Source organism: Cyanobium sp. ATX 6F1 (assembly GCF_024346315.1).
Classification (GTDB): domain Bacteria; phylum Cyanobacteriota; class Cyanobacteriia; order PCC-6307; family Cyanobiaceae; genus ATX-6F1.
Window position 1 is genome coordinate 162,990 of sequence record NZ_JAGQCS010000001.1, and the last position, 53,790, is coordinate 216,779.

The following is a 53,790-nucleotide window of genomic DNA, read 5'->3' on the forward strand; positions in this document are numbered from 1 at the left end:
CCAATACAGCGATGCCTACCCCAACATCCTGCTGGTGGGCCCACTCCCCGGTGACCAGCACCAGGAGATCGTCTTCCCGATCCTTTCGCCTGATCCCGCCACCGACAGCGGCATTCACTTCGGCAAATACTCGATCAATGTGGGCGGCAACCGGGGCCGGGGCCAGGTGACCCCCACCGGTGAGAAGTCCAACAACACCGTCTACACCGCCCCCGCTGCGGGCCGGGTGGCCAGCATCACCCCCGGCGAGAACGGCGCCACCGCTGTGACGATCACCACCGCCGATGGGGCCAGCGTCAGCGAAACCATCCCCGCCGGCCCCACCCTGCTGGTGGCCGTGGGTGATCAGCTGGCCGCCGGAGCCCCGCTCACCGACGACCCCAACGTCGGCGGTTTCGGTCAGTTGGACACCGAAATCGTGCTGCAGAACCCCGTCAGGATCTATGGCCTGCTCGCCTTCTTCGCCGCCGTCACCCTGGCCCAGATCATGCTGGTGCTCAAGAAGAAGCAGTTCGAGAAAGTCCAGGCCGCCGAGGGGCTGATCTGATTCACCGCCGCGCCTGAGCTCATCCCTCTTCCAGCCCTGACCCTTCCTGCGCCGTCCGCCCTGGCCGTGTTCAGTTCACCCGGGCCCCTGCTGTTTCAGCTGGGGCCCTTCTCCCTGCGCTGGTATGGGTTGCTGATCGCCCTGGCGGTGCTGATGGGCCTGGCCCTGGCCACCCGCCTGGGTCGCAGGAGGGCCATCGATGCGGGCCTGATCGCCGACCTGCTGCCGATCCTGGTGCTGGCAGCAGTGATCAGTGCCCGGATCTACTACGTGGCCTTTGAGTGGCGCCAGTATTCCCTCAACTGGCTCGATGCCCTCAAGGTCTGGCAAGGGGGCATCGCCATCCATGGGGCGTTGATCGGCGGCTCCCTGGCGGTGATCCTGTTCTGCCGCTGGCGCAGGCAACCCTTCTGGGCCCTGCTGGATGTGCTCGTGCCCTCGGTGGCCCTGGGCCAGGCGATCGGCCGCTGGGGCAATTTCTTCAATTCCGAGGCCTTCGGCGTGCCCACCGATCTGCCCTGGGCCCTCACCATCCCCCTGGCGAACCGACCCACGGCCTTCCTGGGCCAGAGCAGCTTCCACCCCACGTTCCTCTACGAATCGCTCTGGAACCTGGGGGTGCTCACCCTGCTGCTGCTGCTGTTCCAGCGCGCCAGCCAAGGCAAGCTCGTTCTGCCCGATGGCGCCCTCAGCTGCGTCTACCTGATCGCCTACAGCGCCGGTCGATTCTGGATCGAAGGGTTGCGGATCGACCCCCTCTGCCTGCTGGGCCAACCGCCGTTCTGTGAAGGTGGGTTACGCATGGCCCAGCTGATGAGCTTGATTTTGATCGCCATCGGCGGCTTCGGCCTCTGGTGGCTCTACGGCCGCCGGCGGGCCCTGCCCGACCCCAGCGGTGTGTCCACCCACGTCAACGGCACGGCCCCTTGAGCCTTCCACCTGCAGGGCCCGTGGCCCCCACCGTCAAGATCGTCGGCGCCGGCCCCGGCGCCCCCGATCTGCTCACCCTGAGGGCCGCCCGCGCGATCGAGCAGGCCGATGTGCTGGTCTGGACCGACTCCCTGGTGTCGCCCCAGATCGCCGCCCTGGCCCCAGCGGGCTGTGAATCGATCCGCACCAGCACCCTCACCTTGGAGGAGGTGATGGCCGTGGTGAGCGCGCGGGCCCGCGCCGGCCTCCATGTGGTGCGGCTGCACGATGGCGACCCTTGCCTCTACGGCGCCCTGGCCGAGCAGATCTGCCGGCTGGCCGATGCCGGGCTGGAGCTGGAGGTGGTGCCGGGGTTGAGCGCCTACCAGGCCACCGCCGCCGCCCTGCAGAGCGAATTGACGATCCCGGGGCTGGTTCAGACGATCGTGCTCAGCCGGGCGGGAGGCCGCACCGGTGTGCCCGAACGGGAATCCCTGGGGCGGCTGGCGGCCCTGCGGGCCTCCCTCTGCCTCTACCTCAGTGCCCGCCATGTGGAGGAGGTGCAGGCTGCCCTGCTGGAGCATTACCCCGCCGACACCCCCGTGGCAATCGGCTACCGGGTCAGCTGGCCCGACCAGTGGCTGCAGGTGGTGCCCCTGGAGCGAATGGCGGCCGTCAGCCTCGAACGCAATCTGATCCGCACCACCCTCTTCGTGGTCAGCCCCGCCCTGCGCTCACCGGCGGACGCCCGCTCGAAGCTTTATTCCGCCAGCCACGATCACCTGTTCAGGGCCGCCGCCGCCTCCAGTCCGGCCTGATCAGGGGCGGGGGGAGCGCTGGCGGCCTGCGGCGGCTCCCCATCGCCGTAGAGCTCCCGCGCCAGACGCGCCTGATCGAAGCCGCAGCCCAACCGCGCCACGATCGCCTCCAGGTCGATGGCGGCGTTGCCCAGGCAGCAGGTGCCGCCGGGAGAAGGCGTCACGTTGAACACCAGGCCAGGCCGTGGCGCGATGCGTGCCTCCCCGAGCATCAACCGCCGCTCCCCCTTGTGGATCAGCTGGGGACGCACCCCGCCGTAGCCCTCGGCGAAGCGCAGATCCTCCAACTGCATGCCGGGCACGATCTTGCGGGCATCGGCCAGAAACAGCCGGCGCCTGAGCCAGGGCACCTCAAACAGCAGGTTGCGCAGGATGTAGCTGCGGATGTCGGCCACGCGCAGCAGCTGCCAGAACACGGCGAGCACCGACCAATCCAGCCGCAGCACCTTCAGGAACTCAAAAAAGGAGGCGGGTCTGTAGCGCTCCAGCAGCGGCAACAGCAGGGCGGTGGGCCCAAAACGCGTCTGTCCCGGGGCTCGCACATCGGGGTCGCCGTGGATGGCGGCGAAGGGGAGTTTGTCGTTCTGCACCGTGTAGACCTTGCCCTTGAGCAGGTCGGGAGTGAAGTAGAAGCTCCCCGCCACCGGCAGACAGGAGTACTCCAGGCCGTAGCCCAGCTGCTGGGCCATCAGCAGGCTGTGGGCGCCGGCGCAGACCACCACATGGCGGGCCCGGTAACGCCTGGGACCCGCCGCGGTGCTGGCGTCCACCAGGAACGCCTCTCCCTCTGGGGTGATCCTCTCGACCCGCTGCCCCAACCCCAGCTCGAGTTGGCGATCGCTGCCGACCACGGCGGCGTGGGCCTGCTCCACAAACGACTCGGCCAGCTGCTCGTAGTCGACGGCGGTGTAGGTGCTGCGGATGCCGATCGCCACCAGCTCCTCGCGGCGCGGGACCCCATCCACCAGCGCCACATGGGGCTCCCACTGAGCGATCTGCTCCGGTTCCAGCAGTTCCATGGCCGGGAAGTGGGGGGCAAAGCGCGAGAAGCGCTCCCGCAGGAAGGCGCACTCCGAGGCCCCCACGGCGAGCACCATCTTGGGGGTGCGGAACACCGTGCGCCCGCGCCGCTCAGCATCCAGCAGGGCGGCGTAGTGCACGATCATCTCCGCCGTGCGCTTCACCTTCAGGGCCTTCTCGAGGCTGTAGTTGGTCTCGATGTCGCCGCAGTGGATCGTCTGGCTGTTGTTGGTGGCCTTGGAGTTGACCTGGGCCAGCCGCTCGTAGCGCTCCAGCAGAGCCAGCCTGGGCAGATCGGTGTAGCGGGCCAGCTCGAACAGCAGAGCGGTACCGCAGACGCCTCCGCCCACGATCAGCACATCCACCTCCTGGCGGGCCTCAGGGTCAACGGTGGCGGTGGACGTGGCGATCACGCGCGCGCGGGGGGACGGAGGTTCCGTCAATTCTTCATGGTCGCCCCCCGGGGGCCGGGGGTGGGCCGACGAGGTTTTATGATTGAAGGGTGCGGGCGATTAGCACAGCGGTAGCGCACTTCCTTCACACGGAAGGGGTCACTGGTTCGAATCCAGTATCGCCCATGATTACAGAGGCCTGTCGTTCATCTTCAGGTCGCTTATTTTTTCTTTTGGCCTTTACTTTCGGCCTGGCAACCCCGGTGGTAAACCCAACTACAGACCGTTCCAGCGGATTGGAGGGAGAATGGGAAGTGGCCTTTGGCCAACCACCCGCAGCCATCCGTGTCCGAGCCGATCCCCGACCCCCCGTCGCTTTCCGGTGATCCCCTCGTCAGACTCGGCAAGGTGCTTCGGGAGGCCCGGGAGGCCAAAGGGCTGAGCCTTGGAGCCCTGGCCGATCAGTTGTGCATGGGCAGCGACCAGTTGCAGGCGCTGGAGCAGGGCGCCAACGACCGCCTGCCTGAAAAAGTGTTCGTGGTGGCCCAGGTCCGTCGGGTGGCCACCGTCCTGGGGCTGGACGCCGACCCCCTGATCGAGGAGCTGCGACGAATGGATCTGGGTACCCCCGGCGGCAACGGCACCTCCTCCAGTCGGCGCCCCAGCGCCGCGGCACTCCCATCGCCCCTCCTCAGCCCCCAGGCGCCCTCGCCCCGTCCCTCCAGCGCCTCCAACCGTTTCCCCCGCACTGCCCCCAAGTGGGTCCTGGGGGCCCTTGGTGCGCTGGTGCTGGTGACCAGCCTCGGCACCCTGGCCTGGCGCCAGGGACAGGAGGTCCGTCCCCGCTCAGCGCCTCCCGAGGCGCCCCTGACAGCCGACAGGCCACCGGCCCTGGCCCCGTCCACCCCTCAATCCCCAAAGGCAGGTGTGACGGCCCCCGCAACGAAGGCCATCGTGGTCCTCTCCAGCACCGAGGGCAGCTGGATTGCTGTGCGCAACGGCTCAGGGCAACGGCTCTACCAGGGCCTGCTCAAAGGTGAGCGGCGATTTCCCGCCGAACCAGGTCTGAAGGTGCTGGCCGGCCGTCCTGATCTGGTCACCGTGCGCATCGGCAATTCAACCGCCCGCCGCCTCGGGCCGATCAACGAAGTGATCTGGCGCCCGCTCAGGTGACCTCCAGATGGAGGCCCATGGCCTCCATCACCGCCGGCGCGCAGGCCTGCAGACTCCAGCGCTCCAGGCTCAGGTCCAGCTCGGCGCTCAGGGGTTTGAGCTCGATCGTGACGGCAGCAGGACCCGGGCGCACCACCAGCTCGCCGATCAACGGTTCGGGGCGGCGGTCCAGGGAGGCGGCCAGGCGCAGCAGCAAGGCCATTGAGGCCACCGTGCGGCGCTGGGAGCGCCCCTCAATCAACTGCCACGACTCATGGCGTTTCTTGGGCAGGCCGCGGCGGTGGTAACGGGCAATCGCCGCCACCATCAGTTGCTCGGCCTCGGAGTAGCCCAGCAACTCCCCATGGCGAATCAGGTACCAGGTGTGCTTGTGGTAGGCGCCAATGTTGATGTGCTGGCCACAGGCGTGGAGCATCGCGGCGGCCCAGAGCAGCTGGCGGCCCTCGCCATCATCGGCATGCAGCAGCCCGGACGTCTGGTCGTGGAGGCTGAGGGCATGGTCCGCCACCCGCTTGGAGCGCACCTGATCGACCCCGAAGCGTTGGGCCTGGTGCAGCACCGTGCGCTGACGGATCGAGCTCTGGAAAGCAAAGCGATCGACGATCAGATCCTTGCGCAGCATCCAATCGACGATCAGGCCCTCCCGCAGCGCCCGTTCGCTGATCACCAGCTCGTCGACGTCGAGCATCGCCATGGCGGTCTGCAGCACCAGGGCACCGGGCACGATGATCTCGGCCCGGCGCTCGTTGAGGGTGGGCAGGGCCCGGCGCTGCTCGGGGGTCATCTCCACCAGCCGGGCCACCAGCAGATCCAGACGTTCCCGGCTCAGGCGGTAGCCCTGCAGCCGCAGCGGCGGACGCTCGTCCTGGGCCGCCGCCATCGCCGCCAGGGCCATGGCGGTGCCACTGGTGGCCACCATCACCGCCGTCTCGCCAGGCTGCAGACGCCGCTTGACCTTGTCGACGGCGGGCTCCAGGGAGCCTTCGATGAAGGCGGTCAGGAACGAGCGGCGCTCGGGCGGGATCGGGTCCTCGCGCACGAAATCACGCTGCAGGCGCACCGCCCCCACCCTGGTGCTGGTGAGGGCCCTGGCGTCGCGGCCGTCCGCCAGGATCAGCTCGGTGGAGCCCCCACCGATGTCGAGGATCAGATGGGGCTGGTCGCCGAAGGCCATGCCCGAGAGCACCCCCAGGTAGATCAGCCGGGCCTCCTCCTGGCCGCTGATCAGGTCCACCTCAAGCCCGAGTTGCTCCTGCAGCGACTGGAGGAAGTCGCGGCCATTGGGGGCCTCACGCACGGCGCTGGTGGCCGCCGTCACGATCTGTTCCACCCCATGGCTGGCCGCCAGCTCGCGGCAATGGCGCAGGGTGACGAAGGCCCGTTCGATCGCCTCGGGGGTCAGATCGCCGCTGTCCTCGTCGCGCTCCCCCAGGCGGGTGCTGGATTTCTCGGTGAGCACCACGCTGAAGCTGCGCAGCACCGGATCCACCGCCGCGATCAGCAGATGGATGGAATTGGTGCCGATGTCGATCGCTGCCACATGGCGCAGGCTCTTCGCTGGGGCCGAAGCCGCTGCGGCAGGGGCCTTCAGGTCGCTGACGGAGGCCCGTTGCTGCTCAAGCTCCGGCATGGGGGCAGATCGCCTGGACTCGGCGTCACTTTGCCACCAGCGCCCCTGGCGCGGACAGCTCGAAGCAACTGCGACCTAGGGTGCCGCCAGCTTTTGGCGATCGATCCCGTCCATGGCCAGCGCAGGCAGCGGTTCGTTATTGCGGGGCTGGTTCGAACTGCTGCGCTGGCACAAACCCAGCGGCCGGCTGATCCTGTTGATCCCGGCGGGCTGGTCGTTGTGGCTCGTGCCCCAGGCGCCGCCAATGGCGCCCCTGGTGGGCTGGATCGTGCTCGGTGGCCTGGCGGTGAGCGGTGCGGGCTGCGTCGCCAACGACCTCTGGGACCGCCACATCGATCCCCAGGTGGAGCGCACCCGCGAGCGGCCCCTGGCCAGTGGCCGGGTGAGTGTCGCCAGTGCTCTGGTGCTGCTGGCGCTCTGCCTGCTGCTGGCCCTGGCGGTGGTGCTAGCCCTGCCAGCGGCCAGCCGGGGGCTCTGCCTGCTGCTGGCCCTGCTCGCCCTGCCACCGGTGCTGCTCTACCCCTCGGCGAAACGCTGGTTCCCCCTGCCGCAGCTTGTGCTGGCCCTGTGCTGGGGCTTCGCCGTGCTGATCCCCTGGGCCGCCGCCACCGGATCGCTCGCAGGCGGCTGGCCCCTGGCCCTGGTGTGGCTGGCCACCCTGGCCTGGACCTTCGGCTTCGACACCGTCTACGCCATGGCCGACCGCCGCGATGACGCCGCCCTGGGCCTGCGCAGCAGCGCCCTCACCCTGGGGGAGCGCGCGCCCCTGGCGGTCGCCCTCAGCTATGGCCTCACAGCCGCAGCGCTGGGGATCGCCGCGGCCCTGCAGGGGGTGGGGGCGATCTTCTGGCCCCTCTGGGTCCTGGCCGCGTTGGCGATGCAGCGGGAGGCCAGGCGGCTCGATGGCGGCCACTTCGGCCGCCAGGTGCGTCTTGGCGCCCTGTTGCTGCTGGCCCTGGTGCTGGGACAGGTGCCTTGAGCGGCGCATCCCCCCAGCGCCATCCCCTGGGGGCTGGGCTGCCGGCTCCCCTGCGCCGGGGCGATCGCGTGCGGCTGGTGTCCGCCAGCTCGGCCCTGGAGGACAGCGAGCGGCTGGACGCTGGCCTGGCCGTGCTTGAGAGCTGGGGCCTGGAGCGGGAAGCTGGCTTCGATCCCCTCCGTCGCTGGGGCTATCTGGCCGGCGAGGATCACCAGCGCCGCGCCGACCTGGAGCCGCACCCCGAGGGGGCCCCGGCGGCCCTACGGGCCTGCGTCCGCGGGGGTTGGGGGGCGGCACGGCTGCTGGAGCAGCCCCTGGAACTGACGCCTGGCTGGTTGCTGGGCTTCTCCGATGTGACCTCCCTGCTCTGGGCCCAACGGGCCCGGGGGCAGGGCGGCGGCATCCACGGCCCGCTGATCACCACCCTGGCCAGCGAGCCCGCCTGGAGCCGCCAGCGGCTGCACAATCTGCTCTTCGGTGCCCCCATGGAGGATCTGAGCGGCGAGGGCTGGCAAGGGGGCGTGGCCGAAGGCCCGCTGCTGGTCGCCAACCTGACCGTGGCCACCCACCTGCTGGGCACCCAGCATCTGCCGGACCTCAAGGGGGCGGTGCTGGTGCTTGAAGACGTGGGCGAAGCCCCCTATCGCGTCGATCGCATGCTCACCCACTGGCGCCTCTGCGGCGCCCTGCAGCAACTGGCAGGCCTGGCCTTCGGACGCTTCAGCGACGACGGGGAAGCGCCTGAGACGCAGGGGGAATCGGACGGGCGGGACGGGCGCTTCAGCACTGAGCAGGTGCTCAAGGAACGCAGCACCGACCTGGGCATCCCCGTGCTCGGGGGCCTGGAGGTGGGCCATGGCCCCGGCAACGCCGCCCTGCCCCTGGGGGTGCGTGCGCGCCTGGATGCTTCCAGCGGGCGTCTCAGCCTGCTGGAGTAGGCCGAAGGGAGAGCACCGCGCCTGCGATGCGCAGGTCGAAGGGGGTGGTGACCTTGATGTTGGAGGGCTCCGCCGCCAGCACCTGCACCGGCCAGCCCAGTCGTTCGAACAGGGCGGCGTCATCGGTGACGCTCCAGCCCTCCTGCAGGGCCCGCTCGTGGGCCGAGCGCAGCCGCTCCACCGCAAAACCCTGGGGGGTCTGGGCGGCCCAGAGCTGGCTGCGATCCGGGGTGTCGAGGATGGTGCCGGCGCCATCCACCCGCTTGATCGTGTCGCTCACAGGGGTGGCGGCGATCACCGCCTGCCCCTGGCGCACAGCGGCCGCACAACGCTCCAGCAGCTCGGGCTCCACCAGGCAACGGGCGCCGTCGTGGATCAGCACATGCTCAGCCTCCGGCGGCAGGGCCGCCAATCCGCGGCGCACGGAGTCCTGGCGGCTGTCCCCACCGTCGATCCAGACCACCGGCCGATCCGGGGCGGCCGCGGCCACCAGGGCCTCCACATCCGGGCGATCCACGGGTTGACCCACCAGTCCGATCCAGCGGATGGCGGCGCAGGCCAGCGCCGCCTCCAGGGTCCAGGCGAGCACCGGCCGGCCGGCCACGCTCAGCAGCAACTTGTTGCGCTCGGCGCCCATGCGGCGGCCGCTGCCGGCGGCGGCGATCAGTAAATGCACAACGGAGGGGGGGCGGCAGGGAGAAATCCAGACCTGATTCATACAATCGGCCCGCGACAAGCCTGCCCTGCCGCCCTGATGCGCGTTCTCTTTTTGATCCCGGGATCCAGCGCGTCGCAACTCCAGGCGTTCCCTGCCGTCGCCGCCGTCGCTGATCAGCTCCAGGCCCAGGTGCAGGTGGTCTGCCCCACGGCCTCGGCGGCGATCTGGGCGCTGCTCCCCCAGGTGACGCGGGTGCTGGCCTTCGGCGCTGACGGGGACGGGAGCTTCGGCAGCGGCAACGGCCCTGGCGCCGGCAACAGCCTTGCGGACTGGAGCAACCTGCTGGGCTCCGTGCGGGACCCCGACTTCCAGGCCTGCATCAACCTCGCCACGGGGCGCCAGGTGAACCTGATGCTCTCGATGACCCACATCCCCACCCGCATCGCCCAGGACGGCTTCGGCCTCACCGAACGGGTGAGCCCCCAGGAGGGGTGGCCCAACCAGGCCATGGAGTCCTACCTGCGCCCCCTGGGGGTGAGCCTGGACGCCGAAACCTTCCGCCTCTCCCTGCCCAGGCCCGCCCTGGAGCAGGCGGTCGCCGCGCTTCCCCCGGGCGATGGCCCTGCCCTGCTGCTGGCCCCGGCCGGGGGAGCCGGCGACTGGCCCGAGGCCAACTGGCGGCTCTTACCGGAGCAGGTGCGCCTCCAGGTGCCCGGCCTGCGGGTGCTCCACACCCTCAGCGACGACAGCCCCGTGGACCGGGCGGCCCAGCTGGCCGCGGCCGATGTGGTGCTGGGGAGCGATCCGACGAGCATCGAGCTGGCCCTGCTCAGCGGCACCCCGTTGGTGGCCCTGGGTCGCCGCAGCGACACACTCCCGGCGCGCCAGGGAGTACAAGGAATTGGTTCATCGGCAGGCCTTGATGACCTCGGTGTTGCCGAGGTCCTGCAAGCCCTCGGGCTGGGTTGATCCGCTCCGCCCCCACCCACCTCTAGAGGATGATCCAACGCTTCCGGAGCAGAGTTCGGCCCCGGTCACACGAGCGGAACCAACACCCGTGGCGCACGCCACTGCTGGCACTGGCGCTGCTGATCAATGCCTCGGCGGCGGGCTACCGGTTCACCGAAGGCTGGGACTGGGGGGACTGCTACTGGATGGTGGTGGTCACCTTGAGCACCATGGGCTGGAGCGACGGCACCACCGCCGCGATGCACACGGGCGGGAGGGTGGTCACCACCCTCTCCCTGGTGGGGGGCCTGGTGGTGGTCCAGTTCGCGATCCAGCGCCTGCTGGGGCTCTCCCAATCCGGTTACTTCCGTCGCCTGCGGGACAACAGTTTTCGCCGCTCATTGCAACGCATGAACGACCACGTGATCCTCTGCGGCTATGGCCGCATCGGCCGGGAAATCGCTGAAAAGCTCTGCTCCGAAGGCATCCCTGTGCTGGTGGTTGAGCTGGAGCCGGAGCGCAAGGCGGCGGCGGAGGCGCGGGGACTGCCCGTGCTCCAGGCCGATGCCACGCTCGATGAAACCCTGCGCGACGCCGGCATCCACCACTGTCGCAGCCTGGTGGCGGCCCTCACCAGCAACGCCGCCAACCTCTACGTGGTGCTCAGCGCCCGCGGCATCGCCCCCAACTGCCGGCTGATCGCCCGCTCCGACAGTGACCAGGCCGAGCGCAAACTGCGCCTGGCGGGGGCCGACCAGGTGGTGAGTCCCTACGTGGCCGGCGGCAGGGCCATGGCCGCCACCGCCCTGCGGCCCCTGGCGGTGGATTTCATGGAACTGCTCGCGGGCTCCGATTGCGAAGTGGAGGAGTTCCAGCTCAGCAGCCGCCCGGAACTGATGAAGGGCATCAGCGGCCGCAGCCTGGCGGAGATGCAGTTCGGACGTCACAGCGGCGCCCTGGTGCTGGCGATCCGCTCACCGGAACCCGAGGACGCCGAACCCTCCAGCCTGCAGGGCAGCACCTACTCCAGGGGTGGCAGCACCTTGATCGCCAACCCCGGCGGCGATGTGCGCCTGGCGCCTGGGCAGTTGCTGGTGGTGCTGGGCAGCAAGGAGCAGCTGGAACGGTTCGAGGCCCTGCTGGGCCCCGCCCTGGAGGGCAGCGACCCGATGGCCAGCTGAACCCCTCGGCCTACGATCGCCCTCGACTGTCCTGCCCGCCGATGTCCGTGCCCGCCACCCCCCCCCTGGCCGGACAGACCGCCGTGGTGACCGGCGCCAGCCGCGGCATCGGCCGGGCGATCGCCCTGGAACTGGCCCGCGCCGGGGCCAAGGTGTTGGTGAACTACGCCAGCTCCGCCGAGGCCGCCGAAACGGTGGTGGCCCAGATCAACGCCGAAGGTGGCGAGGCCTGGTCCTACGGCGCCGACGTGGCCGACGAGGAGCAGGTGGAGGCCATGATCAAGGCGGTGCTCGAGCGCCATGGAGCCATTGACGTGCTGGTCAACAACGCCGGCATCACCCGTGATGGCCTGCTGATGCGCATGAAGACCGCCGACTGGCGCAGCGTCATCGACCTCAACCTCACCGGCGTGTTCCTCTGCACCCGAGCGGTGAGCCGCTCGATGCTCAAAGCGCGTCACGGGCGCATCATCAACATCACCTCGGTGGTGGGGCTGATGGGCAACCCCGGCCAGGCGAACTACAGCGCCGCCAAGGCGGGAGTGATTGGCCTGACCCGCAGCACGGCGGCCGAATTCGCCAGCCGGGGCGTCACCGTGAATGCCGTGGCTCCAGGCTTCATCGCCACCGACATGACCAAGGATCTGCAGGCGGAGCCGATCATCGCCGCCATCCCCCTGGCCCGACTCGGCCAGCCCGAGGAAGTGGCCAGTGCCGTGCGCTTTCTTGCCGCCGATCCCGCCGGCGCCTACATGACCGGCCAGGTGCTGCAGGTGGATGGCGGCCTGGTGATGCGCTGAAAGGGGAACCAGTGGGGCTCAGTTCTCGAGCGGCTGGCCCAGCTCCTCGCGAAGACGGCGAATCTGCTGCAGCAAGCGCAGACGACGGCTGCGGGCGGTGTACGTCAGGAACAGGCGCAGGGGCACATAGACCAGCGCCATCAGCAGCCCCAGGCCGGTGACCACCAGAAACGTGGCGTAGTTGGGCCCCGCCAAAGGGCCGGCCAGGGGGCCCATCAGCGGATCCACCAACGGATCGATCGCCACGTTCTCCAGGGTGGTCTGCAGCAGCTCGTCCATCGCCAGACCCTATCGGGGAGACCAGGCGCCCGCAGGCCGATTCGGGTTTCCCCACCCGCGCCGCGATGACCGCGGGCAAGGCCCTGTGGGAGCCTGTGGGAAACGTGCGCCCCCGTTCCCAGGCATGGCCAAGCTGATCAACTTCTCCGATGACTCCCGCAGCTCCCTGGAGCGGGGCGTCAACGCCCTCGCCGATGCGGTGCGCGTCACCATCGGCCCCCGCGGCCGCAATGTGGTGCTCGAGAGGAAGTTCGGCGCCCCCGACATCGTCAATGACGGCGTCACGATCGCCAAGGAGATCGAACTCGAGGATCCCTTCGAGAACGTGGGCGCCAAGCTGATCCAGCAGGTGGCCTCCAAAACCAAGGACAAGGCCGGCGACGGCACCACCACTGCCACGGTTCTGGCCCAGGCCCTGGTGCAGGAGGGCCTGCGCAACGTGGCCGCCGGAGCCAGCCCGGTGGGGCTGCGGCGGGGCATTGAACGGGCCACGGCCCAGGTGGTGGAAGGGATCAAGCAGCTGGCCCGGCCCGTGAGCGGCGATGCCATCCGCCAGGTGGCCACCGTCAGCTCCGGCGGCGATGAGGAGGTGGGCCGCATGATCGCCGAGGCGATGGAGAAGGTGAGCGTCGACGGGGTGATCACCGTTGAGGAATCCAACTCCCTGGCCACCGAACTGGAGATCACCGAAGGCATGGCCTTCGATCGGGGCTACTCCTCCCCCTACTTCGTCACCGATGGCGAGCGCCAGGTGGCGGAGTTCGACAACGCCCTGCTGCTGGTCACCGACCGCAAGGTCAGTGCCCTGGCGGATCTGGTGCCGCTGCTGGAGAAAGTCTCCCGCAGCGGCTCAGCGCTGGTGATCCTGGCTGAGGAGGTGGAGGGTGAAGCCCTCGCCACCCTGGTGGTCAACAAGAACCGTGGCGTGCTGCAGGTGGCCGCCGTCCGCGCCCCCTCCTTCGGCGAGCGGCGCAAGGCGGCCCTTCAGGACATCGCCATCCTCACCGGTGCCACCTTGATCAGCGAAGACCAGGCGATGACCCTGGAGAAGGCCAGCCTTGAGGATCTGGGCCGGGTGCGCCGGATCACGATCAGCAAGGACACCACCACGATCGTGGCGAACGACAGCCGCCATGGGGCGGTGCTGGATCGGGTGGCGGCGATCCGCCGGGAACTGGAGGCCACCGACTCCGACTACGACAAGGAGAAGCTCAACGAGCGGATCGCCAAACTCGCCGGCGGTGTGGCCGTGATCAAGGTGGGCGCTCCGACTGAAACCGAGCTCAAGCACCGCAAGCTGCGCATCGAAGACGCCCTCAATGCCACCCGGGCGGCGGTGGAGGAGGGCATCGTCGCCGGCGGCGGCACGGTGCTGACCCAGTTGGCGCGGGACCTGGACGCTCTGGTGTCCCAGCTCTCCGGCGACGAGCGCACCGGTGTGGAGATCGTGCAACGGGCCCTGAGCGCCCCCCTGCGCCAGATCGCCGCCAACGCCGGAGAGAACGGCGCCGTGGTGGTGGCCGAGGTGGCCAGGCTGAACCTGGGCTTCAACGCCCTCAGCGGCCGCTACGAAGACCTTCTGGCCGCCGGCATCATCGATGCGGCCAAGGTGGTGCGCCTGGCCCTGCAGGATGCGGCCTCGATCGCCGCGCTGCTGATCACCACCGAGGCCGTGATCGTTGACAAGCCCGAGCCCCAGGGTCAGGCCGCACCCGATGGCGGCATGGGTGGAATGGGTGGGATGGGCGGCATGGGTGGCATGGGTGGCATGGGCATGCCCGGGATGATGTGAGTCCCAGGGGCACCTGGCCTTGAGGTGCCACCGGCAAGCCTGGCTGAACGCGATCAGCCCAGGGCCCTCACGTAGGCCGCCACCTGCAGATCCACCCCGGTGATCGCGGTTCCCACCACCACCGCATCCGCCCCCTCTGCCAGGGCCCGAACGGCCTGATCTGCGTCGGAGATGCCGCCTTCGCAGATCAGAGCCACATCACCTGGGAGTCCCTGGCGCAGTGGCGCCAGAAGGCCCCAGCCGGGTGGCTTCAGACCAGAGGTGGCCTCGGTGTAGCCGTAGAGGGTGGTGCCCACCCAACGGCAGCCCAGCTCCGCCGCCCTCAGACCACTGGCGAGGCTGTCGATGTCGCCCATCAGGGGGGCCCCCAGTTCCTCGCGGGCCCGCTCGATCAAGGCCCCCAGTTGCTGGCCCTCGGGGCGGTGGCGCTCGGTGGCATCGAGCGCCACCACGTCGGCGCCGGCCGCCCAGACAGCGCGGATCTCCTCCCAGCCAGGAGTGATGTAGATCGGGCTGCCTTCAAAGCTGCGCTTCCAGAGCCCGACGATCAAGGCTCCGGGGCAGCGACGGCGCACGGCACCGATGTGCTCGGGGCTCTCCAGGCGCACGCCGATCGCGCCGTTCGCCAGGCTGGCCTCGGCCATGGCCGCGATCACGTCCGGATCGCGCAGGGGCGAGCCCTCCGGCGCCTGCACCGACACGATCAGTCCGCCCTTCAGCGCCGCTCGCTCCAGGCTCGATGAAGGCTCAGGAGGCACGACGTTGGGGCGGATCGAGGCTTTCGTCGGGGAGCCAGGCGCGCAGCTGATCAAGGGCCGGATGGGCTGGGGCCGGCGCCGGACGGATCAGGGCCTGGGCGGGCCTGGGGGCGAGCGGCAAGCGGGCCACGGCTGAAGGCTGTTGCAGGGGCTGTTGCTGGGCTGGTAGTTGCAGCACTGGCTGTTGCGGCGCTGGCTGTTGCAACGCTGAAGGCAGGTGCTCTGCCGGCGACGGAGATAGCGGCCGCGGAGTCTCCGCTGCCTTGGTCTCGATGGCAGCCCAAGGGGCCGAAAACGGCTTGAGGGTTTGTCCAGGCAGGGGGTCAACGGGCAGTCGGTCGGCGGGCAGTGGGTTCTCCCCAGGGGAGGCCGTCGTCGGGCTGTCCTGCAACCACCGCTCCGGCGTGGAGGCGAAAGCGTCGTCAAGCTGAGCCTCGGCCTCCTCGTCCTGGCCCTGAAACGTGCTGGCGACCTCCTCGAAGCAATCGCGCACCAGGTGGCGCAAACGCGCGAAACGACCCACGCGCACGGGAGCGGCCTCGGCGGCGGCAACGGCAGCAGGGCCTGACTCGCTCGCTGCGGTGGCTTGTTCGTCGGCACCGCTGAACTGGGCCGCGGGAGCAGGGGGCTGTGGGGCCACAGCGGCCATGGGCGGGTGCAAGCCCGTGGCCTCGGCGAAGGGAGTGGCTCCGCTGCTCTCACTCGCCGCAGGTTCCTTCAGGGGCACCCCATCGGTGAAGGCCGCCGCCTCAGTGATCGGCAGCGGCTTGGCCAGGTTCGTTGCAGCCAGGCCGTCCCCAAAGTCCCGGTCGGCCATGGCGTCATGTCCGACCGCAGGTGTAGCTGCCTCAAAGGAACCATCACCGGCCCCGAGTGCTTCGCCGTGCGCGAGGTCGCCCGCCACCGGAGTGCCGCCGAGGGCCACGAAATCCGCCAGCGGCACCTCCTCCACCTCTGGACCCTCACTGAGCCAGAAGTCAGAACTGGAGTCAGCCGCTGTGGGCAGGAGGGACTCATCCTCGGGCTCCAACTCCGCAGACTCCAGGATCACTGGGGCTGCCGGAGCTGCCGGATCGAGGGCCATCACCGCCACAACAGGGCCTTGGCTCTCCTGTGCCCCAAGGGCGACCGGTCCGGCCACCAACTGCTGGCGCCACCAGCCAGCAGCCTCCGGATCGGCCAGCGAGACAACCAGTGAATCGAGGGCCTCCACCCCCTGGCGGTGCACCCACTGCCACGACAACGGGGCCACCGCCACCGCGTCCCTCCGGGCGACCGCCCCGAGCAACCGCTGCCGGAGATCCTCCTGGCGGGGGGACAGGGAACGGAAGGCAGATGGCTGGGAGATCACGGCGGGGAAGTCAGGTGAGCTTGCGATCCAGCAGGGGACGGATCAGCAGAAACAGGGACAGCGCCAGAACGGCGAGCACCAGCAGGCAATGGGAGGCGGTCAGGGAGCCATAGGGCGCGACGAGCACCACATCGGAGAGCGCGAAGGCCCCCGCGTAGGCCGCACGAATGGGCTCAATCGCGAAGGTAAGGGGATTAAGGGCCGCAAGCCAGCCCAACCAGGGGGGCATGAAGGAAATTGGTGCCAGCGCGGTGCTTGCGAACAGCAGCGGCAGGTTGGCCACGAAGATCACGGCGATCAGCTCGATGTGGCCCGGCAGGGCGAAGGCCAGCCCCAGGCTCAAGGCGGTGACGGCGAACACCAGCAGCAGCAGGGTGACCAGCACCAGCACCAGGCCGGCACCACCCGGCCAGCCGTAGCCCAGCAGGGCGGCGGTGCCCATGATTGCCACGCTCTGCGCCAGGCTCAGGCTGGTGATGTAGAGCACCGAGGCCAGCACGATTGAAAAGCGGGAGCGCAGGGGCGCCACCAGCAGCCGGTTCAGGAAGCCGAATTCCCGATCAAACATCAGCGGCAGACCGGCGTTGAGGGCGGCGCTGAAAGCGGTGAACACGATCACTCCGGCCCCAAGAAAGCGGCCATAGCTCATGCCGTCCGGCAGCAGGCCCGCCGGCGCGTTGGCGAACAGGGCCCCGAACAGCACCAGCCAGATCAAAGGCTGAAGCACCCCGGCCACCAGGGTGCTGGGGCGCCGCGCCAGTTGCAGAAACAGGCGCTTGGTGAGCGCCAGGGTCTCTTGGCTCAGGTCCGCCAGGGCCGAACGGCCCGCCGCGGGGCTGGGGGAGGGGGCCAGAAGCGAGGGAGCGCTGGTCATCGGCGGACAGCGAAGGAAATTTTGGACAACGGGACCGGGAAACGGGACGGGTCAGCGGGCGGTTCAGCGCATGGCCTGCTTGCGCTCCGCCTTGGGATCGCGGCTGCCGGCGACCGCCAGCTCCGCATCCATGAGCGTGCGGCCGGTGGCCTGCAGGTAGACGTCATCGAGGCTGGGGCGGCTCTGGGCCAAGGCGAACACGGGCCAGTGGGCCTCCAGCAGTTGGCGCCTGAGCGCTTCGACCACCCCGTCGTGCTCCACCACCAAGTTGAGGGAGAAGCCCTGGGCCCGGTTCACCACCACCTGGCGCACCCCCTGGCAGCCCCGCACCAGGGCCTGCAGCTTCAGGGCCTCCTGCTCATCACTGAATTCCCGCACCCGCAGCGTCACCCGGTCGCCGCCAAGGGCGGCCTTGAGTTCCGCAGGGGCCCCTTCGGCGATCACCTGCCCCCCCTCGATGATCGCCAGCCGGTCCGCCAGGGCATCGATCTCCTCGAGGTAGTGGCTGCTGAGCAGCACCGTGGTGCCCTGGTCCCGCAGTTGGCGCAGCACCTGCCAGATCGCCGAGCGGCTCTCGATGTCGAGGCCGACGGTGGGTTCATCCAGCACCAGTAAGGCCGGGCGGTGCAGCAGACCGCAGGCCAGATCGAGCCGGCGGCGCATCCCGCCGGAGTAGCTGCCGCAGCGGCGGTCGATCCAACCCTCCATGGCCAGCAGCCCCACCAGCTCAGCGATGCGCCGGTCCCGCTCCGCTGAAACCATGTGGTAGAGGTCACCTTGAAGCTCCAGAAGCTCCCGTCCGGTCAGAATTTTGTCGATCGCCACGTCTTGGGCCACATAACCCAGCAGCTCGCGCACGGCGCGGGGTTCGACCAGGGCATCAAGGCCCCCCACCCGCACCGTGCCGGCGTCAGGAGCCAGCAGGGTGGCGATGATGCGCAAGGCGGTGGTTTTGCCGGCGCCATTGGGACCCAGGAGCCCGAAGAGGGTGCCCTGGGGCACCTTCAGCGACAGCCCCCGCAGGGCCTCCACCGATCCGTAGCGCTTGCTGAGGTTGTGCAGCTCGATCAAGGCGACTCCCTGGCGCTCAGCGGTCCAATCGGATCAATGTAAGAAGGGCAGCGCCCCCAGCAGGAGTTCGGACCCCTGGCGGCCGAACAGCTCCGCCGCTGGCAGGCGGGAGAGCAGCAGCAGCAGGCAAATGCCGAACAGGTAGAGAATCGACCAGGCGAACAGCCTGCGGGCCCGCTTGGGATCATCGGGATCCCGCTGCAAATCAGCCACCAGCTGCAGCAGCCGGGCATTGAAGGGCAGCACCAGCAGCCCGTAGAGCAGGCCCCCGGCCGGCAGGGCGACGATTCCGGCCAGGCTGAACAGCGCCGTGGCGCGGGCGTAGTGGCCGATCGCCCGAACGGTGAGCACCGGCCCGGCCACCACCGGCAGCATCGGAATACCCACGGAGCGGTAGTCCTCCCGGAGCAGCAGGGCCAGGGCCCAGAAATGGGCGGGGGTCCAGAGCATCACCAGGCTGAACAGCCACCAGCCCCCCCACCCCAGCGCTCCCGTGGCCGCCGCCGAGCCCACCAGGGGGGGAATCGCGCCGGCCACCCCGCCGATGACGATGTTCTGGGGGGTGCGCGGCTTGAGCAGCACCGTGTAGAGCAGCACGTAACTGCAGAGCCCCAGCAGCGACAGGCCGGCGGCCAGGCCATTGACCCCCGCCAGCAGCAGACCCGTCGCCGCCAGGGCCAGGGTCACCGCCAGGGCGAAGGCATAGCGAGACGAGAGCCGGCCGGAGGGCAGGGCCCGGCCGCTGGTGCGCTGCATACGCCCATCAAGACCTTCCTCCCAGAGGCAATTGAGCACCCCCGCCGAGGCCGCGGCCAGGGCCCCACCCGCCAGGGTGCAGGCCAGTCGTCCCGCGGGCAGGGGCCAGCCATCGGAGAGGGCCATCCCCCCCAAGGTGGTGGCCAGCAGCAGGGGGATCAGCCGCGGCTTGACGATCTCCAGCCAGGGGGGCAGGGGCCGTCGGGTCCGCGCGGGCGCAGGCTGCTCCAGGCTGGGGGGCAGCGGGCCCGGGGGAACCAGAGCCGGAGGGGCGGCGCTAACCACGGGACACCTCCAGGCCTGCGGTGGCCGAATCGTCCGCCAGGGGCATCGGAAGGAACCCGCCGCGAACGCTGAGGGCCGCCAGCACCGCCACCAGCAGGGCTGCCGTGAGCTGATGGAGCACGGTGACCGCGGGCACGGCCAGGGTCAGCCGCAGGCTCCAGACACCCAGGGCGATCTGAAGCGCGACAAGCACAGCGGCTAGCAAAGCCAGCCCCCGGGGCCGGCCGGGCCAGGGGGGAGCCAGGGCCGTGGCGCCGGCCAGAACGAGCACGGCCGTTGCCGCCAGGGGTGCCCCCTGGCGATGGGCCAGCAGCCAGCCGCAGGACTCGCCGGCAGCCAGGCAGCGGCCGGCGGCCCACTGGCTGGCCATGGCGCCCCCAAGCAGGCACTGGGCCAGAACACAGGTGGTGGCGACGACCGCCAGGGCAGGCCACCAGCGGGGCGCTCCCGCGCCCTGGGGCCTGAGGCCCTGGGCTGATGCCTCAAGGATCTGATGCAGGCCGCTCACCAGGGCCACCAGCACCAGGGCAGTGCCGAGGTGGGCGGTGACGATCCCGGCGGGCAACAACTGGAGCACCGTGAGGGCGCCCAGCCCCCCCTGGAAGGCCACCAGAGCCAGGGCCAGACCAGCGCCCCAGGGAAGCGCGGCCGGCAGCTCCCTGCGGCGCCAGAGGCTGAAGCCGAACAACACCAGCAGCGCCACACCCACCAGGAAGGCATCGAGGCGGTGGAACCATTCCAGAAAGACTTGCAGCGAGAGGCGGCTGCCGGGGAAAAGGCTGCCGTAACAAAGGGGCCAATCGGGGCAGGCGAGCCCCGCCTCCATGACACGGGTGGCTCCTCCGATCGCCACCAGCGCCACCAGCGCCACCACCAGGTGGGCCGTGAGCAGGGTCAAACGCGCCATGGTCGGGCCATGGCGCTGGAACGCTGCGCTCACCCTTTCCCCCTTCGCCGTTCGGGCACGGTAGCGGTGATTTCTGAGGCTCCGAGATCAGCGGCTTTCCCATCAGCTTTGGCCGGCCAATCATGTGCAATCGCTCACAACGAAGCCCTTGAGCCCATCGGGCTCAACATGTTCGGGGCAGGAACCCTGCGAAGCGCCGCAGCTCCTGTGAGCGCCTGAACGGGCCTCTGCTGGCGGCGGCTCAACTCCCGCACCCCTGGGCTGAGCGGGAACAGAGGAGAGGGCGTCATCGGCGCTTCGGTGGTGTTCCCAGAGACGAAACCAGTGAGGGCATGGCCTTCGTTCTTGCAGTCCCCGCAGCCAACTGGGCAGAATCAATCCATTGAAAGTTCCCAATCAATGCTGGAAGGGAAGGCTCTGCTGGAGAAGGCCCGCTCCCTGAGCAACCGCCCCGAGGAGCAGATCGCCCGGGCCTGTGGCTACGTGGGACCCAGTGGACGGGTGCTCAAGAAGAGTTTCCATCGCGCCCTGGTGGAAGCCAGGGGCTACCGCGTGCCCGCCGCCGAGGCCGGGCCCACCAAGGGACGCCAGGCGGAGTTCCGCACGCGGGTGCACGGCAACGGCAATCTGCTGATCGGCAATGCCTACACCCGCCGCCTGGGCCTGCAACCCGGCCAGGAGTTCCGCATCGAGATCCACCGCGAAACCGGCTCGATCACTCTGGTGCCGCTGGAGGAATCCAGCGCTCCGGCTGATCAGGAGGGTTCGATCGGCTGAGCCGACGGGCCACCCTGGGGCCCTTCGTTCGGGACCAGGAGGTGGAAGCTGGAGCTGAACACCAGCAGATCGAGGCCGCTGAACAGAAAGCTGATCCCCACCAGCACCCCCAGCACCTGCAACAGCCCGCCGAAGTGCATGGTCACGATCAGCAGGCCCAGCCCCACGGTCACCAGGCCGTTGAGCAGCCCCCAGCCCCAACCCTTGGTGCGGGTGTTGGTGAGGGCCACCACCACCGCCACCAGACCTTCCACCAGGAACACCAGTCCCACCGCCAGGGCCAGGGTGGCCACCTGCCGGGCCGCCCCCACCACCCCCTGACCGGCGCTGGTGAGGATCCAGATCCCGGCCACCAAGAACAGGGTGGAGACCACCAGACGCCAGAAGCTGATCCAGCGGCCGATCTGCCTGGAGCGCACCAGGTTGTTGATCCAGCCCACCAGGCCCGCCACCAGGAAGACCACAGCAATCAACACCGTGGCCCCGAAGGAGGCCAGCACCGGAAACACCAGGGCCAGCACCCCGAGCACCAGCATCAAGATCCCCTCGGCCACGGTGAAGGCCCGCAGGGAGCGCAGGGAAGCTGTGGAGCGCTCTGAGGTCATGGCCGGGAGGTTCAAGGGAACGTCGCGAAGGCGAGCGGAGATCGCTGCCGACTGAACCGTAGTCACGGCAACGGCTTCCAACCAACTTCAGCCCTGGGGACTCAGCCCCAGCCCTGCTCGGCCAGCCAGCCGCGATCGAGGGGCGGCTCGGCCATGGGCCGGGTGGGCCTGGGTCCCGATCGGCTGTCCGCCAACAGCCGTTCGGTGTACTTGGCCAGCAGGTCCGCCTCCAGATGCACCGCATCCCCCTGCTGGAGGTGCTGCAGCGTGGTGGAGGTCCAGGTGTGGGGAATCACCGCGATCCAGAATTCGGCCCCTGTGGGGTCGCAACCGGCCACGGTCAGGCTGATGCCATCGATGGCGATGCTGGCCTTCTCGCAGACGTAGCGGCCATAGGCGGGGTCCTGCCAGCGCACCACCAGGCGCCAGGAGGCCGGCTGACGCTCGATCGCGGCCACGGTGCCTAGGCCATCCACGTGCCCGCTCACCAGATGGCCACCAAGCCGGTCGCTCAACCGCAGGGCCGGCTCCAGATTGACGGCCGCCCCCCGCTGCGCCTTGCTGGCCAGGGTGGTGCGTCCCAGGGTCTCCTCGCTGACGTCGGCGCGGAAGCCATCGCTCACCAGGGAGGCCACCGTCAGGCAGACCCCGTCGACGGCGATGCTGTCCCCCAGGGCCAGGGGCCCCAGGGCAGCGGCCTCGCGCACCTCCACCCCCGCCGCCCAGGGGCGCAGGTGTCCGACCGCCTGAATGAGACCGGTGAACATCTCCCACCCCTCGCCGATGGCCATAATCGTCGAAGGCCCATGCGTCAGCACCATGGTCGAAATGGGCGTCGCCGGAATCGCTCTCGATGCGGCGAGCCGCAGCCCGATCGTGCTGCTGAGGGATCCATCCGGCCGGCGCCAGGTGCCGATCTGGATCGACCAGGCCCAGGCCCAGAACATCCTGGTGGGGCTTGGCGGCCAGAAGCCACCCCGCCCCCTCAGCCACGACCTGATGGCCGAACTGATGGTCCTGGGGGGTCTCACCCTCGAGCGGGTGATCATCCACGCCATTGAGGACAACACCTTCCGGGCGGTGCTCAAACTCACCGACGCCGAAGGGGACGCCACTGAACTGGATGCCCGTCCCAGTGACGCCATTGCCCTGGCCCTGCGCACCGGCAGCGGCATCTGGATGCTGGAGGAGGTGGTCGCCGACGCCTCGATCCCCGTCGATGCCGACGCCGACGCCGAGGACCAGGAGGATTTCCGTCGCTTCCTCGAGGGCGTCAGCCCGGCCGAACTGGTGCGCAACCTGAAGCGGGCCCAGCAGGACCAGGACACCGACACCCCCCCCGCGTGAGCGAGGCCCTGGCGGCCCGCCGGCCCTTCGGCCCAGGCAGCCCTGATGTCTCCCTGTTCACCCTCGGCACCATGCGGGCGGTGAACGGCCTGGAGCAGATGCGGGCGGTGCTCTCGGCCGCCCTGGCCTGCGGCATCAACCACCTGGAAACGGCCCCCGCCTATGGCCCTGCCGAGGGCTTCCTGGGGGAGGCCCTGCGCCTGCTGGCGGTGCCGCGCCCAGCGCTGGTGATCACCAGCAAGCTGCTGCCGGGGGTGCCCCTGGAGCAGGGCCAGCTCCAGTTACGCGACTGCCTCGCGCGCCTGGGGGTGAAGCGGCTCGACAACCTGGCGGTCCATGGGTTGAACCTCCCGGAGCACCTGGGCTGGGCCCTAGGCGGTGAGGGCTCCGAGCTGCTGCGCTGGGCCCTGGGGGAAGGGCTGGTGGGCCAGGTGGGCTTCAGCAGCCACGGCGACAACGACCTGATCGAGGCGGCCCTGGCCAGCGGCCGCTTCGGCTTCTGCAGCCTGCACCTGCATCTGTTCGACCCCCAGCGGCTGCCCCTGGCCCAGGCGGCCCTGGCCGCCGGCCTGGGGGTGCTGGCCATCTCCCCCGCCGACAAGGGCGGTCGGCTCTACGACCCGCCCGCTGAGCTGGTGGGCGACTGCCAGCCCCATCACCCCCTGGAGCTGGCCTACCGCTTCCTGCTGGCCCAGGGGATCAGTTCTTTGAGCCTGGGGGCCGCCGCACCGGGCGATCTGGACTGGGCGAAGCGCCTGGCGGGGGCCATAGAACCCCTCGGGGCCAGCGAAAGGGCCGCTTTGGAGCAGCTGGAGCGGCGAGCCGCCGAGCGGCTGGGGGCGGAGCGCTGCGGCCAGTGCCGGGCCTGCCTGCCCTGCCCCAACGAGGTGCCGATCCCCGAGTTGTTGCGGCTGCGCAACCTGGCCCTGGGCCACGGCATGGGGGCCTTCGCCCGCGAGCGCTACAACCTGATCGGCCGCGCCGGCCACTGGTGGGAAACCCTCAACGCCAGTGCCTGCCAGCGCTGCGGCGACTGCCTGCCCCGCTGCCCCCATGGGCTGGCCATCCCCGATCTGCTCGCCGACACCCACGCCCGCCTAGTAGAGGCCCCGCGGCGGCGGCTCTGGGGCTGAGGAATAAGCCAGGGGGAGCCGAAGGCGGCTCAGGCGGCCGTCTGATCCCAGAGCCGCTGGTAGCGCTGGCGCTCGGCGGGGCTGAGCGGAGCGAGGCTGTTGCAACGCTCCAGCACGGCGGCCTCGGGGTAGAGCAGACGGGCCTGCTCCCTCGGCCAAAGGGCCAGGGAGGCCCCGAGGCGCTCCCGGGGCAGGGGCGGCACCCAACCGCCGCTGAGCAAGCGATCGAGCAGGGGAGGTGAGCGACTCTCCCGCAGCCACTCCAGGGGGGGGGCGGGATGCTCCCCCGCCGGCCGCAGCAACAGGTTCCACCACAGGGGGGAGCCGCTCTCGGGCAACAGGGCCACCAGGCGGAGATCACGGCGCAGCAGCGGCAGCACCACCTGGCTGGGCAGCACCGCCGCCTGGGCGTTCCCAGCCAGCAGCAGGTTCAGCCCATCGCGCTCATCAAAGGCCAGGGCCTGGCGCCGCAGCCGTGCCAGCTGGGCGGGCAGGCGCGAATCCTCCAGGGCGCCGGCCTCGGCACTGGCCAGACCCAGCTGACGCAGGGCCAGCTCGATCACCACGCGCGGGCTGGAGGGCAGCACCAGTTGTTGCTTCAGCGAGGGATCCAGCAGCAGATCCCAGCCCCGGTCGGGCTGCGTGGCCAGATCCGGTCGACTGCGCAGCAGCAGCAGCCAGGTGCCGAAGGCCCAGGGCAACGCCACGGGCGGGCCGACGCGGAACAGGCGGCTCACCGCTTCGGCCTGGCTCAGCAGGCCCTCCAGGGCGGCCGCGGGCTCAAAGGCCTGCAGGGCGGCGGGCTCAAGGGTCTGGGCCCAGCCATCCCCCAGTTGCAACAGGGCGCTGCGGGGCTGCGTTGCCGCCCCGATCACGGCGGCGGCCGTCTCCAGTCGCCGGGCCTGCCAGGGGGAGGGCAGGCGCTTGAGCCAGGCGGCGGGGAACTGGCCGCTGGAGCTGAGCAGCTGAGGGGACCGGCCATCAGCGCAGCCCGCCAGCAGCCCCACGGCGCCCAGGGCCGAGAGGCGCAGCAGCTGGCGGCGGGAGAGCGGCGGAGCGGTCATGGGGCCGACCCTAGGTGCCGCCCAGGAGCTGCCCGCAGGCCCGATCACAGGCCTCGGCCAGGGACTGCGGGCTGCGGCCGCTCAGCTCCCAGAGCAGGGCCAGCCCGCCCGCCCCCACCCCTTCCTTGACGTAGCCGTCCTCGTAGTCGCGCAGGGCGCGGCTGCGGCAAGCGCCAAAGCGCAGGCCGGCGGCAAAGGCCAGGGGAGCCACGCCCCAGCGCCGTCCGATCCACTCCAGCAACAGGGCCAGATCGCTCTGGGGCTCTGTGGCCACCCAGGCCGTGGTGCCCAGGGCAACCTGCCCAGCCAGCTGCTGGCGCTGGTGGGCGGGCGCCAGGGCCAGCGCCAGGGCGAGCACGGCGGCCATCTGGCTGCCGCCCGCCAGCAGCACCGGGCGGCCCTGCTCCGCGGCCGCCAGCACCAGGGCCGCCGCGAGCACCTGCATGGCGTCCCCCACGGCGGTCACCACCGCCAACGGATCGACCGCGCCGCCTCGTGCAGCGGAGCGGCCACCCAGACCAGCGGCCCCCAGCCCCCGCTCCACCAGTTCCGCCTTGAGCCGGTGGGCCGGCTCCCGGAGGCTGCCGCTCACCAGCCCCGCCGCCGCGATGCCCAGGCCCGTGAGCAGCGCCTGGGCCGTGCTGGTGCCCCCCGGCACGCACTCCGCCAGCACCAGCGGAACCGCCGAGGGCCGACGGCCCCAGCGGCGGCCCAGGGCCAGCAGGCGCTGCACCTGAGCGGGATCGAGAGCGGAGCCTGTGCTCAGGCAACGGGCGGGCGCCTGCAGCAACCGCACGTGGGGCACCGCGGGGGCGATCGGGGCCCCCAGGTCGATCACCAGGGGCTCGAGCTCCAGGCCCGCGCAAACCACCTGGCTGATCAACGCCGGGCTGACACCCGCCGGCAGCGGCGGCAGGGCATGGGGGCGGTGGGCCAGGGGCCCCAGCAGCAGCAGCTCCGCATCGGCGGCGGCGGTGAGGCGACGGGAGACGGCGGTGGCCCCGGCGGCGGAGATGCCCTCCACGGCGGCCGTGTCGGTACCCGCCAGCAGCAGCAGCACCCGGGCGCGGCGGGCCTGGGCCGCCACCCGCGCGCACCATTGCGCCCCCAGGACGGGATCACCGCAGAGTTGCCGTGGGCCCACCGGACTCAGAGCGGGTCGAGGGCCACCAGGGAGCGCAGCAGCTCGGGGGGCTCGCTGATGGGGGCTTGGAGGCGAGGAAAGATCCAGTAGGCGAAGGCGTGCAGGGCCAGCACGTAGATCAGGTTCTGGAACAGCACCAGGCCCAGGGCCATCAGCTGCACGGCGATCAGTTCGGGTCCACCGCCGAGGTTGAGCAGGCCGGCGAGCTGATCGAGCAGACCGGCGGCGGCGTTGGTGATCACCACCCAGAGGTTCTCCCCCACCAGCACCGAGAGCACCGCCACCCGCACCAGAAACCCCAGCGCGCCGATCAACGTTCCAACGCCCCAGGTGAGCCACCAACTGAGCCGGCGGCTCCAGCCCCAGCCCAGCCACAGGGCCAGCAGGCCGTAGGGGAACAGCATCAGCGGCCCCCTGATCGGCCCCATCAGCGCCACCAGCAGCAACAGCGCCACCAGCACCCCCTCGGCGCCGCAGCGCCAGCCGTTGCGCAGCAGCAGCAACGCCAGGGGCAGGGGCAGGGCCAGCCGGAACAGGGGGCCGCCCACGGGCAGGTAATAGAGCGCCACCCAGAGCAGGGCCGTGGCCGAGGCCAGGTAGGCGGTCTCCATCAGCTGGCGGGCCTGACGTCGGCTGAGGCTGCGCGGCGGGGGCGGCATCGGATCGAACTCAGCGGGCCGGGGGAGCCGGGGTCACCAGGGGTGACGGGGCGGGGGCCGCAGTGACGGATGGTGCGGCCGCTGGGCCGGAGCGGATGCGCTCGATCGTCTCCACCTCGAAGCGCACGCCTGCGGCCCGCAGGGCCTCGGTGACCACCTCGGCGGGGGCGGAGGGATCCGCAGCGGGCAGCTTGATCGTGACCCGATAGGGGACGGGAGCGGCGCCCCTTGCCGCGGATGGACGGGCCTGGGCAGCCGTTGGTGATGGGGACAGCGGGGGCTGCGCAGGCTTGGCCCCGGCGGCCTTGGGCTCAGCGCCTGGCGGGGAGGTTGACGGGCTGGCCGGCTGGGCCTCTGCTGGTGCCGCTGGCTGGGTCGTGGCAGGTTCCGCCGTCGAGCTCGAAGCTCCCGTGGCGCCAGGGGTGCCCGCACCAGAGAGCACCGCCGGCGGCGGTGCCTCAAAGCTGCTGGACAGCCGCCGGCCGATCGTGGTGCTGCCGCAGCCCCCGAGGGCAAGCAGGGCCGCCAGGCCCAGAGCCGAACCGGCCCAGGGCCCGGTGGGGCTGAAGGAACCAGGACGACCGAGCCGGCTCAACTGCTGGCGGCCTTGATGATGCGCACCGCACCGGCCCGGGGCTTGCCGCTGCGGCTCGCCTTGGGGAGCGCCGGGGCCTTCGGGCTGGCGGCCTTGGTGGCGGTCGACCGGGAGGCCGCTCGGGGCTTGCTCGCCGCCTTGGTTGCAGCCGACTTGGTTGCCGCCGACTTCGTTGCCGCCGCCTTGCGGCTGGCCGCTTTGCTGGCCTTGCCCGTCGCCGCCTTGGCCGCCAGCAGCTCGATCGCCTCGGCCAGGGTGATCTCCTCGGCGCCCTTGCCCTCCGGCAGCGAGGCGTTCACCTTGCCCTGTTTGACATAGAGGCCGTAGGGGCCGTCAAACACCTGGATGGTTTCGGAGTCGCCCTCGGGGGCGCCCAGGTCCTTGAGGGCGGTGCGGCCGCCGCGGCCGCGCTTGGGCTGGGCCAGCAGCTCGATCGCCCGCTCCAGAGCCACGCTCAGCACGTCGTCCTCGGCCTTGAGCGAGCGGAACTCCTTCTCCCCCTTGCCCTTGTCGTGCACCACATAGGGGCCGAAGCGGCCCAGGCCCGCCTGCACCTTGCCGCCCTCAGGGTGATCCCCCAGCAGGCGCGGCAGTCGCAGCAAGCCGAGGGCATCCTCAAGGCTGAAGTCCTCGGGTTTGACCCCCTTGGGCAGGGAGGCGCGCTTGGGCTTGGGGTTCTCGTCGCTGACCTGGCCCTTCTGCACGTAGGGCCCGTACTGGCCGAAGAGCAGGTACACCAGCTCGCCGGTTTCGGGGTCTTCGCCGAGGCTTTCGGGGCCCTCGGTCTTCTGGCGCAGGATCTGCTCGGCATGGTCGGCATCCAGATCGGCGGGGGTGACCTCCTGGGGCAGGGTGGCCTTGACCAGTTCCTCGGTGCCGTCCTCGGCCACACGCTTGGCCTCCAGGTAGGCGCCGAAGCGGCCGATGCGCACCACACAGGGCAACCCCTCCAGCTGAATCGTGCGTGAGGCGGTGGGGTCGATGTCGCCCTCCCGCTGGGCCACCTGGGTTTCCAGGCCGCCCTCGCCCTTGAAGAACTTGGTCAGGTAGGGCAGCCAGCGCTCCTTGCCGGTGGAGATCTCATCGAGGGTGGTCTCCATCCGCGCCGTGAAGCTGGTGTCCACCAGATCCGGGAAATGCTCCTCCAGCAGGGCGGTGACGGCAAACGCCGTAAAGCTGGGGGTGAGGGAGTTATTGGCGAGGGTGGCGTAGCCCCGGTCGACGATCGTGCCGATGATGCTGGCGTAGGTGGAGGGGCGGCCGATGCCCTCTTTTTCGAGCATCTTCACCAGCGCCGCCTCGCTGTAACGGGCCGGGGGCTGGGTCTGGTGGCCCAGGGCCTCCACCCCCCGGCAGGCGGGGGAATCGCCCACCGCCAGGGCGGGCAGCAGCACCTCCTGGCCCTCGAGGGCGGCGTCGGGATCGTCACTGCCTTCCACGTAGGCGCGGAAGAAGCCGGGGAAATCGATGCGCTTGCCGGAGGCCCGGAAACTGGCGCCGGCCACCTCCAGTCCCACGCTGAGCATGGTCAGGCGGGCGTCAGCCATCTGGCTGGCCACGGTGCGCTTCCAGATCAGCTCGTAGAGCGATAGATCCTTGCCCTCGAGGCCGGTCTCGTTGGGGGTGCGGAAGCGATCGCCCGAGGGGCGGATCGCCTCGTGGGCCTCCTGGGCGTTGCGGCTCTTGGTGGAGAACTGACGCGGGGCCGGGCTGAGGTAATCCTTGCCGTACTTCTCGGCCACGCAGCTGCGGGCGGCGCTGATCGCCTGCTCCGAGAGGTGCACCGAGTCGGTGCGCATGTAGGTGATGAAGCCGCGTTCGTAGAGCCCCTGGGCGGTGCGCATGGTGTCGCGGGCCGAGAGCCGCAACTTGCGGTTGGACTCCTGCTGCAGGGTGCTGGTGGTGAAGGGCGGCACGGGTTTGCGCAGGGTGGGCTTCTCTTCCACCTCCGCCACCCGCCAGGCGCCCGCCTGCACCGCCGCGCGCAGGGCCGTGGCCTCGACTTCACTGAGCAGCTTCACCTTGCTGCCGGCCTTGAGGGCGCCGGTGGTCTCATCGAAATCGGAGCCACCGGCGATGCGCTCGCCCAACAGATGGGTGAGCTTGGCCTCGAAACGGCCGCTCCCCTGCTCCAACTGAGCCTTGAGGTCCCAGTAGCTGCCGCTGCGGAAGGCCCGCCGGGCCCGCTCCCGCTGCACCAGCAGCCGCACCGCCACCGACTGCACCCGGCCGGCCGAGAGGCCCCAGGCCACTTTCTTCCAGAGCAGGGGCGAAAGGGTGTAGCCCACCAGGCGATCGAGGATGCGGCGGGTCTCCTGCGCATGGACCAACTCCATGTCCAGCTCGCGGGTCTGGTCAAGGGCCTTGGCGATCGCCTCCTTGGTGATCTCGTGGAACACCATGCGCTTGACCGGCACCTTGGGGTTGAGCAGCTGCAGCAGGTGCCAGCTGATGCTCTCCCCTTCCCGGTCCTCGTCCGTCGCCAGCAGCAGTCGATCGGCGCCCTTGAGGGCGTCCTTGAGCTCCTTGACGATTTTTTTCTTGTCCTTCGGCACCACGTAGAGGGGCTCGAAGTCGTTGCTGGTGTTGACGCCCAGGTTCGACCACTTCTCGCCCTTGTAGGCGGCCGGAATCTCGCTGGCGTTGTTGGGCAGGTCGCGCACATGGCCCATCGAAGCCTCCACCTTGAAGTCCTTGGGAAGGAATCCACGGATGGTGCGGGCCTTCGTGGGGCTCTCGACGATGACCAGGGTGTGCGCCACAGGCAGGCGAAAAACCGGCTCCCTCTTTATCGCACCGCCGGCCCGCGATGGCGACATGGGCGTTCCATGACGACTACAGTCCGCACCACCGGCCCCCCATTTCCGCTGACATGACGCTGATTGGTGCCCTCGCCGATGTGGCCCCGACGATCACCAGCTTGCAGCTGAACGCTGGGGCGATCGCTCCGGAAGTGGCTGTGCTGTTCGCCCTGGTGGGCTGTCTGCTGGTGGACCTGGCCGGAGAACGGGTGGCCAGCCAGTGGGTGCCCCCGATCTGCTACGCCGGCCTGGTCGCCTCCCTGGTGCTGCTGGCACTGCAGTGGAATGCCCCCCTGGAGCCCTCGTTCCTCGGCTCGTTCCTGGCCGACAACCTCGCTGTGGCCTTCCGTGCCGTGGTGGCCGGCTCCACCCTGCTGTCGCTGCTGATCAGCTGGCGCTACGTGGAAAGCAGCGGCACGCCGGTGGGGGAGTACGCCGCGATCCTGCTGGCCGCCACCCTCGGAGCGATGTTCCTCTGCGGATCCACGGATCTGATCAGCATCTTCATTTCCCTGGAAACTCTCTCGGTCTCCAGCTACCTGCTGTCGGGCTACATGAAGCGGGATGCCCGCTCCTCAGAGGCGGCCCTGAAATATCTGCTGGTGGGCTCGGCGGCGGCGGCCGTGTTCCTCTACGGCGCCTCGCTGCTCTACGGGCTCACCGGCGGCGCCACCGGTCTCGATGCGGTGGCCCTGGCCCTCAAGACCAGCGAAACCCCCGTCACCGCCCTGGCCCTGGTGTTCGTGCTGGCCACGGTGGCGTTCAAGATCGCCGCTGTTCCGTTCCACCAGTGGACCCCGGACGTCTACGAAGGCTCCCCCACTCCTGTGGTGGCCTTCCTTTCGGTGGGCTCGAAAGCGGCGGGCTTCGCCCTGGCCCTGCGCCTGCTGGTGGGCTGCTTCGACAGCTTTGAAACCCAGTGGAAGCTGCTGTTCACCGTGCTGGCGATCCTGAGCATGACCCTGGGCAACGTGGTCGCCCTGGCCCAGACCTCGATGAAACGGATGCTGGCCTACAGCTCCATCGGCCAGGCGGGCTTCGTGATGATCGGCCTGGTGTGCGGCACCGAAGAGGGCTTCTCGGCCATGGTGCTCTACATGGCGGCCTACCTGTTCATGAACCTGGGGGCCTTCGCCTGCATCATTCTGTTCTCGCTGCGCACCGGCAGCGATCGCATCTCCGACTACGCCGGCCTGTATCAGAAAGATCCGCTGATCACCCTGGGCCTCAGCCTCTGCCTGCTCTCGCTCGGAGGGATTCCGCCGATGCTGGGCTTCTTCGGCAAGATCTATCTCTTCTTCGCCGGCTGGGCCGACCACCAGTACCTGCTGGTGGTGGTGGGCCTGATCACCTCGGTGGTGTCGATTTATTACTACATCTCCGTGATCAAGATGATGGTGGTGAAGGAGCCCCAGGAAGCGTCCGACGCCGTCAAGGCCTATCCCGAAATCACTTGGTCGGTGGCCGGCATGCCCTCCCTGCGCACAGCGCTGGTGGCCTGCGTGCTGATCACCGCCGTGGGCGGGGTGCTCTCGAATCCACTCTTCAACTGGGCCAGCGCCACGGTCGCCGGCACGCCGATGCTGCAACGGGCGATTGCCTCAGGCCTCTCGGTCGCCACCGGTTGAGGATCCCTTGAGTGAAGCGGTCGCTGAGCTGATCCACGTCAGCAAGGTTTACGGGCAGGGTGACACCGAAGTTCATGCCCTTGACGACCTCAGCCTGAGCGTGGGGCGCGGTGATTACCTGGCGGTGATGGGCACCTCCGGCTCGGGAAAATCCACGGCGATGAACATCCTGGGCTGCCTGGATCGTCCCAGCAGCGGCAGCTACCGCCTCAACGGCATCGCCGTCAATGAACTCGACGACGACGAACTGGCGGCGCTGCGCAACAGGGAACTGGGCTTCGTCTTCCAGCAGTTCCATCTGCTGGCCCACATGAGCGCCCTCGAAAATGTGATGTTGCCGATGATCTACGCCGGCGTGGAACCCGAGCAACGGGCCCAGAGGGCCAAAGAAGCCCTCGAGCGCGTCGGATTGGGGGCGCGCCTGCAGAACAAGCCCAACCAGCTCTCCGGCGGCCAGCAGCAGCGGGTGGCGATCGCCCGGGCGATGATCAACCATCCGGCGATGCTGCTGGCGGATGAACCCACCGGCGCCCTCGATTCGCGCACCACGGCCGAGGTGCTGGGAATCCTTGACGAGCTCCATGACCAGGGAATCACCGTGGTGATCGTCACCCACGAAGACGATGTGGCGGCCCGGGCCCAGCGCATCGTCCACTTCCGGGACGGCCGCATCGCCGGCTGAGGCCCGGGCTCAACCCGCCTTGGCCTGGGGCGCGGCGGCCCTGGGCCGCTCCAGAGTCTGCAGCAACTGCCCCATCAGCAGGGCGATCGCATCGCTGCCGGCGGAACCCTTGCCGGGGTCGAGTTCGCCCGGATCCACCGCCACCCAGCCGCCGTCCTGGGGCAGGCGCAGCTCGAAGTGCAGGTGGGGACCGGTGCTCAGCCCGGTGCTGCCCACCCGGGCGATCACGTCCCCCTGGCGCACCCAGTCCCCCTCCTTGACGTAGATCTCCGAGAGATGGCCGTAGAGGGTGCGGCGGGTGGGGCGCTGGTGCTCCAGCTCCACGGCGATGCCATAGCCCCCGGCCAGGCCGCTGCTCACCACCCTTCCGCTGAGGGCCGCCACCACGGGGGTGCCCTCCGGGGCCGCCAGGTCACGGCCGGCATGCATCAGCCAGCTGCCCAGCACCGGATGCAGGCGCCAGCCGAAGTTGCTGGTGGTGAGGGCGGATCCGATGATCGGAAACAGCAACAGGCGGTTGCCGTTGCCGATCAGCGGCGCTGGCCGGGGCGTGACCCCGAACACCTGGGCCAGGTTGAAGCTGCCACCGCTGCCCGCGAGCAGAGCGGACACCGGCACGGTGATCTGAGGCAGGGGCATCCCATCGGGACCGATCCGCTCCAGCCCACCGGCCCCGGCCAGTCCTGTCTCACCATTGCGGCTGCGCCAGCGAATCGCCAGCCCCGAACGGCATTCCTGCTCGGAAAGGGCGCCGCTGCGGCAGGCCTGCTGGTGGGCGGGCACATCGATCGGCACCTGGATCGAACCCTGGCGGAGCTGGGCGCGCTCGCTCGGGGTCACCACCCCCTCGCGCACCAGCTCATCCAGCGATTGATCAAAGCGGCGGGGGGCCGTCTCCGCCCCAGACCACTGGCCGGTGTTGGGGCGCAGCGGCTCCTGCACGGCGCCGGAAACGGGGGCCCGCTGGGGTGGCAGGGGCGGCAGCAGGGGGGGAGGCAGCAGGGGGCCTGGGCTCTCCGAAGGAGCGGCTGCCGCAGGCCCCGGGGCGCTCGGATCTTGCTGGGCCCAGGCCAGGGGCAAGCCAGCGAGGGGCGCGACGGCAGCCAGGGCGAACAGGACCAGGGAGCGCGCGCGGGGCAAAGGCTGGACGGCCAACGGATCCGGGCAGCTTAGAAACAGCGCCGCAGCTGGGCCCGCCGCGGACCGAGGGCCAGCTCCAGGGCCCCGTCGCTCGCCAGGCCGGTGGCCCGCCACAGCTCCCCCTCGAACGGCACGGGAGCCTCGGGCAGCAGCAGGCGACCCTCCGCCTCCCGCCGCACCCGTTCAGGGGCCAGGGCATGGGCGGCGGCCCACTCCAGGGCCAGCAACGCCCGGGCAGAGAGCGCAGCGGTATCGAGGCGGCGGCGGCCCAGGGCACGGGCCAGGGCCAGCCCCCCCGGCGGCACGGGATTGTGCCCATTGAGACCCAGACCCACCTGGGCCCAGCGGATCCGCTCCCCGCGGCGACGCAGCCGTGGCAACAGACCAGCCACCTTGGCGCCCTGCACCAGTAGGTCGTTGGGCCACTTCAGGCGCGGCTCCAGGCCGAGCGCTTCGAGCTGCAACGCCAACCCCACCGCCACCGCCAGCCCCAGGGCCGCCGTGCCGTCAACCTGGGGTGGCCAGGGCAGGGCGGCGCTGATCCAGACCCCCCCGGACGGGGCCTGCCAGGGCCGCCCCTGCTGACCATGGCCAAAGCGCTGATGGCCCGCCAGCACCGCCAGAGGTGCGTCAGCCCCGGCCAGCAACCAGCGCTCCAGCTCTGATTCGGTGCTGGCGCAGACGGCTCGCCATTGCAGTCGCCAGGGAAGGCCTGGGCCTGCCCTCCCCAGCACCCGGAGGCGTGCGGCGGCGATGCGCCCGATCAAGGGCTCGCCAACTCAGTCACAGACTCGAGAGCCAGGCGCCGATGCGCTCGGCGCCAGCCTCCAGCTCCGCCGCAGGATGCACCAGCGCCAGCCGCTGCCAGCCCTCACCCTGGGCCCCGAAGCCATTGCCAGGGGTGAGGGCCACGCCGGTGGCCTCCAGCAGCTGGCCGCAGAAGCGTTCGGAATCAAGGCCGGCGGCCCTAGCCGCCGGTGGCAGCTCCAACCAGAGGTAGAGCGCCATCTGGGGCCATTGCACCGGCCAGCCGTGACGCTCCAGGGCCTTCGCCATTGCCTCACGCCGTTGGCGATAGGTGACAAGCAGCTGGGCCGGCCAGTCGGGAGCCTGCTCCAGGGCGGCGATCGCCCCGGCCTGAAGCGCCAGCGATTGGTTGAAGTCCACCACAGCCTTCACCTGGCGCAGGGCCGTGATCAGCGCTTCGGCGCCGATGGCGAAGGCCATCCGGTAGCCCCCCAGGCACCAGCCCTTGGAGAAGGAGAAGAATTCGATCCCGCACTGGCGCCAGAGCGGGCTGCGCAGCAGCGCCGGGGCCTCCCCCTCGAGCACCAGGTCGACGTAGGGGTTGTCGTGGGCGAAGACCAGCCCATGGCGCACCGCCCGTTCCGCCGCCTCATCCACCCAGGCCTGCTGGCCCACGGTGGCCGTGGGGTTGTGGGGAAAGCCCAGCACCATCAGCTTGAGCTGATCCCAGGCGCTGGCGGGCAGTTGGTCGAAATCCGGGCACCAGCCCTGCTCCGGCCGCAGCCGCAGGAAACGGGGCTCGGCCGAGGCGAGATGCAGGCCACCCAGGTGGGAGGGGTAATAGGGATCCAGCAGCAGGGCTGAATCGCCTGGATTGAGCACCGCCAGGGGCAGGTGGGCGGTGCCCTCCTGGGAGCCCACCAGCAGCAGCACCTCCCGCTCCGCATCCACCGCCACGTCGAAACGCCTGTGGGCCCAGGCGGCCACGGCCTCCCTGAAGGGACCGGTGGCGGCGTGCAGGCAGTAGCTGGAACTGACGGGCTGCCGCAGGGCTTCAGCGATGGCGGCGATCGCCCCGGGCGGGGGCTGGAGGTCGGTGGAGCCGAGGGAAAGATCCAGCAACGGCGCCAGGGGCCTGCCGCCCACGGGCCCCGCACGCAGCCGATCGACGTAGGCAGCCTTGCGCTGGTCGTTGCGGGCGAAGACGCCGCTGCCCAGACGCCTCAGCCGCTCAGAGGTGTGCATCCAGGAACGCCTGCAGCTGGGGTTGGGCCATGGCCCCCTCGTGGCGTGCCAGCTCGACGCCTCCCCGGTAGAGGATCAACGTGGGCAGCCCCTGCACCTTCTGGCCATCGCGGCTAAAGGGATTGGCATCGGATTCCAGCTTGCCGACGCTCAACGTTGCCGCGTAGGCGGTGGCGGCCCAGTCCATGAGCGGCGCCATCAGGAGGCAGGGGCCGCACCAGGAGGCCCAGACATCCACGAGCACCGCACCGGGCTGATCGAGCACGGCGGCCTGGAAATTGGCATCGTTGAACTCGGCGACGGCCACGGCGGCGAACGGAAGCTGGGCCGATTGTATGGACGCGTGGTCCTGGACCGAGCCGATGCTCAGGCCCAGGCTCGCCGCTCGGATGGGGCGATCAGAGCTTGTCGATCGAGCGCTTGAGGTCTTCGAGCTCCGCATCCACCTGGGCTGCCTTGGCGGGCTCCAGCTTGGGCAGCGGAGCATCGGCGGCCAGCAGGGGGATGGCCGCCGCACCGCCCTCGAGCCGATTCTTGAGGGCGGCCAGTTCGTCGTCCACGTCGCTGCCGCCCTCGAGGGAGGCGAACTGGCTTTCCAGATCGGCGCCGGCCAGCTCGGCGGCCGCCTGGCTGCGGGCCTCCTGCTGCAGCACCTTCTCCTCCATCTGCTCGAAGGCGGCCATGGCGGAATTGGTGCCCAGCCCGCTGACGGCGCTCTGGAGCTGCTCCTGGGCCTGGGCGGCCTGGGAGCGGGCCTTGAGCATGTCTTTTTTGGTCTTGGCCTCGGCGATCTTGCCCTCGAGGGCCAGAAGGCTTTTCTTGAGCGTCTCCACCTGGCCGGCCTGGCCATTGAGCTGGGCGTTCAGGGCGGTGGCGGTGTCCTGGTAGGTCTTGCGGCGACTGAGCGCTTCGCGGGCCAGATCCTCTTCACCTTTCTTGAGCGCCAGCTCGGCCCGTTCGTACCAGGTTTTCGACTGGGACTCCGCCTGCTCGGCCTGGTTCTGGATGCGCTTCTGGCTGGCGATGGCGGTGGCCACGGCCGTGCGCAGCTTCACCAGGTCGGCCTGCATGTCGGCCACCGATTGATCCAGGATCTTCCCGGGGTCCTCAGCCTTGCTCACCAGGTCGTTGAGGTTGGCGCGCAGCAGACGGCTCAACCGATCGAAGAAGCCCATGAATCAAAGTGGGAGCGATCCGGAGGCTAGCGGCAGCGCCCGGTCAAAACAGTCCGGCCAGGGCCGGATGCCCGCACCTAGCCTTGTGCCATGGCCCGCGCCCGCCCCGAGCAGACCCGCCGCATCGGCAACCTGTCGCTGCTGATGGCGGCGCCGCGCCCCCCCGCCGCAGCCCTCGGCGACTGCCTGGCGCGTCTCCAGCAGGAGTGGCAACGGGAAGGAAGCCTGGCGGCCCTGTGGCAGGCCTGGCCACGCATCGCCGGCCCGCAGTTGGCGCCCCACTGCCGCCCCACCAGCTTCCGCGGCGGTCTGCTCACGGTGGGAGCCAGCCACCCCCAGTGGCTGCAGGGGCTTCGCTACAACCGACATCAGCTGCTGGGGGCCCTGCGCGGGGCGGGCTTCACGGTGCGCGACCTGCGCTTCCAACAGATCCAGCCCGCCGCCCCCTTCACCCCCGGCGCCGAGGCGGAGGCGGCCACCTGGGCCGTCCATCCCAGCCGCGTGGATGTGCATGGCATGGGCACCTGCCCCGACTGCGGCCGCCCCTCCCCTGGCGGTGAAATCCAGCGCTGGGGGCACTGCAGCTTCTGCCGGCGCCAGCCCCAGGAGCCCTTGGGCGAATCTCAGTAGCGCTCCGGCCGGGGATCCCGCCACTGGATCCGGGCCTGGCCCCGGTTGATCAGCCCCCGGGCCCGCTCGTCCAGGCGGCGGCGGTCCAGGCGCCAGAGCTTGTAGAGGCCAATGTGGGCCAGTTCCTCGGCCCCCAACCCCTGCCAATAGGGCTCCTGGGAGGTGGTGTCGTCGATCACCACCAGCACCGTGGGCGCCTCATCAAGGCGGGCGGGGGCCTGGCCATGGCGGCGTTCGTTCAACAGCCGGTCGTTGAGGTTGACCAGATCCGCCGGCAGGCGGCCCTCGTAGAGCACGACCCGGCGGCTGTAGTAGTGCAGCGACGGCTTCAGGATCCCGACCATCGCCACCGATTCACTCGGCCGTCGCTGGCGCACCAGCTCAGAAGCGATCTGGCGCACCGGCCGCTGGCGCACCCCATCCCCCAGGCTCCACATCGGCAACACCGCCACGGCCTGGAACAGCACCAGCGGCAGCTGCACGGCCAGCAGCCAGCCCGGGGGCCGCAGGGGCCAGCGCCAGAGCACCAGGCCCACCACCACCAGCAGAGAGAAACAGAAGGCCGCCCGCAGCACCAGTCCACTGGCCAGCAGCTCAGCGGGCAGGGTGGGCATCTCCGGATCGTTGATCAGCGGCACCCAGCGGGGGGAGGCCCAGAGGGCAGCGGCCAGTAGGGCCCCCAGCAGCAGGGTCAGGCCCTGGGCCCAGGCCAGGGGCCGATCCGGCACCGGCCTTGAAGGCCAAGGGGGAGCCGGCTGATCGGCGCCCTGGGCCGCCAGGGCGACCAGCAGGGCTGCGGCCGGGGTGGCCGGCAGCCAGTAGCTGGGCAGCTTCGTGGCCGAGACCGTGAAGAAGGCCAGCACCACGAGCAGCCAGCAGGCGGCAAAAGCCCCAAGGCTGGTGGCAGGAGGGCTGGTCGCAGGAAGGCTGTTGGCCTGCCGGCCCGCACCTCGGGGGCGCCCCAGGGCACGCCCCAGGCCCAGCAGCAGCAGGGGCGTGAACGGCAGGCTGGCCACCACCAGCACCGGGCCGAAGTACCACCAGGGCTGCAGGTGCTGGTTCACCACCGAGCTGAACCGCTGCAGGTTGTGGTACCCGAAAAAGCTGTCCCAGAAAGGCTTGCCTTCCACCACCAGCTCAGCGGCGAACCAGGGCACCGCCACCAGGGCGGTGATCGCCAGGCCCCGCAGGGGGCGAAACCGCCCCACCAGGACGCCAAGGTTGCCCTGGTGCAGGCCGAAGACCAGCAGGGTGAGACCCACCAGGAGCAGCGCCACCGGCCCCTTGGCCAGCACCGCCAGCCCCAGCAGCGGCCAGGGGGCCCACCTGGGGCGGCGTGGGTCGGCGTGGGCCTGCCAGAACAGCAGCAGGGTGAGGGCGACGCCGGCGGTGAACAGACCATCGCTGACGCCGATGCGCCCCCAGAGGATCACCAGGGGCGAAAGGGCGAAGGCCAGGGGCGCCGCCAGGGCCGTCAGCGCCGGCCAGCGCGGGGGCCGCCCTGACGATCCGGCCGGCTGGGGCCAGCGCAGCAGGGTGAAGGCCAGGGCCACCATCACGGCGATCGACGCCAGGGCCGTGGGCAGGTTGGCGGCCCAGGTGCCCAGGGGGTTCCAGTGCGGCTGGCCGGGCAGCAGGTAGCCCAGGGCCATCGCCCAATAGACCAGTGGCGGCTTGTCGTAGCGGGGCAGGCCGTTGACGGCGGGGGTCAGCCAGTCGCCCGTCTCGGCCATGGCCCGGGCAGCGGCGGCAAACAGGGGCGGGGTCTCATCCACCAGGCCCGATTCGCCCAGCCCCCGCAGGAACAGCAGCACCCCCAGCGCCACGGTGAGGCCCAGAACCACGCCGCTGCTCAGGCGGGAAGGACGCTCTGGAATCACGCGGCGCGAAACACGGCAAACGAACTTATTCCCAGATGGCTGTCAAGCAGGCGACCGCCCCAGGGCGCTCAGCAGCCAGCGCTCCAGGCGCTCCGCGAAGGCGGCCCTCGAGCAGGTGCGCTCCACCCAGGCCCGGCAGGACTGGCGATCGAGTCCCTCGGCGTCGGCCACCGCCGCCGCCAGGGCGGGCACGTCGTCGGGGGGGACCAGCAGCCCATTGATCCCGGGCTGCACCAGCTCCCCAGGGCCGCCGCGGCGGTAGGCCACCACGGGCACGCCGCAGGCCATCGCCTCCACCACCACATTGCCGAAGGCCTCGTTCCACTTCGGGGTGTTGAGCAGCGCCGCGCAGCGGCCCAGCTCGGCCTGGAGCTCGGAGGTGGGCAGGAACCCTCGCCAGTCGACGGTGCCGGCGGGCACCGCGGCCTCCACGGCGGCGGCGTAGGCGGGATCCTCCACGAGCCCCCACACCGCCAGACGCCGCCCCAGCAGGGCTGCCGCCCTGGCCGCGTCCTCGAGCCCCTTCTCCGGGGCGATCCGCCCCACCCAGCCCAGCAGGGGCTCGGGCGCGGCGCAGAAACCGTAGGCCTCCAGATCGAAGCCGTTGCCCACCAGCACCGGCGCTTCGCTGAGCTCGAAATCGTCGGCCTGGGCCCGGGTGTGAAACGCCAGCCGGCGTTGATCCCAGCGGGCCACATCGGCGATCACCGCATCCATCACCTCCGCCACCGAGCCCATGCTCACCAGGTGCAGCAGGGGGGTGTGCAGCTGGGGCGTCAGCCAGAACGGCAGCCAGTCGTAGGCCAGGTTGATCAGGGCATCGAAGCCGGCTTGCGACCCCACGGCCCGCTGCCACAGCCGCGGCAGCAGGGCCTGCGCGGGCATCACGACGGGGGAGTCCCGGCGCTGGTGCTGCCAGCTGGGCTGGTCCACTCCGGGGCAGCTCCAGAGGCGAGCGCGCTCGCAGCCTGCGGGCAGCCGCGACCCATCGGCCGCCAGCACGGTGAGGTGGTGGCCGCGCTCCAGCAGGCCCGCCACCAGGCTGGCCAGGGTGAGCTCCACCCCGCCGCCCCTGCCGCTGCCGAGGGCCCCGACCGGGGTGCTGACCACCAGCAGCCGCAGCGCCTCAGCCCCCATCGCCTGGGCCCTCCCAGAGTTGCTGGCGCCGGTTGATCAACAGCACGGAGATCAGGGCCACCACCGCCCCGAGCCACTGCAGGGGCCTGAGCTCCTCCGCCAGCAGTAGCTGGCCGCACACCAGGGCGAACAGGGGGGTGAGGAAGGTGAGGGAGCTGAAGCCGGTGAGGTCCCCGCGGCTGGCGAATGTGAAGAACAGGCCATAGGCCAGGGCGCTGCCGAAGACGCTGGCGTAGGCCATCAGGCCCCAGTCCTGGGCGCTCCACTGGGGCCAGAAGGGGGGGGCGCCGCTCCAGATCAGCGGGGCCAGAGCCGAAGCGAGCAGCAGGGGCACACCCCCCAGCAGCATGTGCCAACCGGTGATCGCCACAGGATCGCTGGAACGGCAGGCGTAGCGGCTGATCACGGTGCCGAAGGCCATGGCCAGGGCCGCCCCCAGCATCCACAGTTCGCCGTGGCTCCAGGCCCGGGCCCCGAGGCTGGAGGGGGCTTCCAGCCACCAGTGCTGCAACAGCGGCGCCGGGAGTCCCAGGCAGACGATGCCCAGCACCCCCAGCAGCAGGCCGAGCCAGCCCACGGGATTGATCGCCTCAGCGAACAGGCTGCGGGCCAGCAGCGCCACCACCAGGGGTTGGGAATCGATCAACACCGACCCCAGGCCGGCACCGGTCTGGCCCAGGCCCACGGCCAGCAGCGCCTGGAACAAGGTGGCGTCGACGGCGGCAAACAGCAGCAGCCAGCCCAGGTCCCGGCGCTCGACGCGCAGGGAGCGGCCCAACAGGGCAGCGGCCAGCAGCACCAGCAGGCCGGCGGGCACCAGGCGCATCCAGGCCAGGGTGAGCGGACCGGCGCCCACCAGCAGAGGTTTCATTGCCGCCATCGCCGTGCCCCAGAGCGCGAAGGGCAGCAGCATCAGGAGCCAGCGCGGCAAAAAGGGCATCGGGCAGGCTGCAGAACCCCTTTTTAAGATCCAGCGACTCTGCACCGCGTTTCATGTCCTGGCCCTGGCGCCGCAAGTCCCGCCGCAAGCTGGCCCGGATTGCCATCGAAGGAGCGATCGCCGGCGCCACCCGGGAGCGGGTGCTCAAGGCCCTGCGGCAGGTGGAGGAACGCGAATTCCCCGCCCTGCTGCTCCGGATCGACAGCCCCGGGGGCACCGTCGGCGACAGCCAGGAGATCCATGCCGCCCTGATGCGCCTGCGCTCCAAGGGCTGCAAGGTGGTGGCCAGCTTCGGCAACATCTCCGCCTCCGGCGGCGTCTATGTGGGGGTGGCGGCGGATCGGATCGTCGCCAACCCGGGCACGATCACCGGCTCGATCGGCGTGATCCTGCGGGGCAACAACCTCTCGAAGCTGCTGGAGCGCGTCGGCATCAGCTTCGAGACGGTAAAGAGCGGCCTCTACAAGGACATCCTTTCCCCCGATCGGGCCCTCACCGAGGGGGAGCGGGAGCTGCTGCAGGCCCTGATCGATTCGAGCTACGGCCAGTTCGTCACGGCCGTGGCCGAGGGCCGCAGCCTCAGCGAGGAGGTGGTGCGGGGCTTCGCCGACGGGCGCGTGTTCAGCGGTGCCCAGGCCAGGGAGCTGGGCCTGGTGGACGAGCTGGGTGATGAGGATGCGGCCCGGCGGCTGGCGGCCCGGCTGGCCGATCTCGATGAGGAGAAAACCCGGCCGGTGAGCTTCGGCCATCCGCGCAAGGGCCTGGGGAGCCTGATCCCGGGCCGGGCCCTCTGGGGTGAGCTGCGGGCGGCCCTCAGCCTGGAGCTGGCCTGGGGCGGCCAACCCCTCTGGCTCTACCGCCCATGAGCGAGACCCTGGCCCTGCGGGCCCTGCGGGGGGCCACCACCGCCAGCGCCAACAGCGCCGAAGCGATCGCCGAGGCGGTGGCGGAACTGATCAGCGACCTGATCGAGCGCAACCAACTGCAGGCAGAGCGCGTGCTCTCGGTCACCTTCAGCTGCACGACGGATCTGGATGCCTGCTTTCCCGCGGCGGTGGCCCGGCAGCGGGCCGGCTGGGACGCCGTCGCCCTGCTGGACTGCCAGCAGATGGCCGTGGCCGGCGACCTGCCCCGCTGCATCCGGCTGCTGGCCCACGCCTGGATGGAGCGCGACCAGCCGGTGGTCCACCCCTACCTGCGAGGGGCAGCCCTGCTGCGACCAGACCGATCTGGTCACAACTGACAGCTCGCCTGCCGCCCACCTGGGGAGCTGCGGGTCCCCCATGCTGACCAGAATCCAGTCGTTGGCGCGCCGCCTCGGCGCCCGCCTCTCCTCACCACCATGACCTCTCCGTTTGCCGTCCTGCGGCGCCCCCTGGCCATCGCCGCCGCCGCCGCCGGTGCCACCGTGTTGGGGGGTCTGACGGTGGCCGGTGGCACGGCCCTGCTGGAGGGCGCCGCGCCCGCCCCGGCCCGGGCCCAGGGCACCCCCAGCCTGCTGGAGTTCCGCTGGGACAACAACCGGGATTACCGCAAGCTCTACTACTTCGTCACCGACACCACGCGGCTGAAGCGTTCGGAGTATTACCTGATCCTCAAACCGAAGGACCGCAAGACCGCCATCCTCAAACTGAGCATCACCATCCCCGAAAGCTTTGATGTGAAGATCGATCCCAAGGACGTCAAACTCTGCGTCATGAAGGAAGGTGGCATGCTCTCCCGCACCCGTTGCTTGCAGGAGATTCCTGCCGTGGTGGAGATCCCCAAGGGTGGCCGGGCGATCGAGATCTTCCCCAACACGCCTGTCCCGGATGACAAGACCATCGGGGTCTACATCAACCTGTTCAACCCCTTCAACATCGGCATGTACCAGTTCAATGCCCTCGCCCAGGCTCCCGGTGACGTGCCGATGTCCGGCTACCTGGGCAGCTGGATTATCCAGATCGATCCCTCGAACTGACGGCGCCGACTGATAGGTTGATCGATCAAGACGAAATAGCAGCAGAGCCTGAGCCATGACCAAGCGGACCCTCGAAGGAACCAGCCGTAAGCGCAAGCGGGTCTCGGGCTTTCGCGTGCGCATGCGCAGCCACACCGGCCGTCGCGTGATCCGCACCCGCCGCCGCCGCGGCAGGGCCCGCCTGGCGGTCTGAACGGTCTGAACCGGTTTCACCCAACGGCCCCGCAGCCATGGTCCTGCCTAGGGAACATCGGCTGAGGGGCCGTTTCGTGTTCGATCACCTCTACCAGCAGGGGGTGCGCCACCACGGCCAATGGATGGTGCTACGCACCATGGCGGCCCGTGATGAGCTGCTCAGGAGCGAACTGCGCCGGCAGGCCCCCAGCCCCTGCCGCTGCGCGGTGGTGATCAGCACCAAGGTGAGCAAGCGCTCGGTGCAGCGCAACCGCCTGCGGCGTCTGTTCCACGACCACCTGCGGCTGTTCTGCCATGCCCAGGCGCCCGAGCAGCCGGCCCAGTGGATCCTGCTGAGCCTGAAGCCAGGGAGCGCCGAGGTGCCGGACGACGATCTGCTGGGAGAATGTTCCATGCTTCTGCAGAAAGCTGGACTGCGCCCATGACCCCCGACACCAGCACACCCCTGACCAGCTCCGAAACCCTGTTCTACGAAGGGGGGCCCGCCCGGGGTGACCTGATCTTCAACCTCCTATTCGGGCTCACCCTGATCGGCCTCCCGTTCACGGTGGGAGCGATCATCCGGGCCCTCTGGCTGCGCTTTCGGATCACCAGCCGCCGGGTGTCGGTCACGGGTGGCTGGATGGGCCGTGACCGCAGCCAGGTGGCCTACGGCCAGATCAAGGAGGTGCGCTCGATTCCGCGCGGTTTTGGCTTCTGGGGCGACATGGTGTTGGTGCTGAGCGACGGCGCCCGGCTGGAGATGCGCGCCATGCCCCGCTTCCGCGAGGCGGAGGCCTACATCAACGAGCAGATCGCGGCACGCACCCCAGCGGCCGCCAACGGTTTCGGCAACCCCCAGGCCGCCAGCGCCTGAGCCCGCCCGTCAACACCGGCCTGTGCTCATGCACACTGTCCCCATCGAACCTGTCCTCTGAGACCCCGACGCCGTGATCGGCTACATCTCCGACAATCTGCTGCTCCCGATCCTCGATTTCTTCTATGGATTGGTGCCCAGCTACGGGCTGGCGATCATTGCCCTGACCGTGGTGATCCGGCTGGCCCTGTTCCCCCTGAGTGCCGGCTCGATCCGCAGTGCCCGGCGCATGCGCATCGCCCAGCCGGTGATGCAGAAGCGCCAGGCGGAAATCAAGAGTCGCTACGCCTCCGACCCCCAGAAGCAGCAGGAGGAACTGGGCAAGCTGATGAAGGAGTTCGGCAGCCCCCTGGCGGGCTGTCTGCCTCTGCTGGTGCAGATGCCGATCCTGTTCGCTCTCTTCGCCACCCTGCGCGGCTCACCGTTTGCGGATGTGCCCTACACCCTCAACCTCAAGGTGGTGCCCGCCGAGGAGATCGCAGCGCTGGAGACCAAGCCCTTCGCCAGCGCCAGCCACTCGATCTTCATCACCGAGACCAGGCACGTGCCGGTGATCGCCAGCCTGCCGACCGGCACCAAGCTCGGGGTGGGTGAACGCCAGCAGGTGAAGATCGAAACCAAAGAAGGTGAAGCCTTCAGCTCCCTGCTGGCCGGGATCGACAACGGTGACGCCTTCAGGCCCAGTTGGAAGGTGAGCAAGGGCGAGGAGGTGGTGCGGGTCAGCGGCGACGGCACGATCGAGGCCCTGGCCCCCGGCGATGCCACCGTGGAGGCCAGCATTCCCGGCCTCGCGGCCCGAAGCGGTTTCCTGTTCATCAAGGCCCTCGGCCAGGTGGGCTTCTACACCGATGGAGCGATCAACTGGGACATCGCCATCCTGGTGGCGGGCTTCGGCCTGAGCCTGCTGGCCTCTCAGCTGCTCTCGGGCATGGGCATGCCGGCCAACCCCCAGCAGGCCACCGCCAACAAGATCACCCCGGTGATGATCACGGGGATGTTCCTGTTCTTCCCCCTGCCGGCCGGGGTGCTGCTCTACATGGTGGTGGCCAACATCTTCCAGGCCCTGCAGACCTTCCTGCTCACCCGTGAGGCCCTGCCGGACAATCTGCAGACGATTCTCGACCAGCAGATCGCCCAGCAGGCCGTGGCCGTCACGGCAGGGGGCAGCACTGAGGGCGGGCGTCTTCCCTTTGAGCCCAAGGGCAAGAAGTGAGCGGCGCGCTCCTGCCGGTGCCCCTGCAGGAGCTCAGGCTCCTGGCGGACGGCCGCCGCTGGACCGTGGACCAACCCCTGGACGATCTGGCCAGCCTCACCCCGGTGCGGGGGGAGCTGGAGGCCGTCCATCGCGGCACCGTGCTCGAGGTGCGTGGCCGGGCTGAAACAATCGTCACCCTTTGCTGCGACCGCTGCCTGCAGCATTACAACCATCCGCTCAGGAGCGACAGCAACGAGCTGATCTGGTTGAGCGAAGCCGAGGTGGAGTGCCCTGAGGTGCTGGAGCTCGATCCCGAGGCGCCCTGCGAAACCCTCGATCCCCGCGGCAGCTTCGATCCGGCCCGCTGGCTGTTTGAGCAGCTGCACCTGCAACTGCCCCTGCGCAACGACTGCGGCCTCGACTGCCCAGGCCCTGACCTGCCCAAGGAGCGCCCGGAGCCCACGGCCAGCGAGGCCGCGGAGCCCTGCGGCGACCCGCGCTGGGCGGCACTCCGACTCCTGCAGTTGCCCTGAGGCACCATGGGCCAGGCCTGGTCGGACCACCTGGATCTGCTGATCCGCGCCCGCACGCCGATCCTCTGGATCCGCAGCCCTGAGGAGGAGCGCATCGCCACCCTGCTGGGGGAGGGGGCCCGGCGGCTGGGCCAGCGCCTGCTGCTGCGCTGGGATTTCATCCACGGCCTGCGCGGCCTCCCCAACCGCGACGGCGAGGCCGCCCGCAACCCCCTGGCGGCCCTGGAGTGCCTCGAGGGCCTCGGCGGTGAGCAGGGGGCGATCCTGGTGCTGCACGACTTCCACCGCTACTGCGAGGACGGCGCCGTCTGCCGCAAGCTGCGCAACCTGTTCGTCAGCCTGCGCCAGCACCCGCTCACCGTGGTGATCACCGCTGCCGAGTGGCAGCTGCCCCGGGACCTGGAGGAGTGCGTCACGCTGCTGGATCTGCCCCTGCCGGAGGCCGATGCGATCCGTGCGCTGCTGCTCAGCATCGCCCAGGCCAGCGGCCAGCCCCTGGAGGCCGGCGAACTGGAGCAGCTGACCCACAGCTGCAGCGGCCTGAGCGAGCAGCGCATCCGCCAGGTGGCGGCCCGGGGCCTGGCCCGCCGCGGCCGCCTGAGCAGCGATGATCTGGCCGAGATCCTCGAGGAAAAACGCCAGGCCGTCGCCCGCAGCGAACTGCTCGAGTACTGCCCCAGCGACGCCAGCCCCGCCGACATTGGCGGCCACGACGCCCTCAAGCAATGGCTGGAGCGCCGCCACCAGGCCTTCAGCGACGAAGCCCAGCGCTACGGCCTGCCCCTGCCCCGGGGAGTGCTGCTGGTGGGCCCCCAGGGCACGGGCAAGTCGCTCACCGCCAAGGCGATCGCCCACGGCTGGGGGATGCCGCTTCTGAGGCTGGATGTGGGCCGGCTGTTCGCCGGGCTGGTGGGGGCCAGCGAAGCGCGCACCCGCGACATGATTCAACGGGCCGAGGCCATGGCCCCCTGCGTGCTCTGGATCGACGAGATCGACAAGGGCTTCGGGGGTGATGGCCGCAGCGATGGCGGCACCAGCCAGCGGGTGCTGGCCAGCCTGCTCACCTGGATGGCGGAGAAGGCCTCAGCGGTGTTCGTGGTGGCGACCGCCAACGGGGTAGAGAACCTGCCGGGGGAGCTGATGCGCAAGGGTCGCTTCGACGAGATCTTCCTGCTCGACCTGCCGGATGCCACCGAGCGACGGGCGATCCTCGATCTGCAGCTGCGCCGCCGCCGCCCCGCCCATGGCATCCCGCTGGAGGTGGTGGTGGACAGGAGCGAAGGCTTCTCCGGCGCGGAGCTGGAGCAGACGGTGGTGGAGGCGATGCATCTGGCCTTCAGCGAGGGCCGGGAGTTTGGCGAGGCCGACCTGATCGTGGCGGCGGCCCAGCTTGTGCCCCTGGCCCGCACCGCCAAGGAACAGCTGGCGGCGCTCAAGCAATGGGCCAGCGGCGGCCGGGCCCGGCCTGCCTCACTCCATTGCTGAAGACGACACCGGCCAGATTGCGCGGCGTAACGAAAACCAACGCTGGGTAACGAAGAGCGGGGGGAGGTCCTGGCGCAGCGGGCCACGGCCCTTAGCTTCAGCGCACCCGATCGGTGATCCCTTGGAGACACGTCCTTCCATCGCCATGCAGCTGACCGTGGCCTGCATTGGGGCCGGAGTGATCACCAGCTTTGCGGTGGCCCAAGGTCAGAACCCGCTCACCGCCCTGGGGATCACGCTGTTTTCAGCTGTGGCGGCAGTGATGGTGGGTCAGGTGCTCTGAGCCAAGGGGTCCGCCTGCCTGCCCTGATGGAGGCCTCGTTCTTGCGAGCGAGCAGATTTTCCCTGGCTCCTCCTGCCTGACGGGAGTAAAAGCTGCCCTCAGCTGAGCTCAACCCCGCTCTTACTCAAGACCGCTGAATCACCAACAGGGCTGCCACTTGCCTCGCCGCCTGCACCGTCTGGCCTTTCCCTGCGCCGGGTGGTGCCAACCTTGGCGGATGTCAGCAGGTCAGCCTTGAGCGCGGAGCAGCACAGGGCCCTGACCCCAGATCAGCTGCGGGCGCTGATGCCCGCCCTGGCGAACAAGACCTACTTCAACTACGGCGGCCAGGGCCCCTTGCCCACCCCCTCGCTTGAGGCGATCAACGAGGCCTTCGCCACCATTCAGGAGCTGGGGCCGTTCACCAGCGCGGTCTGGCCCTGGCTGGAGACGCTCACCTCCAGGCTGCGCCGCACCCTCTCGGCCGCCTGCGGCGTGCACCCCCACCGCCTGGCGCTCACGGAAAACGTCAGCAGTGGCTGCGTGCTGCCCCTCTGGGGCCTGCCCTGGGAGCCAGGCGATCAGATCCTGATCAGCGACTGCGAGCACCACGGGGTGGTGGCCGCCTGCGCTGAGCTGGCCCGGCGCCAGGGGCTCCAGCTGGGGAGCTTTGGCGTCAAGGCGCTGGTGGGGGCCGAGGGGGCCAGTGCTCCGGCAGCGGCCCTGGAGGCCCTGGAACGCTCCCTCACCCCCAACACTCGCCTGGTGGTGCTCTCCCACCTACTCTGGAACACGGGCGTCGAAATGCCGATGGCGGCGGTGGCCGAGCGCCTGGCCGCCCACCCCAGGCGCCCCTGGCTGCTGGTGGATGCGGCCCAGTCCTTCGGCAGCCTGGCGATCGGCCCGGCCGCCAATGCCGCCGACATCTACGCCTTCACCGGCCACAAGTGGGCCTGCGGACCCGAGGGGCTCGGGGGCGTCGCCCTCTCCGAACGCGTGCTGGAGCAGGCCCAGCCCACCCTGATCGGCTGGCGCAACCTGCGCCAGGAAACCGACGAGCACAGCGGCTGGCACCGCGATGGCCGCCGCTTCGAGGTGGCCACCTCCTGTGTGCCTCTGTTCGCCGGTCTGCTGCGCTCCCTGGAGCTGCTGGAGCAGGTGGGCCCGGTGGCGCAGCGCCTGGAACTGATCACCGAGCGCAGCGGCCGCCTCTGGCGGGGGTTAAACGATCTGCCGGGTGTGGAGCCCGTGCTGGCCATCCCTCCCACAGCAGGGCTGGTGAGTTTCCGCCTGCGGGGCGATGACCCCGCCGCTGTGGTCAAGACCCTGGGGGAGCGGGGGCTGTGGATCCGCAGCCTCGATCAGCCCGCCTGCCTGCGGGCCTGCACCCATGTCACCACCACCGAAGCGGAAGTGGATCAGCTGCTGGAGGCCCTCGCCAGTCTCTGAGCGGCCTGCAATGGATCAGCGCCGGCTGGGTCATGAAACAACCTGTGGCGATCGCGGCTGATTCTGGAGGCTTTGCTTAGATTTTTTCCAGGTGCTTCAGGACTTCCCTTGACACCCCGCTGGAGTGAATCGATGCCAACGTTTTTCAGGTCGTCGCGCCATCCACTCAGGTTGACCCTGGCCGCCGGGGTTCTGGCCCTGATCTGCGTGGCTCCGGTCGTTGCCGGCACAGACCTCGCTGCCGGCCCCGCTGGCGGCCCCGGTGCGGGCACGCAGGCCGCGGGCAGCGAGAAGCAGTCCCCCTATGCCGCCGCCACCGATGACGCCGGCAGCGATGCACCCGTTCCCCTGGCAGGTCCGATCGGTGGCACCAAAGCCCCAGGGAGCAAGAAGTCGTCGCCCTACGCCGCCGCCAAAGACTCGCCCCTGCTGGGCTCCCCTACCCTTGGGCGCCTCTGGGGCCTGCTGTTGCCCTTGGTGTTAGCTGCTGGCAGTTATGTCTTCCTGCGCTCGAAGGAAGGGAATGAGTTGGCCTGAGCAGCCAACATCTTCTTCCCCATACGGTGAGAAGAGCCCGCGGCCGTTTCAGTCGCCGCGGCCCTCCAGCAGGTTCCGATGCACCCAACCGGCCAGCAGGGCGCCCACGATCGGCGCCAGCCAGAACAGCCACAGCTGACCCACCGCATCACCGCCCACCCACAGGGCCACGCCGGTGCTGCGGGCGGGATTCACTGAGGTGTTGGTGATCGGGATGCTGATCAGGTGAATCAGCACGAGCGAAAGGCCGATCGGCACACCCGCCAGGTCTTTGATGGCGTCTTTGTGAGTGGTGCCGAGGATCACCAGCAGGAAGATGAACGTCAGCACCACCTCGATGATCAAGGCAGGCAGCAGCCCATAGCCCCCAGGCGAATGGGCCCCGAAGCCGTTGGTGGCCAGGGGGTTGCTGCCCGTGAGCTGGAAGCCGGCGCGGCCGCTGGCGATGGCGAACAGCAGCCCACCGGCGATCACTCCGCCGAGCACCTGGGCGACGATGTAGGTGAGCAGGTGGGAGCCCGGAAAACGACCGCTGGCCCAGAGACCGAAGCTCACGGCCGGGTTGATGTGGCAGCCCGAGACATGGCCGATCGTGTAGGCCATCGTCAGCAGGGTGAGTCCGAAGGCCAGTGACACGCCCAGGAAGCCGAGGCCCAGGGGGTTGTTGTCGGCCTGGGCGTAGGGGAACACCGCCGCCAGCACGGCACTGCCGCAGCCGCCGAACACAAGCCAGAAGGTGCCGATCAGTTCGGCCAGGAACTTTCTCGAGAGGGGGACAGCAGCAGCCATGGACGCAGAAAAAAGATCGCTTCAACGCTGCAAAGTTACGTGCAGACGCGCTGGCCTCCCTGTGGCACCGGCCAGGGTGTGGATCGGAAGACAGAGTTCAAGCCGGGGCGCTGGCGGCACGGCTGCGCAACGCCATCTCCGCCTGTTCGCGGTCGTCGAAGTGAATGCGGGTGGTGCCGAGAATCTGATAGTCCTCGTGGCCCTTGCCGGCGATCAACACCAGATCGTTGGCGTTGGCCTGGGCCACGGTGGTAGCAATCGCCGTCGCCCGGTCCCCCTCCACCAGCAGATCGGTGCCGGCCGGGATGCCCGCCACCACATCGTCGAGGATCCGCTGGGGGTCCTCGGTGCGCGGGTTGTCGGAGGTGACGACCACCCGATCCGCCAGGGCGGCGGCGATCGCGCCCATCTGGGGCCGCTTGCCGCGGTCGCGGTCGCCGCCGCAGCCGAACACACAGATCAAGCGCCCGGCGGCAAACGGCCGAGCGGCCTTGAGGGCGTTCTCCAGGCCATCGGGGGTGTGGGCGTAGTCCACCAGCACGGTGGGCGCCGCCGCCGTCGTGCCGGAACCAGTTGAGCCGGGTCCAGTGGCGTCGTGCCTGGTGCTCACCCGCTCCATGCGCCCAGGCACGCCGCCGAAGCGGCCGATGGCCGCCAACAGCGTCTCCAGGGGCAGACCCTGCTGCAGCAGCGCTCCCACCGCCTGGAGCAGGTTCATCAGGTTGAAACGCCCGAGCAGCGGTGAGTCGAAGCGCCCCTGACCGAGTGGAGTGATCAACAAGCCGCTCACACCACTGGAGCCGAAGGCAAGATCCTTCACCCGCAGCTCTGCCTCAGCGGACTCAGTGGCCAGCAGCGAACTGCGCCAGCAGAGCCCACCGAGCCGCTCGGCGAGCTGCCGCCCCCAGGGGTCGTCCACGTTGACCACCGCCCTGGCCCCTTCGCCGCCGGCCAGCAGGGGCGGGGCAAACAGCAGGGCCTTGGCCTCGAAGTAGGCCTCCATCGAGAGGTGGTAGTCGAGGTGGTCCTGGGTGAGGTTGCTGAACACAGCCCCGGCGAAGTCACAACCGGCCACCCGGCCCTGGTCAAGGGCGTGGGAGCTCACCTCCATCGCCCCGACCCGGGCGCCCGCCGCCACCGCCGCCGCCAGCTGGGCCTGGAGCTGATCAGCGAAGGCGGTGGTGTGGCTGGCCGTCTCGCCATGGCCCGGCCAGCGGTTCACCAGGGTGCCGAACAGGGCGCTGGGGCGGCCGCAGGCCGCCGCCAGATGCTCGATCAGGTGGGTGATGGTGGTCTTGCCATTGGTGCCGGTGACCCCGATCAGGGCCAGCTGGCGGCTGGGGTGATCCCAGAACGCCGCCGCCAGCCGCCCCGCCAGGGGGGCCAGGGGCGCCGGGGCCACCAGCACCGCATCGGCTGGGGAGGGCGGCGCCAGCGCCGCCGCCGCCGGGCTGATCACCGCCGCCACGGCCCCCGCCGCCAGGGCCGCCGGCCAGAAGCTGCCCCCATCGACGCTCTGGCCCGGAAGGCCCACGAACAGGGTGCCGGGGCCCACCCGGCGGGAGTCACAGCTCAGGGCCTCCACCTCCCCATTGACCAGCCCTTCGGGCACGTCCAGGCCGACCGACTGCAGCAGTGGATGAAGCAAGGGGCTCATGGGTGGTGGGGTCGCGGCATCCGGACCAATCACCGGACGCAGGGGCGGGGCCTTTTTAAGCGGGCGGGAGCGTAACGCTGTTCTTCCGCAACCATTCCCGCAGTCCATCCCCCGCCAGCCGCGGCGACACCCGCGGCAGTTCGCGCCAGCCGCCCCCCTGCCGAACCGCCAGCACCGGCACCTCCAGCCCGTAGCGCGCCTGGAGTTCCGGGTCGGTGTCCACGTCGATCAGCACCAGTTCCGGCGCCGGATCAAGGGCCGACAGGCGCTCCTCCAGGCCCTGGCAGAGGCAGCAGTCGGAGCGGGTGTAGAGCCGGTAAGGGGCTTCATGCATCGACAGGGGGGCTCAATCGGGAACGGGATCGCAGCCGCAGGGGGTGAAGGGGTGGCAGCGCAGCAGCCGCCGCAGGGTGAGCCAGCCCCCCCGCCAGGGACCATGGCGGCCGATCGCCTCGAGGCCGTAGGCGCTGCAGCTGGGGATGAAGCGGCAGCGCGGTCCGAGCAGCGGGGAAATCCAGCGGCGATAGCCACCGATCAAGGCCAGCAGCAGGCTGGCCAGTGCCGTTGAAACGGCCGCCAGGCCAGCGGATAGGATCGTTGGCTGGCGTTCCAAGCGGAGAGTTGCCGAGGGCCTTCCCTCCAGCATGCTCCCGAACCTGGGCCACGCCACATCGTTCAACCTTTGATTTCCTTCCTCAATGTCTCGATACCGCGGCCCTCGCCTGAGGATCACGCGGCGCTTGGGAGACCTTCCCGGTCTCACCCGTAAGTCCGCCAAGCGGGCTTATCCCCCCGGTCAGCACGGCCAAGCCCGTCGCAAGCGCTCCGAATACGCCATCCGCCTCGAAGAGAAGCAGAAGCTTCGTTTCAACTACGGGATTTCCGAACGTCAGCTGGTTCGCTACGTCAAGAAAGCCCGTGCCCAGGAAGGTTCCACCGGAACCAACCTGCTCAAACTTTTGGAAAACAGGCTCGATAATGTCTGTTTCCGCCTTGGTTTCGGTCCCACCGTCCCCGGCTCCCGCCAACTGGTGAACCACGGCCACGTAAGCGTCAACGGCCGCGTCGTCGACATCCCCAGCTATCAGTGCAAGGCCGGCGATGTGATCGTCATCCGGGAACGCAAGGCCAGCAAGAGGCTCGCCGAAGGGAACCTGGAGTTCCCCGGCCTGGCCAACATCCCCCCCAACCTCGAACTCGACAAGGCCAAGCTGACCGCCAAGGTCAACGGCAAGATCGAGCGCGAGTGGGTGGCCCTGGAGATCAACGAACTGCTGGTGGTCGAGTTTTACTCCCGCAAGGTCTGAATTCGTTTCCTCTTATCTCCTGGCTCTGGCCGGGAGTCCAACCCCGGCCAGAGCCGGGGTTTTTTCATGGGCCCAACGCCCAAGGCGTGGCCCACCCAGCCCACTCAGCCGCCGATCAAGGTCTCCAGGGCGGCCGTCACGTCCGGCTGCCGCATCAGCGCTTCTCCCAC

At 69.8% G+C, this 53,790-nt stretch carries 59 protein-coding genes and 1 tRNA gene (2 of these 60 running past the window's edge); 30 read left to right on the top strand and 30 right to left on the bottom strand.

The features are described from left to right. The 3 genes in view from petA to cobM are tightly spaced (at most 60 nt apart) and all read left to right on the top strand, a layout consistent with a single transcriptional unit that may run on beyond the window. On the top strand, positions 1–547 hold the 3' portion of the coding sequence (gene petA, locus KBZ13_RS00885; RefSeq protein ID WP_255005116.1) for a cytochrome f. Its footprint begins 389 nt before the window's first position; 547 of the gene's 936 nt are visible here — the last part of the coding sequence; its start codon lies beyond the left edge, outside the window; the stop codon is at positions 545–547. A 60-nt stretch (positions 548–607) separates the two neighbouring features. Beyond that, positions 608–1,477 (top strand): prolipoprotein diacylglyceryl transferase, encoded by an 870-nt coding sequence (gene lgt, locus KBZ13_RS00890; protein WP_255005838.1) that lies wholly within the window; start codon positions 608–610, stop codon positions 1,475–1,477. A gap of 20 nt (positions 1,478–1,497) precedes the next feature. Continuing rightward, a complete protein-coding gene (gene cobM, locus KBZ13_RS00895) occupies positions 1,498–2,274 on the top strand; it encodes a precorrin-4 C(11)-methyltransferase (RefSeq protein WP_255005117.1) in 777 nt (258 codons plus the stop codon). Here cobM and KBZ13_RS00900 read toward each other — a convergent pair. Next, entirely contained in the window at positions 2,235–3,707 is a 1,473-nt protein-coding gene (locus KBZ13_RS00900; protein WP_255005120.1) for an FAD-dependent oxidoreductase, read from the bottom strand. The two genes, cobM and KBZ13_RS00900, sit on opposite strands and share 40 nt — an antisense overlap. A gap of 93 nt (positions 3,708–3,800) precedes the next feature. On the opposite strand from KBZ13_RS00900, the gene KBZ13_RS00905 reads away from it, so the two are divergent. After that, a tRNA-Val gene (locus KBZ13_RS00905) sits at positions 3,801–3,872 on the top strand. Positions 3,873–4,031: 159 nt separating this feature from the next. Then, on the top strand, positions 4,032–4,859 hold the full coding sequence (locus KBZ13_RS00910) for a helix-turn-helix domain-containing protein (RefSeq protein ID WP_255005124.1): 828 nt from the start codon (positions 4,032–4,034) through the stop codon (positions 4,857–4,859). On the opposite strand, the gene KBZ13_RS00915 is transcribed toward KBZ13_RS00910, so the two are convergent. Next, positions 4,852–6,489: a Ppx/GppA phosphatase family protein gene (locus KBZ13_RS00915; RefSeq protein WP_255005125.1), complete on the bottom strand. Its 1,638-nt coding sequence runs from the start codon at positions 6,487–6,489 to the stop codon at positions 4,852–4,854. The two genes, KBZ13_RS00910 and KBZ13_RS00915, sit on opposite strands and share 8 nt — an antisense overlap. Positions 6,490–6,601: 112 nt before the next feature. On the opposite strand from KBZ13_RS00915, the gene KBZ13_RS00920 reads away from it, so the two are divergent. Then, a complete protein-coding gene (locus KBZ13_RS00920; RefSeq protein ID WP_255005128.1) occupies positions 6,602–7,468 on the top strand; it encodes a 4-hydroxybenzoate polyprenyltransferase in 867 nt (288 codons plus the stop codon). Beyond that, on the top strand, positions 7,465–8,406 hold the full coding sequence (locus tag KBZ13_RS00925) for an LD-carboxypeptidase (protein WP_255005130.1): 942 nt from the start codon (positions 7,465–7,467) through the stop codon (positions 8,404–8,406). Before KBZ13_RS00920 ends, KBZ13_RS00925 begins: the two co-directional genes overlap by 4 nt. On the opposite strand, the gene ispD is transcribed toward KBZ13_RS00925, so the two are convergent. Beyond that, complete coding sequence (gene ispD / locus KBZ13_RS00930; protein WP_255005840.1) at positions 8,390–9,082, bottom strand: 2-C-methyl-D-erythritol 4-phosphate cytidylyltransferase; 693 nt, start codon at positions 9,080–9,082, stop codon at positions 8,390–8,392. The genes KBZ13_RS00925 and ispD overlap by 17 nt on opposite strands. Positions 9,083–9,160: 78 nt before the next feature. Here ispD and KBZ13_RS00935 point away from each other — a divergent pair, with 78 nt between their 5' ends. The 3 genes from KBZ13_RS00935 to fabG are packed head-to-tail and all read left to right on the top strand — an operon-like array spanning position 9,161 to position 11,993. Next, the gene (locus KBZ13_RS00935; protein WP_255005131.1) at positions 9,161–10,033 is read left to right on the top strand and encodes a lipopolysaccharide heptosyltransferase family protein; all 873 of its coding nucleotides are present in this window, start codon (positions 9,161–9,163) and stop codon (positions 10,031–10,033) included. 29 nt (positions 10,034–10,062) lie between these two features. Next, the gene (locus KBZ13_RS00940; RefSeq protein ID WP_255005132.1) at positions 10,063–11,193 is read left to right on the top strand and encodes a potassium channel family protein; all 1,131 of its coding nucleotides are present in this window, start codon (positions 10,063–10,065) and stop codon (positions 11,191–11,193) included. 41 nt (positions 11,194–11,234) lie between these two features. Continuing rightward, positions 11,235–11,993: a 3-oxoacyl-[acyl-carrier-protein] reductase gene (gene fabG, locus KBZ13_RS00945; RefSeq protein WP_261358733.1), complete on the top strand. Its 759-nt coding sequence runs from the start codon at positions 11,235–11,237 to the stop codon at positions 11,991–11,993. An 18-nt stretch (positions 11,994–12,011) separates the two neighbouring features. Here fabG and KBZ13_RS00950 read toward each other — a convergent pair whose 3' ends face one another. Further along, positions 12,012–12,272, bottom strand: a complete 261-nt coding sequence (locus tag KBZ13_RS00950) for a hypothetical protein (RefSeq protein WP_409995600.1) — start codon at positions 12,270–12,272, stop codon at positions 12,012–12,014. 124 nt (positions 12,273–12,396) lie between these two features. Between KBZ13_RS00950 and groL the strand changes: the two genes are divergently transcribed. Then, positions 12,397–14,064 carry a chaperonin GroEL gene (gene groL, locus KBZ13_RS00955; RefSeq protein WP_255005136.1) on the top strand — a complete coding sequence of 556 codons (1,668 nt, stop codon included), beginning with the start codon at positions 12,397–12,399 and terminating at the stop codon, positions 14,062–14,064. Positions 14,065–14,117: 53 nt separating this feature from the next. Here the strand turns inward: groL and KBZ13_RS00960 are convergent, their stop codons facing one another. From KBZ13_RS00960 to KBZ13_RS00985, 6 genes are all read right to left on the bottom strand, one after another. Next, on the bottom strand, positions 14,118–14,822 hold the full coding sequence (locus tag KBZ13_RS00960; RefSeq protein WP_255005137.1) for an N-acetylmannosamine-6-phosphate 2-epimerase: 705 nt from the start codon (positions 14,820–14,822) through the stop codon (positions 14,118–14,120). Beyond that, on the bottom strand, positions 14,812–16,173 hold the full coding sequence (locus KBZ13_RS00965; RefSeq protein WP_255005138.1) for a hypothetical protein: 1,362 nt from the start codon (positions 16,171–16,173) through the stop codon (positions 14,812–14,814). The genes KBZ13_RS00960 and KBZ13_RS00965 overlap by 11 nt, the downstream gene beginning before the upstream one ends. Positions 16,174–16,183: 10 nt before the next feature. Further along, a complete protein-coding gene (locus KBZ13_RS00970) occupies positions 16,184–17,047 on the bottom strand; it encodes an ABC transporter permease (protein ID WP_255005139.1) in 864 nt (287 codons plus the stop codon). Positions 17,048–17,110: 63 nt separating this feature from the next. Then, complete coding sequence (locus KBZ13_RS00975) at positions 17,111–18,118, bottom strand: ATP-binding cassette domain-containing protein (protein ID WP_255005142.1); 1,008 nt, start codon at positions 18,116–18,118, stop codon at positions 17,111–17,113. 33 nt (positions 18,119–18,151) lie between these two features. Further along, positions 18,152–19,159, bottom strand: coding sequence for a heme o synthase (locus KBZ13_RS00980; RefSeq protein ID WP_409995586.1), 1,008 nt, complete (start codon positions 19,157–19,159; stop codon positions 18,152–18,154). Next, positions 19,152–20,066 carry a COX15/CtaA family protein gene (locus KBZ13_RS00985; RefSeq protein ID WP_255005144.1) on the bottom strand — a complete coding sequence of 305 codons (915 nt, stop codon included), beginning with the start codon at positions 20,064–20,066 and terminating at the stop codon, positions 19,152–19,154. The genes KBZ13_RS00980 and KBZ13_RS00985 overlap by 8 nt, the downstream gene beginning before the upstream one ends. A gap of 399 nt (positions 20,067–20,465) precedes the next feature. Between KBZ13_RS00985 and KBZ13_RS00990 the strand changes: the two genes are divergently transcribed. Next, positions 20,466–20,843 carry an AbrB family transcriptional regulator gene (locus KBZ13_RS00990; protein ID WP_255005145.1) on the top strand — a complete coding sequence of 126 codons (378 nt, stop codon included), beginning with the start codon at positions 20,466–20,468 and terminating at the stop codon, positions 20,841–20,843. Here KBZ13_RS00990 and KBZ13_RS00995 read toward each other — a convergent pair. Both KBZ13_RS00995 and KBZ13_RS01000 read right to left on the bottom strand, forming a co-directional pair. After that, the gene (locus KBZ13_RS00995; protein WP_255005147.1) at positions 20,822–21,448 is read right to left on the bottom strand and encodes an HdeD family acid-resistance protein; all 627 of its coding nucleotides are present in this window, start codon (positions 21,446–21,448) and stop codon (positions 20,822–20,824) included. The genes KBZ13_RS00990 and KBZ13_RS00995 overlap by 22 nt on opposite strands. Before the next feature lie 101 nt (positions 21,449–21,549). After that, positions 21,550–22,215 carry a riboflavin synthase gene (locus KBZ13_RS01000; protein WP_255005150.1) on the bottom strand — a complete coding sequence of 222 codons (666 nt, stop codon included), beginning with the start codon at positions 22,213–22,215 and terminating at the stop codon, positions 21,550–21,552. Between the two features lie 52 nt (positions 22,216–22,267). Between KBZ13_RS01000 and KBZ13_RS01005 the strand changes: the two genes are divergently transcribed. After that, a complete protein-coding gene (locus tag KBZ13_RS01005; protein ID WP_255005846.1) occupies positions 22,268–22,795 on the top strand; it encodes a bifunctional nuclease family protein in 528 nt (175 codons plus the stop codon). A gap of 71 nt (positions 22,796–22,866) precedes the next feature. Continuing rightward, entirely contained in the window at positions 22,867–23,928 is a 1,062-nt protein-coding gene (locus tag KBZ13_RS01010) for an aldo/keto reductase (protein ID WP_255005856.1), read from the top strand. Positions 23,929–23,957: 29 nt separating this feature from the next. On the opposite strand, the gene KBZ13_RS01015 is transcribed toward KBZ13_RS01010, so the two are convergent. From KBZ13_RS01015 to topA, 5 genes are read right to left on the bottom strand one after another with little or no spacing between them, the layout of a single operon-like run. After that, positions 23,958–24,992 carry a hypothetical protein gene (locus tag KBZ13_RS01015; protein ID WP_255005152.1) on the bottom strand — a complete coding sequence of 345 codons (1,035 nt, stop codon included), beginning with the start codon at positions 24,990–24,992 and terminating at the stop codon, positions 23,958–23,960. Between the two features lie 10 nt (positions 24,993–25,002). Continuing rightward, on the bottom strand, positions 25,003–26,136 hold the full coding sequence (gene cobT, locus KBZ13_RS01020) for a nicotinate mononucleotide-dependent phosphoribosyltransferase CobT (protein ID WP_255005153.1): 1,134 nt from the start codon (positions 26,134–26,136) through the stop codon (positions 25,003–25,005). A gap of 5 nt (positions 26,137–26,141) precedes the next feature. Further along, positions 26,142–26,795, bottom strand: coding sequence for a DUF2232 domain-containing protein (locus tag KBZ13_RS01025; protein WP_255005155.1), 654 nt, complete (start codon positions 26,793–26,795; stop codon positions 26,142–26,144). Between the two features lie 10 nt (positions 26,796–26,805). Next, a complete protein-coding gene (locus KBZ13_RS01030; protein WP_255005156.1) occupies positions 26,806–27,390 on the bottom strand; it encodes a hypothetical protein in 585 nt (194 codons plus the stop codon). Continuing rightward, positions 27,387–30,152, bottom strand: a complete 2,766-nt coding sequence (gene topA, locus KBZ13_RS01035) for a type I DNA topoisomerase (RefSeq protein WP_255005159.1) — start codon at positions 30,150–30,152, stop codon at positions 27,387–27,389. Before topA ends, KBZ13_RS01030 begins: the two co-directional genes overlap by 4 nt. A 110-nt stretch (positions 30,153–30,262) precedes the next feature. Between topA and KBZ13_RS01040 the strand changes: the two genes are divergently transcribed. Both KBZ13_RS01040 and KBZ13_RS01045 read left to right on the top strand, forming a co-directional pair. Continuing rightward, a complete protein-coding gene (locus KBZ13_RS01040; RefSeq protein ID WP_255005160.1) occupies positions 30,263–31,819 on the top strand; it encodes an NAD(P)H-quinone oxidoreductase subunit N in 1,557 nt (518 codons plus the stop codon). A gap of 7 nt (positions 31,820–31,826) precedes the next feature. Continuing rightward, positions 31,827–32,501 carry an ABC transporter ATP-binding protein gene (locus KBZ13_RS01045; protein ID WP_255005162.1) on the top strand — a complete coding sequence of 225 codons (675 nt, stop codon included), beginning with the start codon at positions 31,827–31,829 and terminating at the stop codon, positions 32,499–32,501. A gap of 9 nt (positions 32,502–32,510) precedes the next feature. Here the strand turns inward: KBZ13_RS01045 and KBZ13_RS01050 are convergent, their stop codons facing one another. The 5 genes from KBZ13_RS01050 to KBZ13_RS01070 form a co-directional block, all read right to left on the bottom strand. Further along, entirely contained in the window at positions 32,511–33,641 is a 1,131-nt protein-coding gene (locus KBZ13_RS01050) for a M23 family metallopeptidase (protein WP_409995587.1), read from the bottom strand. A gap of 29 nt (positions 33,642–33,670) precedes the next feature. Continuing rightward, positions 33,671–34,408, bottom strand: a complete 738-nt coding sequence (locus tag KBZ13_RS01055; RefSeq protein ID WP_255005167.1) for a biotin--[acetyl-CoA-carboxylase] ligase — start codon at positions 34,406–34,408, stop codon at positions 33,671–33,673. A gap of 16 nt (positions 34,409–34,424) precedes the next feature. Further along, positions 34,425–35,633: an aminotransferase class I/II-fold pyridoxal phosphate-dependent enzyme gene (locus KBZ13_RS01060; RefSeq protein ID WP_255005172.1), complete on the bottom strand. Its 1,209-nt coding sequence runs from the start codon at positions 35,631–35,633 to the stop codon at positions 34,425–34,427. Further along, a complete protein-coding gene (locus KBZ13_RS01065) occupies positions 35,620–35,940 on the bottom strand; it encodes a thioredoxin family protein (protein ID WP_255005173.1) in 321 nt (106 codons plus the stop codon). The genes KBZ13_RS01060 and KBZ13_RS01065 overlap by 14 nt, the downstream gene beginning before the upstream one ends. A 91-nt stretch (positions 35,941–36,031) precedes the next feature. Then, entirely contained in the window at positions 36,032–36,808 is a 777-nt protein-coding gene (locus tag KBZ13_RS01070) for a PspA/IM30 family protein (RefSeq protein WP_255005175.1), read from the bottom strand. Positions 36,809–36,898: 90 nt separating this feature from the next. On the opposite strand from KBZ13_RS01070, the gene KBZ13_RS01075 reads away from it, so the two are divergent. Beyond that, the gene (locus tag KBZ13_RS01075) at positions 36,899–37,438 is read left to right on the top strand and encodes a DUF721 domain-containing protein (RefSeq protein WP_255005177.1); all 540 of its coding nucleotides are present in this window, start codon (positions 36,899–36,901) and stop codon (positions 37,436–37,438) included. Here the strand turns inward: KBZ13_RS01075 and KBZ13_RS01080 are convergent. From KBZ13_RS01080 to KBZ13_RS01090, 3 genes are all read right to left on the bottom strand, one after another. Beyond that, positions 37,432–39,282 (bottom strand): ArnT family glycosyltransferase, encoded by a 1,851-nt coding sequence (locus KBZ13_RS01080; protein WP_255005178.1) that lies wholly within the window; start codon positions 39,280–39,282, stop codon positions 37,432–37,434. The genes KBZ13_RS01075 and KBZ13_RS01080 overlap by 7 nt on opposite strands. Positions 39,283–39,360: 78 nt before the next feature. Beyond that, entirely contained in the window at positions 39,361–40,455 is a 1,095-nt protein-coding gene (locus KBZ13_RS01085) for a glycosyltransferase (protein WP_255005180.1), read from the bottom strand. After that, positions 40,445–41,395: a DMT family transporter gene (locus tag KBZ13_RS01090; protein WP_255005182.1), complete on the bottom strand. Its 951-nt coding sequence runs from the start codon at positions 41,393–41,395 to the stop codon at positions 40,445–40,447. The genes KBZ13_RS01085 and KBZ13_RS01090 overlap by 11 nt, the downstream gene beginning before the upstream one ends. Positions 41,396–41,448: 53 nt before the next feature. On the opposite strand from KBZ13_RS01090, the gene sppA reads away from it, so the two are divergent. The 12 genes from sppA to KBZ13_RS01150 all read left to right on the top strand — a co-directional run bounded on the left by sppA (position 41,449) and on the right by KBZ13_RS01150 (position 49,867). Next, positions 41,449–42,261, top strand: a complete 813-nt coding sequence (sppA, locus tag KBZ13_RS01095; RefSeq protein WP_255005184.1) for a signal peptide peptidase SppA — start codon at positions 41,449–41,451, stop codon at positions 42,259–42,261. Further along, the gene (gene aroH, locus KBZ13_RS01100) at positions 42,258–42,638 is read left to right on the top strand and encodes a chorismate mutase (RefSeq protein WP_255005187.1); all 381 of its coding nucleotides are present in this window, start codon (positions 42,258–42,260) and stop codon (positions 42,636–42,638) included. The genes sppA and aroH overlap by 4 nt, the downstream gene beginning before the upstream one ends. A 99-nt stretch (positions 42,639–42,737) precedes the next feature. Further along, positions 42,738–43,355, top strand: a complete 618-nt coding sequence (locus KBZ13_RS01105; RefSeq protein ID WP_255005188.1) for a DUF2808 domain-containing protein — start codon at positions 42,738–42,740, stop codon at positions 43,353–43,355. Positions 43,356–43,410: 55 nt separating this feature from the next. Further along, positions 43,411–43,548 (top strand): 50S ribosomal protein L34, encoded by a 138-nt coding sequence (gene rpmH, locus KBZ13_RS01110; RefSeq protein ID WP_006170261.1) that lies wholly within the window; start codon positions 43,411–43,413, stop codon positions 43,546–43,548. Positions 43,549–43,585: 37 nt separating this feature from the next. Next, positions 43,586–43,975 carry a ribonuclease P protein component gene (rnpA, locus tag KBZ13_RS01115; protein WP_255005191.1) on the top strand — a complete coding sequence of 130 codons (390 nt, stop codon included), beginning with the start codon at positions 43,586–43,588 and terminating at the stop codon, positions 43,973–43,975. After that, on the top strand, positions 43,972–44,406 hold the full coding sequence (locus KBZ13_RS01120) for a PH domain-containing protein (RefSeq protein ID WP_255005192.1): 435 nt from the start codon (positions 43,972–43,974) through the stop codon (positions 44,404–44,406). Before rnpA ends, KBZ13_RS01120 begins: the two co-directional genes overlap by 4 nt. A 73-nt stretch (positions 44,407–44,479) precedes the next feature. Beyond that, positions 44,480–45,619, top strand: a complete 1,140-nt coding sequence (gene yidC / locus KBZ13_RS01125) for a membrane protein insertase YidC (RefSeq protein WP_255005193.1) — start codon at positions 44,480–44,482, stop codon at positions 45,617–45,619. After that, on the top strand, positions 45,616–46,134 hold the full coding sequence (locus KBZ13_RS01130; protein WP_255005195.1) for a YceD family protein: 519 nt from the start codon (positions 45,616–45,618) through the stop codon (positions 46,132–46,134). The genes yidC and KBZ13_RS01130 overlap by 4 nt, the downstream gene beginning before the upstream one ends. 6 nt (positions 46,135–46,140) lie before the next feature. Then, positions 46,141–47,619: an AAA family ATPase gene (locus KBZ13_RS01135; RefSeq protein ID WP_255005197.1), complete on the top strand. Its 1,479-nt coding sequence runs from the start codon at positions 46,141–46,143 to the stop codon at positions 47,617–47,619. 121 nt (positions 47,620–47,740) lie between these two features. Continuing rightward, the gene (locus tag KBZ13_RS01140) at positions 47,741–47,902 is read left to right on the top strand and encodes a hypothetical protein (protein WP_254938519.1); all 162 of its coding nucleotides are present in this window, start codon (positions 47,741–47,743) and stop codon (positions 47,900–47,902) included. A 285-nt stretch (positions 47,903–48,187) separates the two neighbouring features. Next, positions 48,188–49,330, top strand: coding sequence for an aminotransferase class V-fold PLP-dependent enzyme (locus tag KBZ13_RS01145; RefSeq protein WP_255005860.1), 1,143 nt, complete (start codon positions 48,188–48,190; stop codon positions 49,328–49,330). 132 nt (positions 49,331–49,462) lie between these two features. Beyond that, positions 49,463–49,867 carry a hypothetical protein gene (locus tag KBZ13_RS01150; RefSeq protein WP_255005198.1) on the top strand — a complete coding sequence of 135 codons (405 nt, stop codon included), beginning with the start codon at positions 49,463–49,465 and terminating at the stop codon, positions 49,865–49,867. Positions 49,868–49,915: 48 nt separating this feature from the next. Here the strand turns inward: KBZ13_RS01150 and aqpZ are convergent, their stop codons facing one another. The 4 genes from aqpZ to yidD all read right to left on the bottom strand — a co-directional run bounded on the left by aqpZ (position 49,916) and on the right by yidD (position 52,959). Then, complete coding sequence (gene aqpZ, locus KBZ13_RS01155) at positions 49,916–50,656, bottom strand: aquaporin Z (protein WP_255005200.1); 741 nt, start codon at positions 50,654–50,656, stop codon at positions 49,916–49,918. A 97-nt stretch (positions 50,657–50,753) separates the two neighbouring features. Next, positions 50,754–52,313, bottom strand: a complete 1,560-nt coding sequence (locus KBZ13_RS01160) for a UDP-N-acetylmuramoyl-L-alanyl-D-glutamate--2,6-diaminopimelate ligase (RefSeq protein ID WP_255005203.1) — start codon at positions 52,311–52,313, stop codon at positions 50,754–50,756. A gap of 55 nt (positions 52,314–52,368) precedes the next feature. After that, positions 52,369–52,647 (bottom strand): glutaredoxin family protein, encoded by a 279-nt coding sequence (locus tag KBZ13_RS01165; RefSeq protein WP_255005205.1) that lies wholly within the window; start codon positions 52,645–52,647, stop codon positions 52,369–52,371. Between the two features lie 12 nt (positions 52,648–52,659). Then, positions 52,660–52,959 carry a membrane protein insertion efficiency factor YidD gene (gene yidD / locus KBZ13_RS01170; protein ID WP_255005207.1) on the bottom strand — a complete coding sequence of 100 codons (300 nt, stop codon included), beginning with the start codon at positions 52,957–52,959 and terminating at the stop codon, positions 52,660–52,662. 52 nt (positions 52,960–53,011) lie between these two features. Here yidD and rpsD point away from each other — a divergent pair, with 52 nt between their 5' ends. Beyond that, positions 53,012–53,620 (top strand): 30S ribosomal protein S4, encoded by a 609-nt coding sequence (gene rpsD / locus KBZ13_RS01175; RefSeq protein WP_255005208.1) that lies wholly within the window; start codon positions 53,012–53,014, stop codon positions 53,618–53,620. Positions 53,621–53,724: 104 nt separating this feature from the next. Here the strand turns inward: rpsD and trpC are convergent, their stop codons facing one another. After that, positions 53,725–53,790 carry the final stretch of an indole-3-glycerol phosphate synthase TrpC gene (trpC, locus tag KBZ13_RS01180; protein ID WP_255005209.1) on the bottom strand. 819 nt of this gene lie beyond the right edge of the window, so 66 of the gene's 885 nt are visible here — the last part of the coding sequence; the start codon falls outside the window, past its right edge; the stop codon is at positions 53,725–53,727.

Excerpts from the sequence above, each read along its gene's own strand:
- rpsD (WP_255005208.1), top strand. The coding sequence starts at position 53,012 with ATGTCTCGATACCGCGGCCCTCGCCTGAGGATCACGCGGCGCTTGGGA.
- rpmH (WP_006170261.1), top strand. The coding sequence starts at position 43,411 with ATGACCAAGCGGACCCTCGAAGGAACCAGCCGTAAGCGCAAGCGGGTC.
- aroH (WP_255005187.1), top strand. The coding sequence starts at position 42,258 with ATGAGCGAGACCCTGGCCCTGCGGGCCCTGCGGGGGGCCACCACCGCC.
- KBZ13_RS00920 (WP_255005128.1), top strand. The coding sequence starts at position 6,602 with ATGGCCAGCGCAGGCAGCGGTTCGTTATTGCGGGGCTGGTTCGAACTG.
- KBZ13_RS00915 (WP_255005125.1), bottom strand. The coding sequence starts at position 6,489 with ATGCCGGAGCTTGAGCAGCAACGGGCCTCCGTCAGCGACCTGAAGGCC.
- KBZ13_RS01005 (WP_255005846.1), top strand. The coding sequence starts at position 22,268 with ATGGTCGAAATGGGCGTCGCCGGAATCGCTCTCGATGCGGCGAGCCGC.
- KBZ13_RS00940 (WP_255005132.1), top strand. The coding sequence starts at position 10,063 with ATGATCCAACGCTTCCGGAGCAGAGTTCGGCCCCGGTCACACGAGCGG.
- fabG (WP_261358733.1), top strand. The coding sequence starts at position 11,235 with ATGTCCGTGCCCGCCACCCCCCCCCTGGCCGGACAGACCGCCGTGGTG.
- rnpA (WP_255005191.1), top strand. The coding sequence starts at position 43,586 with ATGGTCCTGCCTAGGGAACATCGGCTGAGGGGCCGTTTCGTGTTCGAT.
- KBZ13_RS01060 (WP_255005172.1), bottom strand. The coding sequence starts at position 35,633 with ATGCACACCTCTGAGCGGCTGAGGCGTCTGGGCAGCGGCGTCTTCGCC.
- KBZ13_RS01145 (WP_255005860.1), top strand. The coding sequence starts at position 48,188 with ATGCCCGCCCTGGCGAACAAGACCTACTTCAACTACGGCGGCCAGGGC.
- groL (WP_255005136.1), top strand. The coding sequence starts at position 12,397 with ATGGCCAAGCTGATCAACTTCTCCGATGACTCCCGCAGCTCCCTGGAG.
- KBZ13_RS00990 (WP_255005145.1), top strand. The coding sequence starts at position 20,466 with ATGCTGGAAGGGAAGGCTCTGCTGGAGAAGGCCCGCTCCCTGAGCAAC.
- KBZ13_RS01015 (WP_255005152.1), bottom strand. The coding sequence starts at position 24,992 with ATGACCGCTCCGCCGCTCTCCCGCCGCCAGCTGCTGCGCCTCTCGGCC.
- KBZ13_RS00985 (WP_255005144.1), bottom strand. The coding sequence starts at position 20,066 with ATGGCGCGTTTGACCCTGCTCACGGCCCACCTGGTGGTGGCGCTGGTG.
- KBZ13_RS00950 (WP_409995600.1), bottom strand. The coding sequence starts at position 12,272 with ATGGACGAGCTGCTGCAGACCACCCTGGAGAACGTGGCGATCGATCCG.
- KBZ13_RS00935 (WP_255005131.1), top strand. The coding sequence starts at position 9,161 with ATGCGCGTTCTCTTTTTGATCCCGGGATCCAGCGCGTCGCAACTCCAG.
- KBZ13_RS01040 (WP_255005160.1), top strand. The coding sequence starts at position 30,263 with ATGACGCTGATTGGTGCCCTCGCCGATGTGGCCCCGACGATCACCAGC.
- KBZ13_RS01160 (WP_255005203.1), bottom strand. The coding sequence starts at position 52,313 with ATGAGCCCCTTGCTTCATCCACTGCTGCAGTCGGTCGGCCTGGACGTG.
- KBZ13_RS01090 (WP_255005182.1), bottom strand. The coding sequence starts at position 41,395 with ATGCCCTTTTTGCCGCGCTGGCTCCTGATGCTGCTGCCCTTCGCGCTC.
- KBZ13_RS01120 (WP_255005192.1), top strand. The coding sequence starts at position 43,972 with ATGACCCCCGACACCAGCACACCCCTGACCAGCTCCGAAACCCTGTTC.
- KBZ13_RS01025 (WP_255005155.1), bottom strand. The coding sequence starts at position 26,795 with ATGCCGCCCCCGCCGCGCAGCCTCAGCCGACGTCAGGCCCGCCAGCTG.
- sppA (WP_255005184.1), top strand. The coding sequence starts at position 41,449 with ATGTCCTGGCCCTGGCGCCGCAAGTCCCGCCGCAAGCTGGCCCGGATT.
- KBZ13_RS01000 (WP_255005150.1), bottom strand. The coding sequence starts at position 22,215 with ATGTTCACCGGTCTCATTCAGGCGGTCGGACACCTGCGCCCCTGGGCG.
- KBZ13_RS00995 (WP_255005147.1), bottom strand. The coding sequence starts at position 21,448 with ATGACCTCAGAGCGCTCCACAGCTTCCCTGCGCTCCCTGCGGGCCTTC.
- KBZ13_RS01070 (WP_255005175.1), bottom strand. The coding sequence starts at position 36,808 with ATGGGCTTCTTCGATCGGTTGAGCCGTCTGCTGCGCGCCAACCTCAAC.
- KBZ13_RS01085 (WP_255005180.1), bottom strand. The coding sequence starts at position 40,455 with ATGGGGGCTGAGGCGCTGCGGCTGCTGGTGGTCAGCACCCCGGTCGGG.
- KBZ13_RS01150 (WP_255005198.1), top strand. The coding sequence starts at position 49,463 with ATGCCAACGTTTTTCAGGTCGTCGCGCCATCCACTCAGGTTGACCCTG.
- KBZ13_RS01075 (WP_255005177.1), top strand. The coding sequence starts at position 36,899 with ATGGCCCGCGCCCGCCCCGAGCAGACCCGCCGCATCGGCAACCTGTCG.
- aqpZ (WP_255005200.1), bottom strand. The coding sequence starts at position 50,656 with ATGGCTGCTGCTGTCCCCCTCTCGAGAAAGTTCCTGGCCGAACTGATC.
- KBZ13_RS01105 (WP_255005188.1), top strand. The coding sequence starts at position 42,738 with ATGACCTCTCCGTTTGCCGTCCTGCGGCGCCCCCTGGCCATCGCCGCC.
- KBZ13_RS01135 (WP_255005197.1), top strand. The coding sequence starts at position 46,141 with ATGGGCCAGGCCTGGTCGGACCACCTGGATCTGCTGATCCGCGCCCGC.
- KBZ13_RS01165 (WP_255005205.1), bottom strand. The coding sequence starts at position 52,647 with ATGCATGAAGCCCCTTACCGGCTCTACACCCGCTCCGACTGCTGCCTC.
- KBZ13_RS01010 (WP_255005856.1), top strand. The coding sequence starts at position 22,867 with ATGCGGGCGGTGAACGGCCTGGAGCAGATGCGGGCGGTGCTCTCGGCC.
- yidD (WP_255005207.1), bottom strand. The coding sequence starts at position 52,959 with ATGCTGGAGGGAAGGCCCTCGGCAACTCTCCGCTTGGAACGCCAGCCA.
- KBZ13_RS00970 (WP_255005139.1), bottom strand. The coding sequence starts at position 17,047 with ATGACCAGCGCTCCCTCGCTTCTGGCCCCCTCCCCCAGCCCCGCGGCG.